The sequence below is a fragment of the uncultured Cohaesibacter sp. genome, assembly GCF_963556055.3.
In the GTDB taxonomy this organism is placed as follows: domain Bacteria; phylum Pseudomonadota; class Alphaproteobacteria; order Rhizobiales; family Cohaesibacteraceae; genus Cohaesibacter.
The window spans coordinates 112,733-161,907 of sequence record NZ_CAUVYE020000005.1 but is presented as its reverse complement, the minus strand read 5'-3'; the positions used below and the strand labels follow the sequence as shown (position 1 = coordinate 161,907).

At 53.8% G+C, this 49,175-nt stretch carries 39 protein-coding genes and 1 pseudogene (1 of these 40 cut by a window edge); 28 read left to right on the top strand and 12 right to left on the bottom strand.

Features of this window, described 5'->3' with window-relative positions:
* A partial coding sequence (locus tag ACHZB8_RS01465) for an FCD domain-containing protein (RefSeq protein WP_316858233.1) occupies window positions 1–381 on the top strand: 381 nt, incomplete at its 5' end.
* Between the two features lie 34 nt (window positions 382–415).
* On the opposite strand, the pseudogene ACHZB8_RS01460 reads toward ACHZB8_RS01465, so the two are convergent.
* Window positions 416–1,909: pseudogene (locus ACHZB8_RS01460) on the bottom strand (YdiU family protein).
* A 168-nt stretch (window positions 1,910–2,077) separates the two neighbouring features.
* Between ACHZB8_RS01460 and ACHZB8_RS01455 the strand changes: the two are divergent.
* From ACHZB8_RS01455 to adhE, 4 genes are all read left to right on the top strand, one after another.
* Window positions 2,078–4,333 carry a molybdopterin-dependent oxidoreductase gene (locus ACHZB8_RS01455; RefSeq protein ID WP_316858231.1) on the top strand — a complete coding sequence of 752 codons (2,256 nt, stop codon included), beginning with the start codon at window positions 2,078–2,080 and terminating at the stop codon, window positions 4,331–4,333.
* Between the two features lie 170 nt (window positions 4,334–4,503).
* Window positions 4,504–4,665 carry a hypothetical protein gene (locus tag ACHZB8_RS01450; RefSeq protein WP_316858229.1) on the top strand — a complete coding sequence of 54 codons (162 nt, stop codon included), beginning with the start codon at window positions 4,504–4,506 and terminating at the stop codon, window positions 4,663–4,665.
* 459 nt (window positions 4,666–5,124) lie between these two features.
* Complete coding sequence (locus ACHZB8_RS01445; protein ID WP_316858228.1) at window positions 5,125–7,578, top strand: glycoside hydrolase family 2 protein; 2,454 nt, start codon at window positions 5,125–5,127, stop codon at window positions 7,576–7,578.
* 505 nt (window positions 7,579–8,083) lie between these two features.
* Window positions 8,084–10,765, top strand: coding sequence for a bifunctional acetaldehyde-CoA/alcohol dehydrogenase (gene adhE, locus ACHZB8_RS01440; RefSeq protein WP_316858227.1), 2,682 nt, complete (start codon window positions 8,084–8,086; stop codon window positions 10,763–10,765).
* Between the two features lie 409 nt (window positions 10,766–11,174).
* On the opposite strand, the gene ACHZB8_RS01435 is transcribed toward adhE, so the two are convergent.
* From ACHZB8_RS01435 to ACHZB8_RS01410, 6 genes are all read right to left on the bottom strand, one after another.
* Window positions 11,175–12,251: a glycoside hydrolase family 88 protein gene (locus ACHZB8_RS01435; RefSeq protein ID WP_316858225.1), complete on the bottom strand. Its 1,077-nt coding sequence runs from the start codon at window positions 12,249–12,251 to the stop codon at window positions 11,175–11,177.
* A gap of 8 nt (window positions 12,252–12,259) precedes the next feature.
* On the bottom strand, window positions 12,260–13,774 hold the full coding sequence (locus tag ACHZB8_RS01430; RefSeq protein WP_316858224.1) for a glycoside hydrolase family 28 protein: 1,515 nt from the start codon (window positions 13,772–13,774) through the stop codon (window positions 12,260–12,262).
* 170 nt (window positions 13,775–13,944) lie between these two features.
* Complete coding sequence (locus tag ACHZB8_RS01425) at window positions 13,945–15,213, bottom strand: ABC transporter substrate-binding protein (RefSeq protein WP_316858223.1); 1,269 nt, start codon at window positions 15,211–15,213, stop codon at window positions 13,945–13,947.
* Between the two features lie 120 nt (window positions 15,214–15,333).
* Entirely contained in the window at window positions 15,334–16,455 is a 1,122-nt protein-coding gene (locus ACHZB8_RS01420) for a sn-glycerol-3-phosphate ABC transporter ATP-binding protein UgpC (protein ID WP_316858222.1), read from the bottom strand.
* 3 nt (window positions 16,456–16,458) lie between these two features.
* Window positions 16,459–17,322 (bottom strand): carbohydrate ABC transporter permease, encoded by an 864-nt coding sequence (locus ACHZB8_RS01415; protein WP_316858237.1) that lies wholly within the window; start codon window positions 17,320–17,322, stop codon window positions 16,459–16,461.
* A 44-nt stretch (window positions 17,323–17,366) separates the two neighbouring features.
* Entirely contained in the window at window positions 17,367–18,251 is an 885-nt protein-coding gene (locus ACHZB8_RS01410) for a sugar ABC transporter permease (protein ID WP_316858220.1), read from the bottom strand.
* Between the two features lie 462 nt (window positions 18,252–18,713).
* Here ACHZB8_RS01410 and ACHZB8_RS01405 point away from each other — a divergent pair, with 462 nt between their 5' ends.
* Window positions 18,714–19,541: an AraC family transcriptional regulator gene (locus ACHZB8_RS01405; protein ID WP_316858218.1), complete on the top strand. Its 828-nt coding sequence runs from the start codon at window positions 18,714–18,716 to the stop codon at window positions 19,539–19,541.
* Between the two features lie 246 nt (window positions 19,542–19,787).
* On the opposite strand, the gene ACHZB8_RS01400 is transcribed toward ACHZB8_RS01405, so the two are convergent.
* Together ACHZB8_RS01400 and ACHZB8_RS01395 are read right to left on the bottom strand one after the other, a co-directional pair.
* Window positions 19,788–20,576: a DUF4198 domain-containing protein gene (locus tag ACHZB8_RS01400; protein WP_316858217.1), complete on the bottom strand. Its 789-nt coding sequence runs from the start codon at window positions 20,574–20,576 to the stop codon at window positions 19,788–19,790.
* A gap of 155 nt (window positions 20,577–20,731) precedes the next feature.
* Window positions 20,732–21,046, bottom strand: a complete 315-nt coding sequence (locus ACHZB8_RS01395; RefSeq protein WP_316858216.1) for a hypothetical protein — start codon at window positions 21,044–21,046, stop codon at window positions 20,732–20,734.
* Window positions 21,047–21,308: 262 nt separating this feature from the next.
* On the opposite strand from ACHZB8_RS01395, the gene ACHZB8_RS01390 reads away from it, so the two are divergent.
* Genes ACHZB8_RS01390 through ACHZB8_RS01360 form a run of 7 tightly spaced genes read left to right on the top strand, consistent with a single transcriptional unit; the run spans window position 21,309 to window position 27,827 of the window.
* Complete coding sequence (locus ACHZB8_RS01390; RefSeq protein ID WP_316858215.1) at window positions 21,309–21,572, top strand: FeoA family protein; 264 nt, start codon at window positions 21,309–21,311, stop codon at window positions 21,570–21,572.
* A gap of 13 nt (window positions 21,573–21,585) precedes the next feature.
* Window positions 21,586–24,117, top strand: a complete 2,532-nt coding sequence (gene feoB, locus ACHZB8_RS01385; protein ID WP_316858214.1) for a ferrous iron transport protein B — start codon at window positions 21,586–21,588, stop codon at window positions 24,115–24,117.
* A complete protein-coding gene (locus ACHZB8_RS01380) occupies window positions 24,098–24,343 on the top strand; it encodes a hypothetical protein (RefSeq protein ID WP_316858213.1) in 246 nt (81 codons plus the stop codon). Before feoB ends, ACHZB8_RS01380 begins: the two co-directional genes overlap by 20 nt.
* Complete coding sequence (locus ACHZB8_RS01375; protein ID WP_316858212.1) at window positions 24,340–25,239, top strand: ABC transporter ATP-binding protein; 900 nt, start codon at window positions 24,340–24,342, stop codon at window positions 25,237–25,239. Before ACHZB8_RS01380 ends, ACHZB8_RS01375 begins: the two co-directional genes overlap by 4 nt.
* 3 nt (window positions 25,240–25,242) lie before the next feature.
* The gene (locus ACHZB8_RS01370) at window positions 25,243–25,908 is read left to right on the top strand and encodes a hypothetical protein (protein WP_316858211.1); all 666 of its coding nucleotides are present in this window, start codon (window positions 25,243–25,245) and stop codon (window positions 25,906–25,908) included.
* A 13-nt stretch (window positions 25,909–25,921) separates the two neighbouring features.
* Entirely contained in the window at window positions 25,922–27,226 is a 1,305-nt protein-coding gene (locus ACHZB8_RS01365; protein WP_316858210.1) for a DUF4857 domain-containing protein, read from the top strand.
* Window positions 27,189–27,827 carry a hypothetical protein gene (locus ACHZB8_RS01360; RefSeq protein ID WP_316858209.1) on the top strand — a complete coding sequence of 213 codons (639 nt, stop codon included), beginning with the start codon at window positions 27,189–27,191 and terminating at the stop codon, window positions 27,825–27,827. Before ACHZB8_RS01365 ends, ACHZB8_RS01360 begins: the two co-directional genes overlap by 38 nt.
* 115 nt (window positions 27,828–27,942) lie before the next feature.
* Here ACHZB8_RS01360 and ACHZB8_RS01355 read toward each other — a convergent pair whose 3' ends face one another.
* Window positions 27,943–28,827 carry a LysR substrate-binding domain-containing protein gene (locus tag ACHZB8_RS01355; RefSeq protein ID WP_316858208.1) on the bottom strand — a complete coding sequence of 295 codons (885 nt, stop codon included), beginning with the start codon at window positions 28,825–28,827 and terminating at the stop codon, window positions 27,943–27,945.
* A gap of 209 nt (window positions 28,828–29,036) precedes the next feature.
* Here ACHZB8_RS01355 and ACHZB8_RS01350 point away from each other — a divergent pair, with 209 nt between their 5' ends.
* The 6 genes from ACHZB8_RS01350 to ACHZB8_RS01325 all read left to right on the top strand — a co-directional run bounded on the left by ACHZB8_RS01350 (window position 29,037) and on the right by ACHZB8_RS01325 (window position 35,821).
* Entirely contained in the window at window positions 29,037–31,079 is a 2,043-nt protein-coding gene (locus ACHZB8_RS01350) for an ABC transporter substrate-binding protein (protein ID WP_316858207.1), read from the top strand.
* A gap of 75 nt (window positions 31,080–31,154) precedes the next feature.
* The gene (locus ACHZB8_RS01345; protein WP_316858206.1) at window positions 31,155–32,159 is read left to right on the top strand and encodes an ABC transporter permease; all 1,005 of its coding nucleotides are present in this window, start codon (window positions 31,155–31,157) and stop codon (window positions 32,157–32,159) included.
* Complete coding sequence (locus tag ACHZB8_RS01340; RefSeq protein ID WP_316858205.1) at window positions 32,159–33,280, top strand: ABC transporter permease; 1,122 nt, start codon at window positions 32,159–32,161, stop codon at window positions 33,278–33,280. The genes ACHZB8_RS01345 and ACHZB8_RS01340 overlap by 1 nt, the downstream gene beginning before the upstream one ends.
* A complete protein-coding gene (locus ACHZB8_RS01335; protein WP_316858204.1) occupies window positions 33,280–34,296 on the top strand; it encodes an ABC transporter ATP-binding protein in 1,017 nt (338 codons plus the stop codon). Before ACHZB8_RS01340 ends, ACHZB8_RS01335 begins: the two co-directional genes overlap by 1 nt.
* Entirely contained in the window at window positions 34,293–35,288 is a 996-nt protein-coding gene (locus tag ACHZB8_RS01330; RefSeq protein WP_316858203.1) for an oligopeptide/dipeptide ABC transporter ATP-binding protein, read from the top strand. Before ACHZB8_RS01335 ends, ACHZB8_RS01330 begins: the two co-directional genes overlap by 4 nt.
* A 59-nt stretch (window positions 35,289–35,347) precedes the next feature.
* Window positions 35,348–35,821: a GNAT family N-acetyltransferase gene (locus ACHZB8_RS01325; protein ID WP_316858202.1), complete on the top strand. Its 474-nt coding sequence runs from the start codon at window positions 35,348–35,350 to the stop codon at window positions 35,819–35,821.
* A gap of 76 nt (window positions 35,822–35,897) precedes the next feature.
* Here the strand turns inward: ACHZB8_RS01325 and ACHZB8_RS01320 are convergent, their stop codons facing one another.
* Together ACHZB8_RS01320 and ACHZB8_RS01315 are read right to left on the bottom strand one after the other, a co-directional pair.
* Entirely contained in the window at window positions 35,898–37,112 is a 1,215-nt protein-coding gene (locus ACHZB8_RS01320) for an acetate/propionate family kinase (RefSeq protein WP_316858201.1), read from the bottom strand.
* A gap of 23 nt (window positions 37,113–37,135) precedes the next feature.
* Window positions 37,136–38,551 (bottom strand): bifunctional enoyl-CoA hydratase/phosphate acetyltransferase, encoded by a 1,416-nt coding sequence (locus tag ACHZB8_RS01315; RefSeq protein WP_316858200.1) that lies wholly within the window; start codon window positions 38,549–38,551, stop codon window positions 37,136–37,138.
* Between the two features lie 846 nt (window positions 38,552–39,397).
* Here ACHZB8_RS01315 and ACHZB8_RS01310 point away from each other — a divergent pair.
* The 9 genes from ACHZB8_RS01310 to ACHZB8_RS01270 all read left to right on the top strand — a co-directional run.
* Complete coding sequence (locus tag ACHZB8_RS01310; protein ID WP_316858199.1) at window positions 39,398–40,663, top strand: ABC transporter substrate-binding protein; 1,266 nt, start codon at window positions 39,398–39,400, stop codon at window positions 40,661–40,663.
* A 116-nt stretch (window positions 40,664–40,779) separates the two neighbouring features.
* Window positions 40,780–41,649: a sugar ABC transporter permease gene (locus ACHZB8_RS01305; protein WP_316858197.1), complete on the top strand. Its 870-nt coding sequence runs from the start codon at window positions 40,780–40,782 to the stop codon at window positions 41,647–41,649.
* On the top strand, window positions 41,639–42,448 hold the full coding sequence (locus tag ACHZB8_RS01300; RefSeq protein ID WP_316858195.1) for a carbohydrate ABC transporter permease: 810 nt from the start codon (window positions 41,639–41,641) through the stop codon (window positions 42,446–42,448). Before ACHZB8_RS01305 ends, ACHZB8_RS01300 begins: the two co-directional genes overlap by 11 nt.
* Before the next feature lie 74 nt (window positions 42,449–42,522).
* Window positions 42,523–43,272, top strand: a complete 750-nt coding sequence (locus tag ACHZB8_RS01295; RefSeq protein WP_316858194.1) for a glycerophosphodiester phosphodiesterase family protein — start codon at window positions 42,523–42,525, stop codon at window positions 43,270–43,272.
* A complete protein-coding gene (locus ACHZB8_RS01290) occupies window positions 43,269–44,306 on the top strand; it encodes an ATP-binding cassette domain-containing protein (protein WP_316858193.1) in 1,038 nt (345 codons plus the stop codon). The genes ACHZB8_RS01295 and ACHZB8_RS01290 overlap by 4 nt, the downstream gene beginning before the upstream one ends.
* Before the next feature lie 213 nt (window positions 44,307–44,519).
* Window positions 44,520–45,401 (top strand): MurR/RpiR family transcriptional regulator, encoded by an 882-nt coding sequence (locus tag ACHZB8_RS01285; RefSeq protein ID WP_316858192.1) that lies wholly within the window; start codon window positions 44,520–44,522, stop codon window positions 45,399–45,401.
* 136 nt (window positions 45,402–45,537) lie between these two features.
* Complete coding sequence (locus ACHZB8_RS01280; RefSeq protein ID WP_316858191.1) at window positions 45,538–46,458, top strand: metalloregulator ArsR/SmtB family transcription factor; 921 nt, start codon at window positions 45,538–45,540, stop codon at window positions 46,456–46,458.
* Window positions 46,459–46,683: 225 nt separating this feature from the next.
* Entirely contained in the window at window positions 46,684–48,189 is a 1,506-nt protein-coding gene (locus ACHZB8_RS01275) for an alpha-N-arabinofuranosidase (protein WP_316858190.1), read from the top strand.
* 75 nt (window positions 48,190–48,264) lie between these two features.
* Window positions 48,265–49,175, top strand: partial view of a sn-glycerol-3-phosphate ABC transporter ATP-binding protein UgpC gene (locus tag ACHZB8_RS01270; RefSeq protein WP_316858189.1) — the 5' portion only. 190 nt of this gene lie beyond the right edge of the window; only the first 911 of its 1,101 coding nucleotides appear in the window; it begins with the start codon at window positions 48,265–48,267; the stop codon falls past the right edge of the window.

The window sequence follows — 49,175 nt, the reverse complement described above, 5'->3', positions numbered from 1 at the left end:
GCCTATTTCGCCGCTGAGCGTGCCGGGGCGGATCATCTTGACAGGATGTCAATCGAGCTAAAACGCATGGATGACGCCATCGAGACAGGCGACATGAAAACCGAAGAGGATTATCGTTTCCATCTCGCCATCTGCGAAGCATCGGACAATCATTTCTTCGTCAGCTCCTTTCAGGCCCTGACAGAAGTGTCCTTGCAGGCGATGGACATTTCGCGCAATCTTTCCATCAGAAGCAAGCAGGCGCGTCGCGTGGTCGTGCAGGAAGAGCATCACCGCATTTTCAATGCCATCCGCAACCGCGATATGGATGCAGCCAAAATGCGCATGCAGGAACATATTCGCAATGCCCGCCGCAGGATCTTCGAGGGTCCGCTGTCGTGAACTTCCGAGCTTGCGCTTTTTTCTCAAGCCCGATTTATGTGCCGCAATAGCTGACGAAAGGCCCGAAGGCTTTCGGGGCGGGGCTGGCATAATCTTCGCGCCCGGCTTGTTCTTCAAACGGCTTTTCAAGAACGGCAAGCAACTGTTTGACCGGGCCGAAGTCCGCATAGTCCTCAGCCTGCGCAAGGGCGGCCTCGACCAGGTGATTGCGTGGAATATAGAGCGGATTGACCCTCTTCATCCCTTCTGCAATGTCTTCGACAGACCGGGCCTCTTCCTGCAACCGGTCTTGCCAGTCTCTGAGCCAGCGAAGGATCGCCTCTTCATCGTCAAACAATTGCAACAGCTTCTGCCGGTCTCCCCATGATCACCCTCGCTCAGGTGGCGGAAGAAAAGCGTGAAATCCACCCCTTCGCCTTGCAACGTGCCCATGAGCTGATTGATCAGCGCAATGTCGCCGGGCCTGGTGAAGGATAACCCGATCTTTCTGCCCATGAGGCTGGACCATGCCGTCTTGAAACTGTCCATGAAACCGGTGAGGGCTTCGGTGGCCAGCTCCACGGCACGGGTCTCGTTTTCCGGGTCGATCAGGGGTACGAGGGTTTTCTGCAAAACGCGCCAGATTCCACTGGGCCATTGAGGGCTGATTGCCATAGGCGTAGCGTCCCTGTTGATCAATGGAGCTGAAAACCGCCGCTCGGTCATAGGCTTCCATGAAAGCGCAGGGGCCATAGTCGATGGTCTCGCCGGAAAGGGCCATATTGTCCGTATTCATCACCCCATGCACAAAGCCGACCCCCATCCATTGGGAAATCAGATTCGCCTGACGCTCTGAGACGGCTTTGAGGAACAGGAGATAACGGTCATCCATACCGGCAAATTCTGGATAATGGCGATCGATCGTGTAATCGGCCAGCTGCCGCACCTTGGCCCACGCGCCACGGGCTGCGAAAAACTGAAAGCTGCCGACGCGGATATGGCTTGAGGCGATCCGCGCCAACACCGCACCGGGCTTGAGGCCCTGCCTGCGGATCATCTCGCCTGTCGTGGTTGCCGCCAGAGCCCTGCTTGTCGGGATGCCGAGTGCATGCATGGCCTCGCCCATGACATATTCACGCAAAACCGGCCCCAGGACAGCCTTGCCATCGCCACCGCGAGAGAAGGGAGTTCTTCCCGACCCTTTCAGATGGAGATCAAGGCGGGTTCCGTTCTTGTCCAGCAATTCTCCAAGCAGCAAGGCCCGGCCGTCCCCGAGTTGGGGCGAGAAGCTGCCAAACTGATGACCCGCATAGACCTGCGCGATGGGCTCGGAGCCTTGAGGGGCAACACTGCCCGCAAGATAGCCTGCCAGCTCTGGCTCTGACCCGTCAAGCTCAAGCCCCAGATCGGCAGCCAACCGCTCGTTGAACAGCGCAATACGCGGCTTGGGAACCTGTTCTCCCTGCCAGGGCACATAAAACCCTTCCAGTTCACGGGCAAAACTATGCTCAAAGCAGAAGATCGGGGAGGGGCGGCTTAAGTGATCCATCTTGTCCCAGTCGGGGTTGGCAACCGGGCGATCCTGCAAGATCCATCGGTTGCTAAGTATTTTTGTTTATATAAGCATCCCGATGGGATTTTTCCAACCGCTTGCTAATGGGGCGTGCAAAATGCTAGCGGTTAGATCTCTCAAAGCCTTCGAAACAGGATTCCGGCCATGAAATATACCGCTGCCCACTGGGGTGCCTACGAAATCACGGACAATCAACTCAAGGCAGTGAGCGACGATCCTGATCCGTCCCGGATCGGCAAGGGCTGGCTTTCCGCCTCGAAGGACGAAAAGAGCCGCATCCTGCGCCCCGCAATCCGCAAGGGCTGGCTCGAAGGGGACGGTGGCAAGAACCGGTGCCGCGACGAGTTCGTGGAAGTGTCATGGGATGAGGCGGCAACCCGCGTGGCCGAAGACCTCACTCGCGTGCGTGAGACCCATGGCAACAAGGCGATTTATGGTGGTTCCTATGGCTGGGCCAGTGCCGGGCGCTTTCACCATGCACAAAGCCAGCTCAAACGTTTCCTCAATCTCGCTGGTGGTTTCGTCAAGGCGCGAGAGACCTACTCCCATGCTGCCGGAGAGGTTATCCTGCCCCATATCACCGGCATGTCGCAGGGCGATTTTCAGGACAGCATGACCAGCTGGGCTCACATCATCGAGCATTGCACCCTGCTGGTTGCTTTCGGTGGCATTTCCGGGCGCCCGGCGCAGGTCTCTTCCTCCGGGGCTGCGATCCATCAGACCGAGACATGGCTCGGCCAGCTCAAGGGGCGGCTTGTCAATGTCAGCCCGCAAAAGAGCGACATGCCAAAGGCCGAGTGGCTTTCCTTGCGCCCCGGTACCGATACGGCCCTGATGCTGGCGCTCTGCCACAGTCTGCTCATCGAGGATCTGCACAAGGAAGACTTCCTGCAAGAATACACCTCCGGCTGGCCAGCCTTCCGCGCCTATTTGCTGGGCGAGACGGACGGTGAGCCCAAGAGTGCCGACTGGGCAGGAAAGATCTGCGACATGCCTGCGGACACGATCCGTCAGTTGGCCCGCGACATGGCGCACAACAAGACCATGATCAATGTCTCCTGGTCGGTGCAGCGCACCGATCATGGCGAGCAGCCGGTCTGGGCCGGTCTTGCTCTGGCATCAATGCTGGGACAGATTGGGCAACCCGGAACCGGTTACGGGTTCGGCTATGGCTGCGTCGGCTCCATCGGCCGATCAACGAAAAACATCCATTGGCCATCCCTGCCGCAAGGGACCAACCCGGTGGATGATTTCATTCCCGTTGCGCGCATTGCCGACATGCTGCTCAATCCCGGCGGGCTTTATCCCTATAATGGCGAGATGCGGCGCTATCCCGATATTCGCATGGTCTTCTGGTCTGGTGGCAATCCCTATCACCATCATCAGGATCTGAACCGCCTGGAAAAAGCATGGCAAAAACCTGAAACCGTGGTTGTCATGGAACATAGCTGGACCGCGACCGCGCGTCGGGCCGACATCGTCCTGCCCGCGACCACCGCGCTGGAGCGTACAGACATCATGTTCAGCAAGACCGAGCCGTCGCTGATCCATATGTTACCGGTGCATGAGCCGATGGGCGAGGCTCTGGACGATCACGAAATCCTGCGTCTCATCGCCGCCAAAATGGGGCTTGAAGAGGCCTTCACCGAAGGACGTTCGCAAGAAGACTGGCTGCGCCTCTTGTGGCAACAGTCACAGCAGTTGGTCGCCGGGATGGATATGGCGTTGCCAGATTTCGATGTCTTCCGTCAGCAGGGACGTGTCATGCTCGAGGGGGACCATGAGACCCGCATTTCCATGCAGGCGTTCGTCGCCGATCCGCACGCCAATCCATTGCAGACAGAAAGCGGCAAGATCACGCTCTACAACGAAACGATTGCTTCTTTCGGCCTTGAGGATTGTCCGGGGCATCCGGCATGGATGAAACCGGTAGAAAGCCTTGTTGACGCGCCCGAAGGGGCTTTGCATCTCATTTCCGCTCAACCGGACACGCGCCTGCATAGCCAGAATGACCGGGGGTCCGAATCTCTTTCCGACAAGATAGAGGGGCGGGAGGTTTGTCGTCTTCATCCCGATACCGCCAGACTGCGTGGCATAGAAGAAGGGCAGATTGTCCGGCTGTTCAACGACCGTGGCGCTGCGTTGGCCGGTGTGCGTTTTGATGCCGAATTGCGCAAGGATTGCATTGCCCTTCAAACCGGAGCCTGGTTTGATCCGGTTGACGTGGATGGCAAACCGCTGGAAGTGCATGGCAACCCCAATGCCCTGACGATCGACAAGGGAACATCCTCGCTGGCTCAGGGCAACATCGGGCACACAACCCTTGTCTTCGTCGCCCCGTGGGACAGGCCCCTGCCTGACTTGACGATCAATCAGCCTCCAAAACGGACAACTCTTTAATGTGTGCGTGTTTCTACGTGTGTCTAAAAGGTTGTTTTTACGCAAAAAACGCGAGGTATGCATTTTGGGAATAGTAGAATTTTGAGATAAGCACTTTTTGCTTGGCTTCGGATATACTATCTTCAGCTTATCAAAAATAGAGTGATTAACTCTTCTCAGGAGATAGAAATATGTTTGATAGCATTAAAAATGTTGCCGATTCCGTTGGTTCCGTATTCCGTACGATCCCTGCTGCTGCACGCATTTCCAACGACGTGGAAAATGGCCGTCAGCCAAGCCAGCAGGACCTTTTCATCATGGGCCTGATGAACGACTTCAACCGTGACCGCTAGGCACGATACCCCTTGAGCGGGGTTTGCGAATTCCGGCCCGGTTGATCCTGATCAGTCCGAAGAAAACGAGGTAGCCCTCACAAAAAGAGGGCGCTCTCGCTTCCCATGAAGGCGAAGATATATGCCCCCCTTGGGCGTCCATCCGCCGGTTCTGACGAATCTGCCGTGCCTTCCTCCAGAAAATGAATGCCGATGCTGATCTTGCCTTGCTCGCCATGTGCAGGGGATGCCGTTGGTCCTGCGTTGCGGCTTGCTTGTGAGCTGTTGACGCGCACCATTGTGTCGCTCGCGTTTCACTTGCAGAACAGGTGACAGACCGGGCTTGTCTTCAGACTTGCATTCATTGTTCTTTTTGACGCTGTTAAGACTGCTGCTCCTTTGTGGCCAAGCGTGCCTTTTCAAACTATTCTGAGACTGCCCGATTGCAATGACGGCGCTTGGAGCGGGGAAGGCAGTTTGATGACACAGCAAATTTCAACAATCGATGCGGAACAGTCTCTTGATGATGGCTGGACGCTGAGCAAGGCGGACAACACGGTCTCTGTGCCATTTGCAATTCCTGGCGATGTGCACTCGGCATTGCTGGCGGAGAAGGAAATCACTGATCCTTACTGGCGCGATACCGAGCAAAGCCTCGACTGGATCCACCAAAGTGAATGGATCGCACGCAAGACGTTCGACTTCAAGGGCGACCTCTCCGAACGCCATGTTCTCACTTTGGAAGGTGTCGATTGCCACGCGCTTGTCTTCCTCAACGATGCCCAGATCGGGCGCTGCGAGAGCACATTTCTGCGTTATGATTTCGACGCTGGCCCCCATCTTGTCGCGGGAGAGAATCAGGTAACGGTGCTGTTCCTGTCAAACAGCAAGCTGGCTCATGCGCTTGAGGAAAAATTCCCTTTTCCCGTTCCCTATATTCATTGGAACTGCCGCATCCCGCATTATAATTTTCTCAGAAAACCCCAATGTCACGCCGGGTGGGACTGGAATATTGCCCTGTCTCCAATCGGCATCTATGGCTCTGTGAAGCTGAGACGGCTCAACAAGTTGCGCCTTGATGATCTCAAGGTCAGCCAGAGCCATCATGAAGACGGGGTCACCCTTTTGCTTACCGTCCATTATGAGGCGTTCGAGCCGGGCGAATTCACTCTTGCTGCCAATTTTGACGGCCGGGTTATCAGCGATCTGATCACGGTCTGGCCGGGCAGGGGCCAGGCCACACTTGAAATCAGGGTCGACGCCCCGCGTCTCTGGTGGCCTGCGGGCCATGGTGAGCAGGCTCTTTATGATCTTTCCGTCATGCTGGACGGGCAGACAAGAACCCATCGCATCGGGCTTCGTACCGTTGAACTTGTAACCGACCGGGACGAGGTCGGCCACCGCTTTGCCTTCCGCATTAACGGGCGGGAAATCTTCGCCCGTGGGGCGAACTGGATCCCCGCCGACGCCCTGCCGGCACGCGCGACACCGGAGGCCACAAGGGACTTGTTGACCTCGGCTGTTGAGGCCAACATGAACATGATCCGGGTCTGGGGTGGCGGGCAATATGAAGCGCCCTGGTTCTATGATCTGTGTTCAGAGCTTGGTCTGATGGTCTGGCAGGATTTCATGTTCGCCTGCAATCTCTACCCTGCGGCCAATTCCCACTGGCTCGATCTGGTGCGAGCCGAGGCACGGCAGCAGGTGCGTGCCGCTTCGTGCTATCCGTGCATCACGCTCTGGTGTGGCGACAATGAACTGGTGGGAGCCATAAGCTGGTTCGACGAGAGCAAGAAGGACCGTGATCGCTATCTGGCCATGTATGACCGGCTGAATTTCGCCTTGCAGGAAATCGTCAGCGAAGAGAAACTCGATGTGCCATTTTGGCCGTCATCCCCCTCTCGTGGTCCACTCGACTTTGGCGATGGCTGGCATGATGATACCGCTGGTGACATGCATTTCTGGGATGTGTGGCACTCGGCCAAGGATTTTGAGCATTATCGTACCGTGCGTCCGCGTTTCTGTTCCGAATTCGGTTTCCAGTCTCTGCCGTCCATACGCGTGATTGAAAGCTTCACCGAGCCTGAGGACCGGAATATTTCCTCACCCGTGATGGATGTCCATCAGCGCAATGAGGGCGGAAACAGCCGCATCGTTGAAACCATAGCCCGATATTTCCGTTTTCCCGATGGCTTTGACGACATGGCTTATCTCAGTCAGATAAGTCAGGCCATGGCAATGAAAACGGCAATTGAATTCTGGCGCTCGAACAAGCCGCGCTGCATGGGCACGCTCTATTGGCAGCTCAACGACACATGGCCGGTTGCCAGCTGGTCAAGCCTGGAATATGGCGGCGGCTGGAAACTCACCCAATATTTCGCAAGGCGGTTTTTTGCGCCGGTTCTGGTGACCGCCCAACCCGATACCGAAAGCGGCAAGGTCAAGCTTTTTGCTGTCAATGACAGTCCTGAGTCGGTCGCCATCACCATTCAGCTTGAGCGCATTTCCTTGTCCGGAGCGCTGGAAAGTCTTGGCGATTTCGATGTGACCATTCCTGTGGATCGGGCCATCACGGTCACCGAAATTGACAGTGGGATCTTTGGCGAGGATAGCTTCCTTCACATCACCTGGCAGAACGAGGATCAATTCATTTTTGGCGAAAATGATTATTGGCCGCTTCCCTTCAAAAACTACCGCTTGGAAAAGCCGAAAATCACGGCAAAAGAACGCACCAACGCGCTGGGGAATGTCGAAATCCGGCTGGAGACCAACAAGCCAGCCTTCTTTGTAACCTACCATCATGGTGGAGATCGGCTTTTCTCCGACAACGGCTTCACGCTTTTGCCCGGGCGTCCGAAAAGGTTGACAATACTGCGTCAGCGTCGCTCTCATCTTCCTGCCATAAAGGCAGAAATACGCCACTTGAAAGGGTAAGGCTCATTGACCTATTTCAGCCAAAAATGAGCCTTTAAGCTAATCTCTTGATGCATGCCATGTATGCGTTAGGTGCATGGGGGTGGACGAAATCGGCAAAGAGTCCTCGTTTGAGAACTGCTAGGAAAAATTGGTCACAGCTTTTTTCAATTTGGAAAAATTTGTTAGTGCAAGCGTAGCAGCCATTTGTCGCAACCTCAGCCATGATCGCAAGTGCAATTTTCTTCTTTCCTGATTGCGATAAGTATATTAACGTAGTTTGCGTAGGTCGATAGTATAATAAACTACAGGCACCGTTAAGGCGGCCGTGATCTTTGCTCGCCAAGAGCATCGAACCACGCACGGCAGAGAAAAATCGCGCTAAATGGCAATCAGAAGCGGTTTTTTCGCTGGAGCGGGGCGCGTGGCACCCATTTCGGGCACGTGACAATCACCAAGGTACAAGAAATCGACCGAGCATCCGATGTCTCGGAACGATGGAACTGTGCCAAAAATGGAGTAACAAATGCCTGTTACCAATGCAGAAGAGCTGGATCTTCAGATTGCCCGCGTAAAAGAAGCGCAGGCCAAATTTGCCACTTTCTCCCAAGCTCAAGTTGACCGGATTTTCCGTTATGCAGCCTTTGCGGCAGCCGATGCACGCATCCCGCTGGCCATGCAGGCCGCCGAGGAAACCGGCATGGGAGTTGTCGAGGACAAGGTGATCAAGAACCACTTTGCCTCTGAATATATTTACAACAAATACAAGGATGAACCGACCTGTGGCATCCTTGAAGTGGACGATTTTGGTGGCACGATGACCATCGCCGAGCCTGTCGGCGTGATCTGCGGTATCGTTCCGACCACCAATCCGACCTCGACCGCCATTTTCAAGGCGCTGATTTCTCTCAAGACCCGTAACGGCATTGTCTTCAGCCCGCATCCGCGCGCCAAGAAAGCAACTTGCGCCGCTGCCAAGCTGGTGCTGGAGGCTGCTGTTCAGGCCGGTGCTCCCGATGGTATCATCGGTTGGATCGATGAGCCAACTCTGGATCTGTCCAATGCGCTGATGCGTCATCCGGACATCAACCTGATCCTTGCGACCGGTGGTCCGGGCATGGTCAAGGCCGCTTATTCTTCCGGCAAGCCCGCCATTGGCGTTGGTGCCGGTAATGCTCCGGTCCTGATCGACGAATATGCAGACATCAAGCGCGCGGTTTCCTCGATCCTCATGTCCAAAACCTTTGACAATGGCATGATCTGCGCCTCCGAACAGGCGGTTGTCGTTGTCGATGCGGTCTATGAGGCCGTTCTAGATCGCTTCTCAAACTATGGCGGCTATGTTCTCAAAGCCAACGAGATCAACGCCGTTCGCAAGACAGTATTCCCCGATGGCCATCTGAACAGCAAGATTGTTGGTCAGTCCGCCGTCAAGATTGCAGAATTGGCCGGTGTCACGGTTCCGCTTGATACCAAGGTTCTGATTGCCGAGGTTGAAGGCGTCGCGGACGAAGCTTTTGCTCACGAAAAACTCTCTCCTACCCTCGCACTGTATCGCCGCAAGGACTATAAGGCCGCCGCAAAAACGGCTGCTGATCTGGTCGCCCTTGGCGGTATTGGTCACACATCCGTTCTCTACACCGATCAGGACCGTCATCCCGAACGCGTTCAGGAATTCGGTGAGAAAATGAAAACCGCCCGTATTCTGGTCAATATGCCATCCTCCCAAGGCGGCATCGGCGACCTCTACAACTTCAATGTGGCGCCATCCCTGACCTTGGGATGCGGCTCTTGGGGCGGCAACTCGATTTCCGAGAATGTGGGACCAAAACACCTGATCAACAAGAAGATCGTCGCAAAACGCGAGGAAAACATGCTTTGGCACAAAGTTCCGAAATCCATCTATTTCCGTCGCGGCTGCCTTGCTGAAGCCATCAAGGATATCGAGGGCAAGAAACGGGCTCTGCTCGTTACCGACCGGTTCCTTTACATGAATGGCTATCTGGACGAAACCGTCGCGCTGCTGAAATCGCGGGACGTTGATGTTGAAGTTTTCTTCGAGGTGGAAGCTGACCCGACCCTTTCCGACGTGCGCAAGGGGTTGGAGAAGGCAAACTCTTTCAATCCCGACCTGATCGTGGCCTTTGGTGGCGGTTCGCCCATGGATGCTGCGAAAGTCATCTGGGTGATGTATGAACATCCGGACGCCAAGTTCAAGGATCTGGCGCTGCGCTTCATGGATATCCGCAAGCGCATCTACAAGTTCCCGAAAATGGGCGAGAAGGCGCAGTTCATCGCCATTCCGACCACGTCGGGAACCGGCTCCGAGGTTACGCCTTTTGCGGTTGTTACCGATGATGTCAGTGGCCAGAAATATCCGTTGGCTGATTATGAACTGACCCCCGACATGGCAATTGTCGATGCAAACCTGGTCATGAACATGCCCAAATCCCTGACCGCTTTCGGCGGCATCGATGCGGTCACGCATGCCCTTGAAGCCTACGTCTCCGTGATGGCCAACGAATATTCCGACGGCCAGGGCCTGATGGCGCTGAAACTGCTCAAGGAATATCTGCCATCCGCCTACAAGAATGGTGCGGATGATCCGGTGGCCCGTGAAAAGGTCCACAATGGCGCAACCATTGCAGGGATCGCCTTTGCCAACGCCTTCCTTGGGGTTTGTCACTCCATGGCGCATAAAATCGGTGCAGCTTTCCACTTGCCACATGGTCTTTCGAACGCCTTGTTGATATCCAACGTGATACGATACAACGCCACCAACATGCCGACCAAGCAGACGGCCTTCTCACAGTATGACAGACCCAAGGCTCGGGCCCGCTATGCAGAGATCGCCCATCACCTTGGTCTTGGCGGTGAGCGGACACAGCAGAAGGTCGAAAACCTGATTGCCTGGATCGAGGAATTGAAAAAGGATCTCGAAATTCCGGGATCCATCAAGGAAGCGGGCGTCAATGAGGCTGACTTCCTTGCCAAGATTGACGAACTGGCTGTTGCAGCGTTCGACGATCAGTGCACTGGCGCAAACCCGCGCTTCCCGCTGATCTCCGAGCTCAAACAGGTGATGCTGGACAGCTACTATGGCCGTCCATATGTCGAAGCCTATGAAAGGGAAGAGATCGAAACCGAGAGCGAAAAAGAAAGTGCAAGTGTTGTTCCGCTCAAGGCGGAAAAGAAAAAGCAAGCCTGATTAAGGGCAGAGGCTTAGTCGCTTCGTCATTCCGACCTCCACCCGTGGTGGCGAAGCGATTTCACGGCCTTCATGGTTCCTCAGTCTCGCTCAATCTTGCCCCTCCGGCAGGTCATGGCCGGAAAGATGGTCGGGGCGTATGAGAAAGAGCAGACGGAACCCAATGATAAAGCTAGTCAAACTGAAGCCCCGCAGGTCATGGCGGGGCTTTTTTTATTGCCTGATCTCTTCTCACGCTTCGGATGGATGTGTGCCTTGTGATCTCATCAGCGAGGGCAATGGATCAGCGCCATCCAGATAAAAAGAAAACCCGGGCTCAAGGATCCGGGTTTCCAAGGAGCCCGGCCACTGGCCGGGTAATTATGTAACCGGCGGCTCTCATTTGGGGGAGAGGGGCCGCCAGCCGATTTTATTTTTCAAGAAGGATCTTCTCGGCGGTTGCCATCATGAACGGGCCAACGCCCTTGACGTCATCGGGCTTGATTGGCTCATTGACATAGTAGGATGGCGAGCCATCGCGGTAATTGCCGTCAAAGCCGCCAAGTCCGGCCACGCAGACGATCTTTGGCATCACAGGGTTGATCGGATCACTGGCGAGAACCAACTGCTCGAGATATTTCTGTCCCTTGAGACCGGGAGCGACAAAGGCCTCGGTCATGCCGAGACGGGCCGCTTTCAAAAGCACATAGCTGAACATGGCAGAGCAGGAGCTTTCCAGATAGTTGCCTTCAAGATCCGGCTGATCGATAACTTGCAGCCATGCCCCTTCTTCGCTTTGCAGGGTGACGATCTTGCTGAACAGGGCACTGGCCTTGCCATAGAGATCGCCCATCCTTTTCTCGCCGACTCTTTCGCAAATGTCGATAAGGGCAACGCAGAGCCAGCCGATTGCGCGAGCCCAGTGAGCTGGCGAAAGACCGGTTTTGTCATCGGCCCAAAGCTGCGTGCGTGACTCGTCATAACCATGAGCATAAAGGCCATTCTGGCCTTCACCCATTATTTCAAGCGCGTTTTCCAGCTGGCGCAAAGCATCGTTGACCAGGCCTTCATCTTCTTTCAACAAGCCATATTCGATCTGGAACGGCAGGCCCATATAGAGGCCGTCGAGCCAGACCTGATGGGGGTAGCGCTTCTTGTGCCAGTAATTGCCGCCCTCGGTCCGAGGGTGGGTCTTGAGCTGTTCGCGCAGTGTATCGCACGCGATGAGATAGCGCTCATCCTTGGTCTGCTTGTAGAGATAGAGGAAGGCCCGGCCGGAGAGGATATTGTCGATATTATATTCCTCAAGGACATAGCCGGTCATCGTTCCGTCCGGAGCGACCTGTTTCTCTGCAAAAGCGATAAGGGAATCAAGCCAGCTCTGTTCACCCGTCGCCTCGAAAAGCGTGATCAGGCCTCGATAAAGGCAGCCATCTTCATAGCATATGGGGCCACTTTTATAAGCGCTGTAAGTCTCGGCATAATGGTGGAAGTAGGTGGTCAACATATCTCTGCCTATTCTTGTTCGGTGGAGAGAGGAAAAAATTCATGCCCGTCCAGAAAATGCAGGTCCGCATTCTCCGAGGCAAAACCAACATGGTGACAGACCGGAACGTGGAGCGCCATGACTGGGACGTCACCCGTCTGGCTGTCATCAAAGCTGGCATGAATGTTGCGAATTGAAACGGAGCGAATTGGCATTTCGGGAAGGCCGTAAAAGGCGCCAATTGCAACCCGGACATTGCGGATATAAAGATCACTGATCTCGATATCGTGGATAGAGGGGGTCGAAATATCGACAGGATAGGGATCGCGTGACTGAACCCACTCGGAACGACCGTCATGGTCGCAGAAATAGAAGGCGTTGGCCACAATGGCCGAATGGACATCCTGCATGGAAATATTGTGACAGCGCACATAGGCAATCTCGCCGCCGCGTCCACGCCGGGTCTTGATGCGCAAGCCACGGTCAGTGCCCAGAAACTCGCAATGCTCGATCGTGACATGCCGGACCGACCCGCTCATTTCCGAGCCAATGACCACAGCACCGTGGCCGCGCTCCATGTAGCAGTGGCGGATGGTCAGATGCTCGCAAGGACGGATGTGATCGTCCGAGCCGTCATCGGCTCGCTTGCAGGCCTTGATCGCAATGCAATCGTCGCCAACCGTGAAATGGATACCTTCAAGCAACACCTCATCGCAACATTCGGGATCAAGCCCGTCGGTGTTGGGAGAATCGGCCGGATTCTTGATGGCAAGGCCAACGAAACGGATCGACTGGCAATAGAGCGGATGAACCGTCCAGGATGGAGAATTCTGAACAGTGATACCGGACACCTCGACATCGGTACAGCTGTTGAGGAACAGAGTGCGGGCGCGCCTTGCGCCATCGCGTCGTTCCTTGGGCCATTCCCACCAGTCTCCTTGTGCGCCAGATCCGTCAAGCGTGCCCGAGCCGGTGATTGCCAGATTGTCGCAGCCAATGGCCGTGACCACAGACGCGTAGCACGCATCGGGCAATCCTTCCCAGGAACCGAGCATTTCGCCTTCGTCAGAGCGGGCGGGCAGGATCTCGATCTGGCTACGGTCCGTGATGAAAACCAGCTCTGCGCCGGGCTCAAGATGCAGCGTCATATCGCTTTTGAGAAACACGGGCCCCGTCAGGAAGCGTCCGGCCGGAACAGCGAGCGTCCCGCCTTGAGGAACCTTGGCAATTGCATCGGCAATTGCGGTTGCGTTGTTGGCTGCATCCGTGCTTGCGCCATGGTCCGAGATGACGATCCGTCCGTTACAGTCCTTTGTCCTGAATGAGATACGCTCACCACAAGCCAATTCAAAGACATAGTTCGAGGACGGCTCCAGACAATCAAGGAACGTTATCACCCGGTCGGTTTCTCCTGACCGTATGACTTCAGCAGCCTTTTTAAGCGTCCAGGCACTCGATTGCGGCAAAAAGAACTTGGATTTTCCATCCAAATTGAGGCAAAGAGCTACTGTTCGCGCGGTGATGGCCGACACGGTGATAGTCATTTCATATTCTCGCTCATCTTGAGCAACTCCCGCGATCTGTCGAGTGCGGAATTGCCAAATCCTTTTGGGTCAGGAATTTTCCAGCAAACCGGCAGGCCGGGCAGGCTGGAAAGATCTATTCTATGGTTGGTTGGGCGAGAGACCCGCCCAACGTCATTATTTTCGAAAAATCACGGATCGAACTTTTCGAGTATCTCATTGATGCTGTAGATGATTTCATCCGCAGCCTGTTCAGAACTGAACTCGCCATAGGCGTACATTTCTAACGCGTCTTTAAACGCGTCCCGAATACGGGGATGTTCGCTGAGAGGAGAGACCTCAGGGCCAGTTCCTGTCATGACAAGGTCATTCGCAGCCACCAACTCCGGCGCGATCTTGCCTGCTTCTTTGAGCGTTGCGAGTGCAATTCTCGACGCTGGCAGCCCTCGTGTGGCACCCAGCGCTTCAATGCCTTCCTTTTCATTTAGCAGGCAGTTGACGATTTCAGCCGCTGCGTCCTGATTGTCGCTCCGCTTGGAGATGGAGAACACCATCGAGGGCTTGCGAAAGACACCTTCTGTCACCGCGCCATCGATTTTCAGGATCGGAACGGGAACCAGCGCATCGTCATCCTTCAAAGGATCGGCATATTTGAAATAGGTGGAATCCCATTCATAGGAACCGGCAATCTTACCGGCTTCCCAGTTGGGGCTGTTATAAAGCTTGATATATCCTTCAGAGGCCCAATCTTTCCATGGACGCGTGACCTTTTTCTCAACCAGCATGCCATAAAAATCAATCGCTTCAGAAAGTTCCTCTATGCTCCAGGCAACGCGATTGGTTTTGGCATCAACAAGGCTTTTGCCTGTTTTCTGGGTTGCCACAAGCATGACAATCAGAACCGGATTGTCCTCTGTCACCTCAAGCGGATAATGATCATGGCCTAACTTGTCTTGAAAGGCTTCTGCCGCAGCGACCAGTTCATTCCAGTTTTTCGGCAGTTGCAGATCGGCCTTTTTGAAAACGGCTTGATTGAATAGAAAAACCCGGCCGGTGGTGGCGAGGGGTAAACCGTTCAATTTTCCATCAATGGTGGTCGCAGACAGTTCAGCGCCCGACCATTGGCTCAAATCGATAATGTCTGAAAACAGGGTGAGATCAGCAAAGCCGTCGCCCTTGGGGGAGAAGAGTGGTAACCACGGCCAGTTGACTTGCAAGATGTCTGCTTCAGTTCCGCCCGCAAGCTGAGTGGTCAGTTTTTCCAGATAGCCCTTCCAGCCTGTGAACTCGGCTTTGACCGTGTGGTCATATTTCTCACCACAGGCTTGCAGGGCGGCTTGCGTTGCTGCGTGACGGCTGTTGCCGCCCCACCAGGTCATGCGAAGCTCGGCTGCGCTGGCCGCGGTGCAAAGCGCCGTTGCGGAGGCCAATATGGTCAGAAAAGAAGCCCTGCGTTTCAAGATGCTCGTTCCTGTAAAGCGGTTGGAGACCAGAAAATGTCTGCGGTCGCGGAGGGAATAACGACCGCAGACAAGGTTTGCATTCTGGCGGGCAACGACCCGCCAAAATCAGCTCGGGGCCTAAGTGAAGGAGATATTCTTGCCGCTTTCACGATCGAAAACGTGAGCACGGGACTCATTCACTTTCAGGCATACTTTGGAGCCACGAACATTGGTCGGATCATATTCTTCACCCGGAATGACCGCGATGAGAGAATTGCCTTCGACATTCACATGCAGATAGACCTCATGGCCCATGAATTCGAGGGCAGTGACTTCACCCGAGAGCGTATCCGCAGTTCCTTCCGGAGCCAGATGGAAATGCTGCGGACGGATGCCCAGGATCACTTCGCTATCGTCTGCCGAAGCCTTGATGCGTGAGGCAAGCTCATCGGCAAGAGAAATGGTCTGATTGCCGATTTTCAGAGTGTGAGACCCGGCGATGGAAAGCTGGGCATTCATCAGGTTCATCTCTGGTGTGCCGATAAAGCCTGCAACGAAGGCATTTTCCGGTTTGTCATAAAGAGTTACCGGATCGGCAACCTGCATGATGTGACCTTCTTTCATGACGCAGATGCGGTCGCCCATGGTCATGGCTTCGGTCTGGTCGTGGGTCACATAGATAACGGTTGCCGGACGGCCTTCCTCTTTCAGGCGACGATGCAGGTCCGTGATGCGGACACGCATGGAAGCGCGCAATTTGGCATCGAGGTTGGAGAGCGGTTCGTCAAACAGGAACACTTCCGGTTTTTTGATGAGCGCACGACCAAGAGCCACACGCTGAGCCTGACCACCGGACAATTCCTTTGGCAGCCGATCAAGAAGGGCCTCGATTTCGAGAATCTCGGCAACTTCCTTGGTTGCTGCCTCGATTTCGTCTTTCGGACGGCCTGCGAGACGCAGACCGAAGGAAAGGTTCTTGCGGACCTTCATGTGCGGATAAAGCGCATAGTTCTGGAACACCATCGCGATGCCGCGACGACCGGGAACCAGAGTATTCACAACGCGTTCGCCAATCCGGATTTCGCCAGCCGTGACCGATTCAAGACCGGCAATCATGCGCAACGTGGTGGATTTTGCGCAGCCCGATGGGCCAACCAGCACCATGAACTCACCATCCTTGACGTCAAGGTCGATGCCGTGGACAGCTTCAAATCCGTTTGGGTATTTTTTTACGAGTTTCTTAAGTTGAAGGTGTGCCATGATTTAACCTTTAACCCCGCCAGTTGAGATGCCTTCGATGAAGTATTTCTGCGCCATGAAGAAGACGACCAACGCAGGCGTAATTGCGAGCACGGACATCGCCAGGATCTGGTTCCAGTCGAAGGCTTCAGTCGTGTCAATTGAAAGTTTAAGTGCCAGGGAGACAGGGAATTTGTCGACCGATGACAGATAGATGAGTGGGCCCAGGAAGTCGTTCATGGTCCACATGAACTGGAACAGGGCGACCGAGATCAGGGCCGGAGCCAGCAGCGGGGTTACGATGTACCACAGTGTCTGCAAGGTGTTCGCACCATCAACGCGGGCCGCTTCTTCCATGTCGCGGGGAATACCACGCAAGAACTGCACCAGCATGAAGGTGAAGAATGCGTCCTGTGCGAAGGCCGAAGGCACCCAGAGCGGCAGGAAGGTATCGAGCCAGCCAAGGTCACGGAACAACAGATACTGAGGAATACGGGTGACCACGTTTGGCAGCAGCAGCGTTGCAACAAGCATGGAGAAGAAGAAACGCTTGCCGGGGAACTCGAAGCGGGCAAAGCCGTAAGCCACGAGTGCAGCACTGATGCAGGTCCCGATGGTTTTCGGGATGAGGATCAGGAAGGTATTCCAGAAGAAATGCCCGAATGTGTAAGGCGTGGAGGTTTGCCAGCCCTTGACATAACCGCTGACCGTTGGGTTTTGCGGCCAGAAGCCCGGGTTGGAGAAAATCTCCGAGTTGGTCTTGAACGATGCCCCGATCAGCCAGATCAGCGGATAGAGCATGATGATTCCGACTATGAAAAGTAGGATATAACGGATGAAGGAGTTGATTTTGTGACGACGAGCAATCTGACGATTGACGCGTTCCATTTCCTCAAACGTTGCACTATTTGCAGTTTCAACACTCATGGGGATCAGCTCCTTTTGTCACCGGCATAATAGACCCACTTTTTGGAAGACCAGAAAGCGACGACGGTCAAGATCATGATCATGGTGAAGAGGACCCAGGCAATCGCTGAGGCATAGCCCATTTCGAAATTCTGGAACGCCTTGTCATAAATATAGAGCGGCAGCAGGTATGTGGATTTCAGCGGACCACCATTGGTGATGATGTAGGGACCGTTGAATTCCTGGAAGGCCTGCACGCTCTGCATGATCAGGTTGAAGAAGATCACGGGAGTGATCAGTGGCAAGGTGATGTGACGGAAGATCTGCCACGGATTGGCATTGTCGACGGCAGCCGCTTCGTAAAGCGATTTGTCAACACCCTGCAAGGCTGCAAGGAAAATAACCATGGCCGAGCCGAACTGCCAGCAGCGCAGCAGCGTGATCGTGAACAATGCGTTCAATGGGTCGCCAAACCAGTTGATGGCCTCAAAGCCGAGGGCTGTGATCATCATGTTGACCAGGCCCGTATCGGCAAACACATAGCGCCACAACACCGCAATCGCGATGGAACCACCCAGAATGGACGGGACATAATAGGCTGTGCGGAAGAAATTGATGGCCTTCAGCTTGTAGTTCAGGATCACTGCGATAAACAACGCAAAGACCAGTTTAAGCGGAACCGTCGAGAACACATAGATCAAAGTCACTCTGAGGGACTTGTCGAATGTGCGGTCCCGATGGAACAGCTTATAGAAGTTGTCTAGGCCAACCCATTCCGGAGGCGACATCAGCGGATAGTCCGTGAAGCTCAGATAGAATGAGTAAGCAAAGGGAAAAGCCGTAAAGACCGCCAACCCAATGATATAGGGTGACAGATAGGCAAGACCGAGATAGCGATTTTCGCCGCCCAAGGCTCTATCCTCCCGTTAGTAGATTAACAAAAAGGATGATGGCTGCGTTGACAGCGCATCATCATGAACTTGATCTGCTCCTTTTTCCGGACCGCAAAATCCGGAAGCAGTCAAAAGATTTCGGAAACACCTGCCAGAAGGTGAAATCCGAGGGGATTCGAATCTTTTTACCGGAGCAAATTGCACGAAAAGGCTTCTACATATTGACATGGATATGTGAGATGTTCATTTTAGTGCACAATCTCTGGCGCAAAAATGAAGCTCGCGCTTTCGTTTTATCATTAGAAGAGTGGGAAGTCTTCTAATTTCCTCCGGTATTCTTGTTTCGCGCATATCATCATGACGTGTCCGTGAATGGAATGAAGGATTATGAACAAAATCATGGATAAAAACGAACATTCGATTTTGGAAGGAATTCCGGCGAGCTCACTGAACCTGAATCTTTCCAGGTCAACGATCAAGATGAGGCATTCCTCAACTTGGAGCGTACACAAATCCAATGATGTTCACGATCTGGTCATTTGTCTGACCGGTGGGGCGCAATATTTTCTGGACGGCGTGGAAGTCAGGCAGCAGCGCGGTGAGGCCATGCTGATTCCTGCGGGGTCGAAATTTGAGGGGCGGCTCGATACGGGCGACCAATATACTGGAATTGCTCAGCATTTCACCTTGACGCTGTTTGATAATGTGGATCTCATTCGTCAGATGGAACTGAAATCCGTCGTCCAGCTTCCCAATTGGGAGCAGCTTGAATCCCTTGTCAGATATTACCGGTCTATTGCGCCTTCTTCGGCAACGACCTTGCAGCAGGTACATTTGTTCATGGTGATTCTGCTTGCTTACCTGAATAGCGCTTTTGTTCGCTGGAGCGAAGATTCCTTGCAGAATTTGGGAGGCCAGGATGCCCTTTCTCTCCATGTGATGCTGATCGCAGCCCAGATCTCGCGCGACCCGCTGGACAAGGACGAGGCAGAGCGCCTCATTGGTTCGGTCCCCTATAATGACGACTATTTCCGCCGGGCCTTCAAGGCCAAAATCGGATATACGCCGAGAAAATATATGGAATTCAAGCGGATGGAAAAGGCGATGAACATTTTGCTGACCGGCAAGAGCGTCAACGCAACCGCCCTGGCAGTCGGCTATAACGACGTCTACTTCTTCTCGCGCATGTTCAAGCAATATATGGGGGTGAGTCCATCCCATTACCGGATCTCGGCTGAGAGACGCAAGTTCCTGACGACAGGGGATGTTTATCACTACAGCGATTTCGACAATGATTTTCCACAATAAAAATCGGGTTCGGTAAATAGAGCGATAAGTCCGGTCGCAAGAGAGCCAGTTTAGAGGCTGTAATGTAAAGCCTTGGCAAAGTCTTGCGCTTCAAAAGGGCCGGGAAAGCCTTCCGGCACCCTTTGTTGAAGTGGCTTTTTACTTGCTGATTTTGTTTGCTGGTCTGGCGAAGGCTTGGAAGGCTTGAAAGCTCTTTGCGATGGGCAGAAGATGCCCGAAGCAAAGAGCAATCAAGGGTCGGTGCTGTTATTTGAACTCTGTTGCCGTGATCCAGAGAACCGCGTCCTGAGACAATTCCTTGCCTTCGAACTCGGTTACAGGGCCTGCGCCCATGCAGGCAAAGCCCCATGTGCCAGCGCGGGGAATGCCGAAGGTGAACAGGCCATTGGCATCGGTGAAGGCAACAATCGCGGATGCGGGAACCGGACCGTCTGCTTCCTTGGCAAAAGCGTTGGCCTCCAGATCGATCGCCGGATTGATATATTCGATTTCACATTCAATGCCAGCGGCCGGTTTGCCTTCCGAGAGAACCTGTCCGGTGAAAGTGCCACCCACATAGGCCTGATAAGGCTTGTTCAGGGGCACGATTTCGGTTGGCAGACCGACAGGGGCTTCCCAGCCAGTCGGAGTCCCGCTCTTGTTGATGTAGCTTTTCGTGAATTGCTGAATATAAATGTCTTCGCTCGCTTCATAATATGGGGCCGGGCTCAGAGCGAAGATATAGTCGCCATTGCGTTTGACTTTATAAGTGGTTTCAAAGGCTTTGGCTTCATTGTGTGCCCCCTTCCAGACGATTGGCTTCAGGGTCGGCAGAAGGTCGGTTTCCTTCTCCTTGAAGATGACCTTGAACGCCTCTGGTTGTCCCATGTCCATGGCATGGCCATTTTCCATCGGGTGACCGAACATGATCTTGAGGGCGATTTCTTCCGGTTTGTCCAACATGACCTTTGGAGTGTAGAGCAGTTGGAAATGGGCCTGTGCGGTGCCGGTCAGCGCCAGGGTTGCGGCCGCAAGGCCGAGCAGGACTTTATTCATGTAAACCTCTCCCATATAGGTTGCCGGGATGCCAGTGAGTCAAAACAATCCCGTTTCCGCGCAAGGAAATTGCTGCGGATTGAAACTGGTCCATATGTGTTGCTGGTCGTCTAACCTGGTAGCTGGTCCCTTACCAGGTTCCTATCAAAAGCAGACTATTCGACGATATCGCTGCCATTTATTTCGACTTCATGCCCAGGCCCTGCATTGAAGATGACCTTGTAATCGCCTTCAGGTTTGTCGAATTCGAATTCGCTGTCTTCACTCATTTTTCCTGTGAGGATGACATTGCCCTTGTCGTCCAGGATGCTCATTTCAACGCCTGATGCCGAAGAGCCATCCGAAAATGCGCCTTCACACAGAACGGTGCCGTCGCCATTGTCATAGCAAGAGCAAATCGGGGTATGAGCAGAAGCGGTGCCGCAAAGAACAAGCAGGCCAAGTCCTGCAAGTGCATAAACCGATTTCATACTGGTAAAACTCCTAATATTTGTAGATGAGAATAGGTAAAAGAACCTATTCAGTACGTGTATTTGCGTAATTCGAAAGCAAAAGATGCTCGAATTCGGTGCCTGAGAAAATAAATATGAGTACATTTCTCAAAATTTACTTTATTCACACGTTTGGCTGTTGTAAATAGTAATCATTCGCAATTTTGTGTCGGCCTGTCGATAATTGTATTTTTGGGAGGGGTCCTGCACCGGATTGCTCAAAACGCAGCGAAGTTCCAAAATGAAAAAAGAATATCCCGCAAATGGGCAGACCAAGATATTGACTTTAAATGATATTAAGCCCGGAAAGCGCGTCGTGGTTCGCCGTCATCATTCTGAAGGGTCCGTGCGCCAACGCTTGCTCGATTTGGGGCTCATGCCTAATGTTTCGGTTTTGGTGCTACGCGCAGCTCCCCTCAATGACCCGATTGCTCTTCGTCTCGACGCGACTGATGTCAGTCTGCGCAGAAGAGAAGCGGCAACCATCGAGGTGATCGAGGAATGAATTGGAAGGTTTAATGAGCAAGGAAATCAAGGTTGCCCTGGCTGGCCAACAGAATGCCGGAAAATCGACGCTCTTCAACGTGCTGACCGGAGCGCGGCAGCATGTGGCGAACTATCCCGGCGTGACGGTTGACAAGAAATATGGTCGCTACAGCTTCTCCGGCAGCAGTTATCTGGCGGTTGATCTTCCCGGAACATACAGCCTGACCTCCTTCTCTCTGGAGGAGAGGGTAGCGCGCGATTTTCTTATCAAGGAACGACCCGACGTTGCGGTGAATGTGGTGGATGCCTCCAACTTGCGACGCTCGCTGCAACTGACCGTCCAGCTTCTGGAAATGGGGCTGAATTCCATTCTGGCCCTCAACATGACCGATGTGGCCAAGGCCCGTGGCATCCGGATTGATGTGGCAGGGCTTGCTCGAAAGCTCGGTCTGCCTGTCGTCGAAACGGTTGGCAGCAAGGGGACCGGTCGCGATGATCTGCGCAGGGTTATCGGCGAAAAGGCTCTGGTCGATCACGGTGATGCGCTGGCCATCGATTATGAAGTGCTAGAGCCCGTTATCGCCGAAATCGAAAAGGCAATCGGGGTTGTGGCCCAGAACTGGTCTCTGCCAACCCGCTGGTTTGCCTTGCGATTGCTCGAGCTTGATAGCCGCGCAGCAGCCTTGCTCAAGGATGTGGTGTCTCCGGGTGAAGCGCAGACCATTCTGCAAATGGCCGAAGATCTTGCCGGCGATTTTCTCTTGCGTGAAGGGATTTCTGTCAGCGACCATGTCGTGGCAATGCGTGACAAATATGTTCGTTCTGTCATGGATGGCGTTGTCGAAGGGGGAGAAAGGGCAGGGGAATCGATCTCGAACCGGATCGACCGCTTTGTTCTCAACCGCTGGGCCGCTCCGCTCTTCCTCGTCCTGACCGTCTATCTCATCTATCAGATCTCCATTGTCTGGGGCTATGAGCTGACCAATTACACTTGGCCGATTCTGGCCTGGTTCCGCGAACTGGTCTCGGGCTTTCTTCCCGCAGCCGGGTTTCTGGAAGATCCCTATATTCGTTCGATGGGGCTCTGGCTTGTCGATTCTGCCAATACTTTGCTGAACTATGTCCCGATCTTCCTCATTCTTTTTGCGCTCATCGCAATTCTTGAGGATTCGGGCTACATGGCTCGGATAGCCTTTATTCTGGACAAGGTCCTGAACCGTTTCGGCCTGCATGGGCAAAGCACGCTGCCCCTCATTCTGGGCGGAGTCTTTGCCGGTGGCTGTGCTGTCCCCGGCATCATGGCGACCAAGGGTATCCCGGACAATCGTGCCCGCATGGCAACGATTTTCGCAGTGCCTTTCATGAATTGTCTGGCCAAGGTGCCGCTCTATACGCTTCTACTGGGCATTTTCTTCGTTGAAGACAAGTCCCTGATGATGTTCTACATTTCCACAATGACGGTGATTTTTGCTCTTCTGGTCTCCAAGCTTCTGACGGTGACCGTGCTCAAGGGCGAGGAAACATCGCCTTTCGTGATGGAGCTGCCAGCCTATCATATGCCAACCGTCGGCGGTGTCATGCGGCGCTCGCTGGAACGGACCTGGATCTATGTCAAGAAGGTTGGTTCTATCGTTGCTGCCGTTGCCGTGATCGTCTTCACGATGCTGCAATTTCCGGGTCTTTCGGATCAGTCTGTGCAGCAGTTTGAAGCGCGGGGCCTGGAAGCCATCGCGACCTTCCAGAAAAAAATGCAAGGCAATCGCTATGCGGCTCTTGCGAGCGATGACAATATTGTGCCGCTGGTCAACTATTACACCGATTTCAAGCGTGCCAAGCTGAATGCCAGCGGAGCGGAGAGTTCTCTTGCCGTCAATGACGCCTTCGAGAAACGCAATCCGGAATTCTTCCCGCTCGTCAAGGCACCCAAGGGTGACAAACAGGCACGCAATGCGGGCAAGGCACTTAAAAACCTGATCGGTGAACGCAAATCCATCCGCCGCGAAATGAAAGAGGAACGCATCACCAATTCCTTTCTTGGTATGATCGGACGCTCCATCGAGCCAGTGACCCAATATGCCGGTTTCAACTGGAAGATCAACGTTGCGCTTCTGTCTTCCTTTGCTGCGCGGGAAAGCTCGGTCGCCACATTGGGTGTGTTGTTCCAGCAGGATGAAGACCAGAATGCAACGCTTGAACAGCGCATGGGTGCGGAAACCCAGGCCGCAGGTGCAACCGCTCTGTTGGCCGTCTCCATGATCCTGTTCTTTGCGCTTTATCCGCCATGCCTTGCCACCACGGTCATGGTCAAGGTGCAAACCGGTTCCTATCTCTGGATGATGTTCGCCATCGTCTTTCCGACGATTTTGGGACTATCAGTTTCGAGCCTTGTCTATACCATCGGTCTGGCCGCAGGAATAAGCGGCATAGACATGATGACGATCGTCTATCTGTCGGCGCTTGCCCTGCTTATTGTGGTCGGCTTTGTGAGCGCAAGGCGTGAGGCCACCTCGATGAGGAAGCAACGGGCAAATATTGGGGGCACAAATGCAAACGCAGCTCGCTGATTCAGCCGCACATCTGGCACCCACCTTCACAGGGATCTGGGACACTTTGGCGCTCGGCATCGTTGTCGCCGTTGCGATGGGCTATCTTTATATCAAGCTTTGGAGAAATCGCGGCAAATGCAATGATTGCTCGAGCGGTGGTGCCGCTTGCACAAGCTGTCATGTGGCCGAAATCGAGTTCGATACCGAGACGCCCCTCAAAGGAAAGCCGAAAGACAAAAAATGATGGAAAAGGATACAGACCTTGCCATCGAAGTCCGCGGTCTTTCCCATCATTATGGTGCCCGTTGCATCTATAGCGATCTCAATTTCACCGTCCCGCACGGTCGGGTGGTTGCGTTGCTCGGGAAAAATGGCGTTGGCAAGACCACGCTCATCAAGATCCTGATGGGATATCTGCGTCCAACGGGCGGCATCTGTCGGGTTCTCGGCCAGCAGTCCCATCGACTGAGAGCCGAAACACGGGCCCGGATCGGCCTGTTGTTCGAGGGGCATCTGGCTTATGAGTTCATGACCATTGAGCAGATCGAGGCATTTTATGCGCCTTTCTATCCCAAATGGCGCAAGGATCTCTATTATGATCTGGTCGAGCGGATGGGCCTGCCGAAAAACCATAAGATCGGCAATATGTCTTGCGGTCAGCGCAGTCAGGTGGTGCTTGGGCTGATCTTCGCTCAAGACCCGGATTTGATGATCCTGGATGACTATTCCATGGGACTTGATGCGGGTTATCGGCACCTGTTTCTGGATTTCCTTGATCGCTTTCTGCAAGAGGGCAACAAGACCGTCTTTGTCACGTCTCACGTCGTGCAGGACATGGAAAAGCTCGTCGATGATGTGATCTTCCTCGAGCGGGGAGGGCAGGTGTTGCAAATGCCGCTCGCTGACTTCTCCGCCCGCTTCCGCTGTTTCAGCTTTCAGACGCCGGGCGACAAGGCTCCCCAGAAAGATTATATCATCCGCAATGTCGATTTGCTGGGCGAAGCGCCCAAGCTCTTTTCTTTCGAGCCGCGCCAGACTGTGCAGGATCATCTCGATGCAGCCTGTCCGGGCGTGAAACTCACGCAGGAAATGCCAATGAGTCTTGAAGATGCCTTCATCGGCCTGACCGGGAAATATTAGGCCATGATCAAATCCATCTTTCTCAAGGAATGGCTGAAACTCAAGCGCGTCTGGTTGCTGGTCCTACTGCTCAACCTGTGCTGCATGGCCTACCTGCTCATCGTCATTCGTCACCAATTCCAGATCGAGCATTCGGAAATGATCTGGTACTGGAGCTTCGAACTGCGTCGACTGCTTTATGACGAAATCAAATATATACCGCTGCTGACCGGTCTGGTGATCGCCATTGCGCAATATTTGCCCGAGATGATCAATCACCGCTTTCGGCTCTCGCTTCATCTTCCCTTGCAGGCCCATTTGCAGGTTCTTATCTGGATCGGTTTTGGTGCGCTGATGGGAGGCGTGATCGCGCTGATCGACATGGCAAGCCTCTATCTCATCATCAAGGGCTGGTTTCCCACCGAGGCTGCGGCAAGTGCGCTTCTGACTGCCGCTCCGTGGTTTCTTGCCGGTTGGGTCAGCTATTTCGGTGCGACCCTTGTCATGGTCGAGCCGCACGTGCCCCAACGTCTTGTCTATCTGCTCATGTCGCTGGCTTTCCTTGCTCTTCTCTATCTCGAGAAGGGATATCAGGAATATGACCATGCCCTGCCGGTCATGATCCTGTTGGCCCTGCTCATGGCCCCGGCCATTATTTTGCCGGTCCACCGTTACCGTCATCGCAGCTAGGGAGCGAATACCAATGTCTGCACATCTCGCCCGCTTCTGCTCACTCATCGTGATGGTCTTTCTGCTGGCTCTATGGTTGCCACAACTGCACGGCATGATCTTTGACTATCGATTTGGCAAGACCCAGTTGCTCTATAGCCCGGTCATCAAGAAATTCATCTACAAGGAATTGGTTGGCGAGGGACATCAGTTCATCTATCGCGATCAGGACGGCAAGGACTATAGTCAGCGCGAATTCGAAATGCTGATCCCTTTCATCTATTACAAGAACATGGAAATCTGGGGCAAGATGCCGCTCGAGATCGACGCCCAACGCTTCGACAAGGCGGCCATCAAGGCGGAGCGACTGGTTCTTGAACTCAAACCTGTCGAGTTGAAAGGCCATAGTCCGCGCATCCAGCTTTTCCCGCTGCTTGAGTCAAATCCGGGGCGTGCGCGACTTTCCTTTCCCGAAAATATTGTTCGTCCCGGAAAAGATCTGTCTTTCATAAACAGTGATGAGAACAAGCTTGATGATGAGCTGACAGAAACCTTTACCAACGTCTTGACAGATAAGGGATTTCAGTTCCCGGTCCTTGACACTTTCGGCCGGGTTTCCATTCTCAAGGCCTTTGACGCGGGCTACTTCCTCATCGATTCCAACCATGATCTGTTCCATCTGCTCAAGCGCGACGGACAAGCAAAAGTCGAACGGATCGCACTGCCAGATACCTTCAAAATTCGCCACATATCGGTCGCGGAAAACAAGTCACGGCAGTTTCTGGCAATCGTGCTCGATGAAGCCGGTCGTCTCTATCTTATGCGCTATGGCAGCTACGACCTCGTTCCGCTTGCACTGCCGGACTATGATCCTGACAGCATGGAACTCAAGATCATTTTCAACCCGCTTTATCGCACGGCCATCTATTCTGATCAGCAAACGGTGCATGCGGTCGTCATGGATCGGGACTTTAACCGCGTCGACAGCTACGAGCGCAAAATGGCAATGGCCAACATCAGGCCAAGTGATCGGGTCTGGCAGATCGCGACGCCATTTTCGCTGCCGCTGCATGATGGCAACACGCGCTATCTGTCACTCATGCCCCGGTTTCATGGCTGGCTGGGGTTGATCGGCAATGCCCTTTGTCTGGCTGTTGCTTTTGCAATTCTGAAAAAGAGGGCCATATCTTTACGGGAGGCGGTGTTCGATCTGTTGCTGGTCGCCTTGACCGGACTATACGGACTGATTGCCATTCTGATGTTGCCTTTGCAAAAGGCGTATAACCCTGGGGGAGGGCGGGATGATCTGGCAGCGTCTGAAGCAGCTCTTTCAAGCTGAAAGTGAGTTGCAGAACAGTGCTGAAACCATCGTCGTGATCGGCGTTCACAAGGAAGAGCTGGCGTTTGGTGATGAGGTCGCGCGGCACTTGGACCGCACCTTGTTTTCGCCGTTTCGCATAGCCTCCGGCTTGTCTGCCAGACGGCCGAGGACGGATCAGCTCGAGCAATATCTGACCAATCACGAACAGCTCTATACCCAGATCGCAGATCATATGCCGGCTCACTGCAAGTTGCTCATAGACCTGCACTGCCGCCTCAAAGCCGAGGCCGACGCCGATATTTTCTGCGCCAGCCCGGATCTCCTGAACCGGATCAGCGAGAGCTTTCACACCCGGTTTCCGAAGTCCGATGCACGTCTGAGGACCATTCGCATGGTCAGCGACGCCGATCTTTGCGAATGGGATGACACGCATGAGGACAAGCATGCCAGCGGACATCTGCTTTCCAAGCCCGAATTGCCTGAGGTGGTTTGGCGAGCAACACGTCCAGCCTATGTTGGATTGGAAATATATCTCGACCATGAAGGCCGGGGCGAGCAGGAAAACTGGGACCTGACCTTGCAGATTCTGTCTGCGGTCCGGTCTGCCATTCTCGACTAGAGGCTGGCTGCATTTGGACCGGCACAGAGCCGCCAGGGCTTTGTCCGTCAGCAGGCCCGGGCATAGGCCCCGATCCCGCTTGTGCGGTCGCCCGCCAGCCTGGTGATCGATCAGGCTATTTCAACACCACTGAATTGATGTCGAGAAACTGTTTGACCGGTGGAAAGGTCAGGGCGCTTTTCCGGCAGACGAAATATTCATCGCATATTTTCTCGCATCCCAATATGGGAATGGTCTTGAACCGAGGATCCTGAGTGATTTCCCGGTGTGGGATCGTGCCATATCCAAAGCCATGGGCAACCGCTTCCTTGGTGGCTTCCCTGCTGTAGATCTCAAGCGCGATATTGGTCCTTACACCCTTTTGGGCGCATGTATCGAGAAACACCTTGCGCGTGTAGGATCCTTCCTCCCGCATGATGAAAGGCAGGCCTTCTGTTGCTTCAAGGGCAATTTCATCCAGATGGGCCAAAGGATCGTCGCAGCGCATGACAAGATAGAGAGACTGGCGCACATAGAGTTGGCAATGATAGTCCTCCATCGGGCTGGACAAGCCGATGCTGACCAGATCCACCTGATAGTCATCAAGCAACTCGAACAGGGTACTCGTGTTGCCAGCATGAAACTGAAGTGGTACGGAAGGGTGGGCGGTTCTGAATTTTCGCGCCGCAGACAGCATCATTTGAGGCGCCGAATAGCCGATCCGCAAGGGTGTGACGCTGTTCCCCGTTGCGTATTTGACGGAATCCAGAAGCCTGTTCGTTTCATTCAGCGCATGCCTTGCCGCACGTGCGACCTTGTCCCCCGGCTCGGTCAAAAGCATCTTGCGCCCGATGCGCCGAAACAGGATTGTTCCAATTTCTTTTTCAAGGGATTGTATCATGTTTGTTACAGCCGGTTGGCTGACGCCGAGCTTGCGAGCCGCCCCGCTCACTCCCTGTTCATCAATGACGGCAAGAAAAACCTGCAATTGCCTGACGGAGGGCGATTGTTTATGACGCATGGGACCTCACAATTCGATTTATAAATTCAAGTTATTGATTATTACAAATGATAATATATGTCACTTAACTTTTGCAAGCCTCTGCTAAGACCGGCATGACCACAGGCGTGATTTCTGTCAGGTCGGAGGTCGTATAGGCGAAACCAATTGCCCGCTCATTTTTTTCATTCCTCGCCAGCCGATGGCTGTGAAATTTAGGAAAATAAACAATGAAATTTCTGCTTTCTGCAAGCTTGCTCGCTTTGTCAACTGTTGCGGCAGTTGCCGGCGACTGCCCAAAGGCAACCGTTGCCGATATGCAGGGTCTGACCAGCGCATATCCTCAGCAGTTTGAACTGGCTGAACTCGAAAAAGCAGCCAGCTGCGCCCTGTCTTTCTCCGAAAATCCGGACATTGCGGCTCTGAATGCGCGCATTCTGGGTAACCCTGAAAAACTTCCAGCTGTTGCGGATCGTCTGCCAGCCGAGCCGCTTGTCGTTGCTCCATACGAAGAAATCGGTGTTTATGGCGGTGTCCTCAAAGGCATGTCGAACGCGACCGAAGCAGGCACATCCGATCTGCTCTCTGTTCGTCACGTGAACCTGGTTCGATTTTCCGATGACCTTGTCACAATCGTTCCGAACGTTGCCAAATCCTGGAAATGGAACGAGAATTTCACTGAACTGACCATGACCCTGCGTAAAGGTCACAAATGGTCTGACGGCGAGCCATTCACCGCTGAGGACGTTGCTTTCTGGTATAATGACATGACCATGAATTCCAACGTTGTCGAGAAACCTCGTGACCTCTGGACATCGGGCGGTGAGCCAATTGAAGTTGTTGCGGTTGATGACGTCACCGTCATTTTCAAAATGAAAGAGCCGAAACCGGGCCTTCTGTCCAACTTCGCAACCGACTATGCCCAGCCATTCCAGCCAAAGCATGTCTTGTCCAAATATCTGCCAAAATACAATCCGGATGCGGACAAGCTGGCAAAAGAGCTGGGCTTCGAGACCGGCTACGACGTCATCAAATTCTACTATAATGGCTCAGACTGGAAAGACGTTCCGTCTCCGCTGTTCAAGGATGAAGAAAAAGCCAAAAAACTTGATCACGCCGTTCTGCCAACCCTTGAAAGCATGATCGTTGTCAAGGACACCACCGAAGATCGTCAGGTCGTTGCCAACCCCTATTTCTTCCAGGTCGACACCGCTGGCCAGCAGTTGCCATATATCAACGAACTGCATGAAGCCTACATTCCGGATAACGAAGTCAAAATCCTGAAAATGGTCAATGGCGAAGTGGATTACAAAGCCCAGTCCGTTTCCCTGCCAGATGCTCCGGCCCTGCTTGATGGACAGGAAAAAGGCAAATACACCGTTGAGCTTCGCCCACAGATCGGCCTGCCGACCTTCTCCTTCAACGTCACCGACAATGATGAAGAAAAACGCGACTTGTTCAACAACCGCGACTTCCGTCTGGCCATGAGCCATGCGATCAACCGCGAAGAAATCAACCATGTTGCCTATTTCGATCTTGGCGAGCCAAAAGCCTACATTGCGTTTGATCCGGTTCCTCCCTTCGCAACCGAAGAGCAGGTGAAATTTGCAACCGAATTTGATCCGGAAGCTGCAAAGTCAGCTTTGGACAAGATCGGGATGGTCGACAAGGATGGTGACGGCTTCCGTGATCTGCCCTCTGGTAATAAATTCACTCTCAACATCCAGTTCTCGACCCAAGGCATGGCAACTTCTGTTGTCGAGCTGGTGGCGCAGAACTGGAATGATGTTGGCGTCGAAACCAAGATCAAGGAAGTAACCTCCGACGAATATCGTGCCGCCCAGTCTGCAAACGAGCTGGACGTCATGGCTTGGACGCGTGGTCAGCCGGTCGCTGTGATGCAGGGCTCTGCCGAGGAACTCATTCCTCCATTCTCCACCTATTTTGGTCTGCGCAACGGCATGTTGTGGTCACAATGGATGGATTCGGAAGGCAAGGAAGGCATCGAGCCTCCAAAATGGGTTTTCGAGTTGAAAGACCTGATCACCGAATGGCAGTCTTATCTGCCGGGCACGGAAGACTCCAACAAGATCGGAGCCAGGATCATTGATCTCCTGAACGATAGCTACATCTTCATCGGCACCGTACAGGCACCCAATCCGATCTATCACTCCAATGCACTGAAAAACTTCGAGACGCCAAAGACCTGGTCCTATGAATATTACCGGACCTATCCTTACCGCTCGACCCAGTGGTTCTTTGCAAAAGACTAAGTCGGTCGCAAGGACAAAGGAAACGATTACCGGGGAGGGCTCTTGTGAGCCCTTCCTTCTTGCCGGAGCAAAGACATGGCAGCCTTCATAAAATTTGCCGGAATAAGGCTCAGTTCGGCTCTTGCCACGATGTTGCTGGTTTCGCTAGTGGTCTTCTCACTGATGGAACTGGTGCCGGGCAACTGCGCCGAACGATATATCGCCTACAAATCCACCCAGGGACAGATCATCACCCAGGCCGATATCCACGCCGAGGAAGTGCGTATGGGTCTCGATCGCCCCTATCTGGAACGGTGGGTGAAATGGATCAGCAAAGCTATTTTTCGGCTTGATCTGGGCGAAAGCTGCCTTTGGCGGATTGGTGTCAACAACCTCATCGGCGACAAGATGGCCATCTCTCTGCTTCTGTCCTTCGCCGCTTTGTTCGTCACCTATCTCATCGCCGTCCCGGTTGGCATTTTTTCAGCCCGAGTCAAGGACAGCCTGTTTGACAGTGGCCTGCGCGCGTTCAGCTATCTGGGTCTGGCCCTGCCGAATTTCATGCTGGCGCTGGCGGTGATGTTGATCGGCACTATCTATTTCAACGATACTCTGACCGGCCTGTTCAGCGAGGCTTATCGCAATGCGCCCTGGAGCATGGCAAAGTTTTTGGACATGATGCGTCACGCATGGTTGCCGATCCTGATCCTTGGCTGGTCGGCAACGGCCATCCAGTTGCAGACTGTTCGCGCCCTGATGGCTGACGAGCAATCAAAGCTTTATGTGCTGGCCGCAAGGGCCAGAGGTCTTTCAGGCTGGTCGCTGTTGATGCGCTACCCGGCAAGGCACGCCTTGGGGCCGGTCATCAATTCCATTGGCTTCGATCTCAACCGGATTTTCAATGATCTGCCGATTGTTGCCGCTGTTCTGGCGCTGACCGATGCCGGGGCTCTTCTGCTTGACGCCTTGGCAAAGTCCAATGACCAGCAATTGGCCGGGGCGATCATCCTCATCATGACAGCGGTGATCGTGGCGCTGAATTTCGTGACGGATTTGCTATTGGCCATCATTGATCCACGCGTGCGGCGAGGATTCTTCTGATGCCATTTTTCAAGAATAGAACGATCAAGAAGGAAGACTATTATACAGCCTCCCAGATGCAGTTGGTCTGGGCTCGGTTCGCCAGAAAGCGCTCGGCAATGGTTGCTGCTTTCCTGTTGTTTTTCTTCATTTTTTGCGGAGTTTTCGCGGGCTTTCTCAGCCCCTACGACCCCACGACTGCGGGCCGGGACAAGAATTACGAAAATGGCGCACCGCAAATTCCGCAATTTTGTGATGACAACGGGTGTAACTGGCACCCCTTCATTCACAAGGTCGAACGCTACCGCGGCATGGATACCAATTTTCGCTGGGTGACCCGTCAGACCGACAAGCGCAATTATCTGACCTTCTTGCCCGAGGTGAAACCCTATCGGATGTTGGGCATTCCGATGAAGCATCGTCTTTTTGGCGTTGAGGATGGCTTTGTTCATCTGTTTGGTACCGACGCGGCGGGCAAGGATGTCTTCTCCCGCACCTTGCATGCAATAGGCATCAGCCTTGCGGTTGGCACCATCGGGGTTCTCATTTCCTTTGTTCTGGCGCTCATGATCGGAGGGGTGGCAGGTTTTTTCGGTGGTTGGGTGGATGTTGTTCTTCAGGCGCTGATGGATACGGTCAAGACCACACCGACGATCCCTCTTTTCATGGCGCTTGCCGCCTTTATCCCCGATGAATGGTCCTCGGAAATGCGCTTTGCCTTCATTTCCATGATCCTTGGCCTGCTGGGTTGGGGCACGCTTGCCCGACGTCTCAGGACGCATGTTCTGGCTGAGCGTACCGCAGACTATGTGCTGGCGTCCAAGCTGTCCGCAGCGGGCCCAGCCCATATCATCAGGCGGCATCTGATCCCCAGTTTTACCAGCTATATCATCGTCGATCTGGTGATTTCCTTCCCCTATATGGTGCTGGCCGAGACCTCGCTGAGTTTCATCGGGCTGGGCCTCAAGGATCCGGTCAATTCGCTTGGCGTCTTGTTGCAGAACGCCACCAAGGTCGATGTCCTGTTGAATTATCACTGGTATTTCATTCCGGTTCCGATCTTCGTCATCATCGTGCTTGCCTTCGTTTTTGTCGGCGATGGGTTGCGGGATGCGGCAGACCCCTATTCGGAGACGCGTTGATGAGCCTTTTGTCAGTGAAAAATCTGGAAGTGAAATTTGCCACGGCCGAAGGCGAGATCACCGCTGTCGACAATATTTCCTTCGATGTCAATCCCGGTGAAGTCCTTGGCCTTGTGGGAGAAAGCGGTTCGGGCAAGTCGGTGACGGCGCGTTCCCTTATGAAACTCAATGCTGATAACACCCGATATGGTGAAGGATCCTCGATGACGCTCAGTGCGGATGGCGAGACCATCAACATTCTCGGCCTGCGCACGCCCCGGCAGTTGCGCAAGGTGCGCGGTGATCTCGTTTCGATGATCTTTCAGGAGCCTATGGCAAGTTTCGCCCCAGCCATTTCCATTGGCAGCCAGATGGTCGAACAGCTCATGCTGCATCGGAAAATGACCAGATCCGAGGCCCGGGAACTTTCCATCGACCTGCTTGACAAGGTCGGCATTTCCGACGCGCCCAAACGCTTCAAACAATATGCCTTCGAGTTGTCTGGTGGCATGCGCCAGCGCGCCATGATTGCCATGGCATTGTCGACCCGACCGCGCCTTCTCATCGCTGATGAGCCGACCACGGCGCTCGATGTGACCATTCAAGCGCAGGTGCTCGACTTGATGAAGGATATCGTTGCCGAATATGACATGGGCGTGATTTTCATCACCCATGATCTGGGAGTTATCGCCCAGACAGCGGATCGTGTTGCGGTGATGTATCTGGGCAAGATCGTTGAATCAGGACCAGTGCGCGACGTGATCCACAATCCGGCCCATCCCTACACACAAGGGCTGCTCAACGCCTTGCCGAAGCTCGAAGATCTTGATGCCCCTCTGACGCCGGTACCGGGCGATATTCCCAGCCCACTGGAGCGCCCGAACGGCTGCGTTTTCCATACCCGCTGCCAAAAGGCGATTGAGGGAAAATGTTCGGCAATGGAGCCGCCGCAAGTGACAATCCGGGACGGTCATGTCTCTTCCTGCTTCCTCAATGACCCACAGAATAATGACCCTCAGAATGGAGATCTGGCATGAGCGAGCAATCCATAGCCGTTTCCATCAAGGATCTTTCGGTCGAGTTTCCCATTGGCAAAACCATATTGGGCAAACCGACGCTCCTTACTGCGGTGGGCAATGTCAGCCTCGATGTTCCTTCTGGCAGCTTTTTCGGTTTGGTTGGGGAGTCGGGATCCGGCAAGACCACCCTTGGCCGTGCGACCTTGCGCGCCGCTCCAATCTCGAAAGGCAGCATCACGTTTCGGGATCGGGAGGGCGAACAATTCGAGCTGAGGCATATGTCGAGCAAGCGGGAAAAGGCTTTCCGTCGCAATGCGCAGCTTATCTTTCAGGATCCTTACGCGGCGCTTAGCCCGCGCATGACGGTGCGTGACATCATCGCCGAGCCGCTTGAGGTGATGAAACTGACCAAATCCCGAGCCGAGACGGACGAACGGGTTCGCGAGATCGCGGCCAAATGTCGGCTCAATGTGGAGCATCTGCGCCGCTTTCCTCACGCTTTCTCCGGCGGGCAACGTCAACGTATTTCGATTGCCAGAGCGCTGGTTACCAATCCATCCTATATCGTCGCTGACGAAAGCGTGGCTGCCCTTGACGTTTCCATTCAGGCGGACATCCTCAACCTGCTCAAGTCGCTACAGCGGGATATGGGCCTCACTTTCCTTTTTATCAGTCACGACCTGTCTGTGGTTGCCCATACGTGCGAAATGGTTGCGGTGATGTATCTGGGTAGTCTGGTGGAAATTGCCCCGCCACGGATTCTGTTCACCGAACCGCTTCACCCCTATACCAAGGCTCTCATTTCTGCCATTCCTTCCCTTGATCCCGATCACCGGCAAAAAGCGGTCAAGTTGAGCGGCGAGATTCCCAGTCCGGTCAATCCGCCACCGGGTTGCAAATTTCACACCCGTTGTCCGCTGGCAACCGAACGCTGTAGGGCAGAGGCCCCGCAATTCAGGGACTATGAGGGACACAAGGTTGCCTGCCATCTGGTCGAAAAGGGCGCATGAAGGCAGGCCCCGGATGCATGACGTGACCTCATGTGCCATGAAGTGAAAAGGGAATGACAATGTCCAGAAGAGATCTCGTCGAGGCCACACTTGGCGAAGCCGAAGAGGCAAGAGCGCTTCTCTATGCCGGGTTTTATGACTATGCCCGCAATGCCGGGCGTGAAGAGCCCGGACCATATGAAACGCTTGAAGCGCTCATCCTCGCCCGGAATGTCTATTTCTGGCGTGGTCGAACGGGCATTGTCGTCTTTGACAAGGGGACCCGAGAGGGGAGGCTGATGCTCGCGCTTTTCTGCCTGCATCCCGATTATCATCGCTCCGGCCTTGGGGCGGACATGATGGCGGATGCTGTTTGTCTGGCAACGGAGAGAGGCTTTTCTGAGTTGGAACTCTATACGCGCGAAATTTTCGCTCACTTGCGGCGTTTCTATGAAGGACAGGGATTCATATTGGAGCGGACCGGTCCGCATTTGACAAAACCGGACGGCAACAACCGGATTTTCATGGTCAAGCCCTTGCGTCATGACCCCTGATTGCGAAGCCGTCTCATAAAAAAGCGCCCTGATTACGGGATCAGGGCGCATTTCTTGTTTGTGCTGGTGCCTTGGTTCAGGCCGACTGCAATTTCAGCGTATGGCTTGCAATCATGAATTCCTCATCTGTCGGGATGACGAAAACAGGAAGAGACCCGTCTGCTTCAATATGCAAGTCATTGGCGTCATTCTTGGCATCATCAAGCTCAACCCCAATCCATTTGAGGTGAGAGGCAATCTTTGCGCGGATGGATGGCGAATGTTCTCCGATCCCTGCGGTAAAGACCAGAGCGTCAATGCCGTCCATGGAGGTTGCCAGCGACGTGATGGTTTTTGCGGCTTTCATGCAGAAGATTTCCTCGGCCAGTTTTGCCTTCGGATCCTCACTTGCCTGAATGTCACGCATGTCGTTGGAAAGCCCGGAGATGCCCAACAGACCGCATTTGTAATAGAGCATTTTTTCCAGTTCGTCCGCGCTCATCTTGTGATGACGCATCAGGTGGATCAAAATGCCCGCGTCCATGCTGCCCGGGCGGGTTCCCATCGGAATACCGTCAAGGGCAGAGAAGCCCATTGAGGTATCAACGCTGACCCCATCCTGAAGCGCGGCAAGGCTGGCCCCGCTGCCAAGGTGAGCCACAACGACGCGACCCTTGGCAACATCGGGAAAGGTTTCGCGCATGTGATGAGCGATGAACTCGTAGGACAGCCCATGGAAGCCATAACGGCGAATGCCTTCCTGTGTCAGTTCATCAGGAATGCCGTAAGTCGAGGAGACTTCAGGCATGGTCTGATGGAAGGCCGTGTCGAAGCAGGCAACCTGTGGCAACTCCGGACGGCTTTCCGCCAGAGTGCGGATCGCTGCCAGATTCTGCGGCTGATGCAACGGAGCGAGCGGGATAAACTCGCTCAACTGTTCGATGATTTCACCATTCAGCAAGACCGGTTTGTTGAACAGCTGTCCGCCATGGACGACGCGATGGCCTGCGGCCAGAAGCGGCAGATCGGCGGGCAGATTCTTTTCGATCCATTCCAGCAGATGCGGAAGAATGGCGGGCACTGTGCCCTGATCCAGATGTTCCCAGGATTCATCCGCCAACAGCTCTTTGGTCGCAGCTTTTGCCTTCAGTTTGGCCGAAGAGCCGATACCATCAAGCTGACCGGCAAAGAAAGGCGAAAGCGCTTCATCGCCGGATGCGTCCGGGTTGACCTGAAAAACGGTAAATTTCACGCTGGATGAGCCGCTGTTGAGAACCAACAGCGCCCCTTTTTTTCTATCCGATTGTGTCATTTTTCTACGGCGTCCCTATCGGCTCATTTGGCGTTTGCCAAAAGGACGGCCAGTGCGCAAGAGGCCAGGCGAGCTGCCAGGCTATCGGCGCGGCTGGTCAGGATCACCGGAACGGCAGCACCGAGCACGATACCTGCTGCGTCTGCATGAGCCAGGAAAGACAGCTGTTTGACGATCATGTTGGCAGAGGCAAGATCCGGTGCCAGCAGGATGTCAGGATCGCCGGCAACCTCTGACTTGATGCCTTTGGTGATGGCGGCTTCCTTGGAAATCGCATTGTCAAAGGCCAGTGGGCCGTCGAGAATTGCGCCCTTGATCTGGTCACGATCAGCCATTTTGCAAAGGATGGCAGCATCAACCGTGGAAGAGATTTTCAGGTTGACCTGTTCAACAGCTGACAGAATGGCAACTTTCGGAGTTTCCACGCCAAGAACATTGGCAAGACCAACAGCATTCTGAATGATGTGGGCTTTGTCTTCAGCGGTCGGGGTGATGTTGACCACGCCATCGGAAATCAGAAGCGGTTTCGGATAGGTCGGAACATTCATCACGAACACATGGCTGATGCGGCGATTGGTGCGAAGACCAACATCGCGTTTCACGACGGCGCCCATCAGTTCGTCGGTGTGAAGAGAGCCCTTCATGACAGCGCCACAGGTGCCATCTTTGGCCAGAGCAACACCTTTGGCAGCAGCATCACGCTCGTGAGCGGCATCAACGATGCGATATTTGGAAATGTCGAGATCGTTTTCTTCTGCGACTTTCTTGATGAGGGCTTCCGGGCCGACAAGAACGGGGTCGATCAGGCCAAGGCTTGCGCCATCACATGCGCCCTGCAAAGAGGTGCGGTCGCAAGGATAGACGATGGCGGTCGGCATCGGAGGAATGCTTGCGCATTTTGCAGTGAGCATTTCGAGCTGATCATGCGGGATGAACTGCAACTCGGGCACTGCGTGGCCTTTCTGGCTGCGATGTTCTTTTGGAGGAATGACCGTGGTTTTGCCCTTCAACAGGGGTTTGCCATTGGCATCCTCGCAAAGGCAATCAAAGATCACGCGATTGCGTTTTCCGTCAGCTCCGGCAATTTTTTCTGCAACAGTGACCTGAAAGGTGATGGTCGCACCAAGCGGGATCTGTTCGATAAACTCAAATTCATGTTTCTCAAGAACGGTGCCGGGGCCCGGAAGCTCGGTGCCAAGAAGACCTGAGAACAGGGAACCTGCCCACATGCCATGGCCGATCGGCTCTGGATGGACGGCTTCATCTTCGCCATTCGGGAAATGCAGTGGGTCTACATTGCCGGACATGGCGGCGAACAGATTGACGTCAGCAAGCGACAGGGTGCGGGTTCTTTTGACAGACTGGCCTACGGACAACTCATCGAACGTCAGGCTGGTCAACTCCGAAAGAGGAGCATTGGATGTGATATTATTGGTCATGATTTCTTTCCTGCAGCGCTAAAAACACAAGATGGTGCGTGCTTTCGGGCGATGGACGCATACGTGCCATTTAAGAATAGCAGTAGGGAGGTGAGAGCCTGGCTCTCACCTGATACCTTAAGAGCCTTATATATAAAGGGCAATGCCCGCACCCCCCGGATGCACAAAGTAGCCATGCCTTTTTGTGCATTGCAGCGTTGCATTTTTTGCAAGAGCGTAACAATAAGCCTCTTTGGGGGCATATCTCGCGAGTTTTCGAGGGTGGTTGAGAGGTTTTTGGCATTGATATAGCTCAAATTTTGACCAATTTCCAATCCCACTGGAAGAATTTGGAGTTGATGCCTAAAGCTTGGGCTGTTATGTCGTCCGGTTGTCAGGTAAGTGGAATTTCGTATGCTGCGCTGCGATATACCTGATTTTGCGCTCATATGACATTGCTGTAAATGCCCCGTGGCGGTGACACGGCCATGGCCCTGTGGGCTGTCCTTTAACTGTCAGAAATCTGTGTTAGCCTGATCCGGGTTAGAGAGTAACCCCAATGGGGCAGGGTCCATTTTTCGCCAGTGAATTTGATCGGATCAAGAGGGCCTGACTCGAGAGGGCCTGAATTGAGAGGGGCTGAATTGAGAGGGGCTGAATTGAGAGGGGCTGCATCGAGAGATTCAGCATCGAGCAAGCCCGGATCGACAGCTCACTCTCTCGCCAGATGGGTTTGGCTGAAAAGGTTATGGTCCGCCTCGTCCACAATTGTCATCGAATTGTCATGTCCCCGTCCAATGCCTGTCATGAAAGCAATTCAAATTGCACATTGTAATTTTATGCAATTTGAATTGCAAGGAGCGTCACATGACTCGCAAATTGATGAAACTCGCAGGCGTAGCGGCCTTCGCCCTGTTGAGTTCGATAGAAATGTCTTCCGCCGCCACAACGGTTACTTTCTGGAACAGCTGGAACCCGGAAAAGGCCAATGGCAAAGCCCTGCAACAGATTATCGATAATTTTGAAGCTGTTAACCCAGACATCAAAATCAAAGCCGAATATATCGGCAACTATAATGACATCGTCGCAAAACTTCAGGCTGCCATTCCCGCTCATCGCGAGCCGGATGCTGTGCTTATGGAAGTGACCCGTTATGGTCTGTTTGCTGACCGCGGCGTGCTGACGGACCTGACAGACTATGTCAACAATGACCCTCTCAAAGACGATCTGTTTGACTTTGCGCGCGAAGTTGGTGTGTTCGAAGGCAAAAACTACATTGTACCTTTCAACTCTTCGACTCCTGTTCTTTATTTCAACAAGGACATTCTGGCCAAGGCCGGTTTTACCGAAGAGCCGGCCCTCAAAACTTATGACGATGTTCTTAAAGTTGCCAAACAGGTTACCGAAAAACTCGGTGATCAGGGAATCTATGGTATTGCTGCTCCAGGTCAGTTCGCTCGTTGGGGCCTTGTCATGGACAATGATAGCGACCTGATTGACTCCAAGACTGGCGAAATCCTGCTTGACTCTCCAAACACCATCGAAGCGTATCAGTGGATGGCTTCACTGGTGCACGAACATCATGTGGCGTCCCCGGATGGCGTGACAAAAGAAGACATTGGCCGCGATGCCTTTCTTCAGGGCAAGGTTGGCATCATGTTTAACTCAACCGGCAGCTATGTTCGTTCGAAAAAGGCGATTGGTGAAAACCTCGCAGTCCGTCCGATGCCTTGCAACAAGGTTTGCGCTGTTCCAATCGGTGGTGCTGGTATAGGGGTTCTCTCCACTGCCGAGCAGGACGTCAAAGATGCCGCTTACAAATTCATCAGCTTTGCCGCTTCACCTGAATCCAACGCAATCTGGTTCGCTGCAACGGGTTACATGCCAATCAACAAGCATACTGCCGAGCAGAAATTGGCAAAAGACACTTTGGCTTCCAAGCCAGGCATCAGCGTTGCCATCAATCAGTTGGGTTTTGCTCGTGGTCGTCCTCGCCCACCAGTTGTTACCTGGATGCGCGCCAGCGAATATGGCCTCTGGGAAGCCATGGCCCTTGGTCAACGCGACGTCAAGGAAGTTTTGTCTGAGTTTGCTGCAAACACCCGCGCCGAAGCAAAGCGTCTGGCTAAATAGGACCCTACCATAGTCAACAAATTTCTTCAGGGCGGGAGCGACGGTGCGCTTGCCCTGAAGGCTCACGACCATCAATCCGAACAGTTCCCTGCCGGATTTTTCGAACAGGCTACCCCATGCTTCGCAAACTTTCGCCCTATCTGTATGTCTTGCCGATCTTGTCCTTCATTGCGGTATTCACATATATTCCAATCGCGACCAGCATCAATCTCAGTTTCCGCGAGTGGGATTTTCTTTCATCTACCAAGCCCTTTGTCGGATTCGATAACTACAAGCTCCTCTTGTCATCGACAGAATTCTGGAATTCGGTGAAAGTGACAGCGATCTTCGCTGTCATATCTGTACCGATCCGTCTGGCACTGGCGCTGGTATTGGCGAGCCTGCTGACGAGCGAGAAATTTGCTTCAAGAATGCTGAGGGGAGCCTTCTTTCTGCCCTCGGTCACTTCGACAGTCTCGATTGCTGTGGTCTTTTCCTGGATCTTTGCGACAGACTACGGTACCGCGAACGCTATCATTACCGCATTTGGCGCAGAGAAGGTGCCATGGATGCAGGATCCAAATCTGGCGCTGTTTGTGATTATTCTCGTCAATACCTGGAAGCAGATCGGTTACGATATCGTCATTTACATTGCGGGACTTCAGGCGATTCCGACAGAGCTTTATGATGCAGCTGCGGTTGACGGGGGACGGCGCTTTCATGTCTTTCGCCGGGTCACCATGCCGCTCGTCATGCCGACGACCTATTTTCTGCTCGTCATTTCCGTCATCGAAGCCTTTCAGGTTTTCACGATCGTCAATGTGATGACGGACGGTGGCCCCGCCAACGCAACCGACATGATCGTCAACATGCTTTATCGCGTCGGTTTCACCCTGTTTGACATCGGCACCGGCTCCGCATTGGCCGTGATGCTCTTCATTCTGCTGATTGCGTTGTCGCTGATCAAATCCCGAGTTCTTGGCCGGAGGGTTCATTATGAAGCTTGAGAAACCATTTATATCCGGCCTGGCGCTCTTTGGTGGCCTTTTGTTCCTCTCGCCAGCGCTCTATTCGATCTGGCTGTCATTCCAGACCGCCGACGCCTATTATGCCGGCGGACTGGAATTCACTCTGGACAATTACGGTCGTGCGGTGGGCCACTATCACTTTGCCCGCTATCTGCTGAACAGCGTCATCGTCTCCGGCATTGTCACTCTTGGCGGCATCACCATGGCAACCCTGGCCGCCTACGCATTTGCGCGGTTCAGATTTGTCGGCAGTGATCTGCTGTTCGGTGCCACGGTTGCCACCCTCATGATCCCGAGCCATATCAGCCTCATTCCGAACTATCTGACGCTGGCTGATGCGGGCCTGCTTGACAGTTATGCAGGCCTCATCTTGCCCGCTCTTGCCAGCGCCTTTGCGACCTTTTTCCTGCGACAGTATATCCGGGGGATTCCCCGCTCGCTGGATGAAGCGGCCTATATGGACGGGGCCTCCTCCATTCAGGTGCTCTGGCGGGTGATTGTGCCACTTTCCAAGCCAGCAATTCTGTCCATGGCGCTCTACATCTTCATTGGGGAGTGGAACAGCTATATCTGGCCTCTGGTGGCAATTGGAAAGAGCGATCTCTACACCCTTCAGATCGGGCTGGCGCGTCTTTATCGCATCAATCCCGGTGAAGATCTGATCGACTGGCCATTGGTAATGGCCGCCTCAACCATTTCCATTCTTCCCGTGTTGCTAGGCTTTGCGCTGGTGGAACGCCATCTCGTGCGCGGCATCACCATGGGCGCGGTGAAATGATGCTCCAGGCCCACCAGCAAACCGCCTGGACGACAAAGACAAGACACATCAAAGACAATAAGGAACCAAAAGACATGACTCGTATTGCATCCCATCGCGGTGGCACCCTTGAATTTGGCGACAGCACGCGTGCGGGCTTTGAGGCAACCGCCGGAATGCCCGTTGAGGAAGTCGAGTTTGACCTGCATCCCACATCGGATGGCCATATCATTGTCCACCACGATCCCACGCTTGACCGTACCACAGACCTGTCAGGAGCCATCGCCGAAATGACGGCCGGGCAGGTGCGTGGCGCGATCATCAATTACGGACAGAATAGCGGCCCACTGCTGCTTGAAGAATTGTGCGAGATCTTCTCTCCTTCATCCGTTGAGTTGCGTTGCGAGTTCAAGCCCGACGCCCATGGGCGCCGATATGAGAATTTTGTTCCCCTCGCCATCTCCAGGCTCGAACAACAGGGCGCATTGGCAAAGACCAACTTCTCCTCCTTCCTCATCGATTATCTCGATGAAATTGCACAGCATTGCACCCGCCCGCGGCTGTGGCTGGTCAACCCGATTGTCCTGTTGCAGATCGGAGGTCAGGGCGTGATAGAGATCGCCAAAAGCCACGAGATCCCGGAGATCGGCGTCCAGATCGACACCGCAACACCTCAGTTGATGAAAGTCATCACCGATGCCGGTCTGCAATTCGGTTGCTATGCAGCCCATACCAGCGAACAGATTTCCAAGGCGCTCGAAATGGGCGTCAAGATTTTCACCACTGATCGCCCCAGTCTGGCGCTAAGGATCAGAGCGCAATTCGAGGAAGGAACAAACCGATGAGCCGCATTTCCCTGCGCAATATCAACAAGTCCTATGATGGTGAACAGCGTGTGCTGCATGATGTCTCGATGGAAATCGAAGACGGCGAATTCATCGTCATCGTCGGTCCGTCAGGCTGTGGCAAGTCGACCCTTCTGCGCCTGATCGCTGGCCTCGAAAAATGTCCAGAGGGAGATATTTTCATCGCTGACAAGCGGGCCAATGACCAGTTGCCCCAGCATCGCGATATCGCCATGATCTTTCAGAACTATGCGCTCTATCCGCATTTGACTGTGCGCGAGAATATCGCCTTTGGGCTTGAGCTGCGCCGGGTACCCAAGAAGCAGCGCAACGCCCGCGCCGAGGAGGTGGCCAAAACGCTTCAGCTTGATCCCTATCTCGACCGCAAGCCTGCCGCTCTTTCCGGCGGTCAGCGCCAGCGCGTGGCGATGGGACGGGCAATTGCCCGTGATACCTCGACCTTCCTGATGGACGAGCCGCTCTCAAACCTCGACAACGCACTGCGCGTCGCCATGCGCACCGAGATCAAGGCCCTGCATAAACAGTTGGGTGCAACCATCATCTATGTCACCCACGATCAGACCGAAGCTTTGTCGCTGGCAGACCGGATCGCGGTGATGAAGGATGGATATCTGCAACAGTTCGACACCCCAGAAGCCATATACGACAAGCCCGCAAACCGCTTTGTAGCGAGTTTTCTGGGAATGCCGCCGATGAATTTCCTGTCGGCAGGCAAGCTCGACTTCTGGCAGGGTGATCCGGATATTGAGGTCGGATTGCGCCCCGAGTCGCTGACCATAGCGCACGAGCAGACAGATGCCCCCACCTTGCCCGGATCAATCGTCCTGTCCGAATTGACGGGATCCGATGTCATCCTTCATTGTGACACGGCAGCAGGTCGCCTCACGCTCAATTGTGCCCGCAAGGAGCTGCCACCGGGGCGCTCTGACATCTTTATCAATCTCGATATGGAGAACGCCCACTATTTCAACGCCGAATCCGGCATGCGTCTGGAAATGGGGCAGGGGGTATAACGCCTCTCCCCTCAAGGAGACCACCGGCAAACCCGGCATCGAGGTCCTTTTCCTGATAATCCCGGACTTGCAGGTGAGGAGACGCGGGGGACTCAAGTCAAAAGGCTTGGGCAAGGACGGGAATCTATCTAGTAATTGGCAAGGAGAAAGGTCATAAACGGCCAAGGACAGGCAATCACTGCCAGAACCCCTGTTTGTACAAAAGGGAAAGTCATGAACGAACAGACCCAACTGCCTGTTTTTCTTGGAGAATTGATCAAGAAAAATTCTGCCAAGCTGACCGACGCCGACACGCGCATCCTCAATGTGCTGGTCGGGGATCCTGTTCGTGCTGCCATGGAAAATGGCAAGGAAGTCTCCACCCGCGCGGGTGTCCACCCCACATCGGCCGTGCGGCTTGCCAGACGGCTCGGCTTCAAGGGCTATCCGGAATTTCGTGCCTTTCTGCAAACCAACCTCATCGAGAGGGGGGATGACTTCCAGCATGCGTCCGCACGTATGGCCGCCCGCCTTATCCGTGCGGAGGAAAATGGTCTGCTCGCCTCCATGCTGGACGGCGAAATCGCCGCGCTGGAGCTGGTTCGAAGCTCCGTGTCCGACGTTGACATCCGTAATTTTTCTTCTGCATTGCGCGATGCCCGTCGCATTTTTCTGTTTGGAACCGGGCATGCCGAAGCCCTGTCCCATTTGATCACTCGCCGCCTGATGCGCTCAGGCTATGCAGCCGAGGATCTGTCAAATCAGCTTCATTTCCTGCCTGAAAAGCTGACGGCGCTGTGCTCTGACGATGTTGTCTGGCTCAACTGTTTCAGGAGACCATCAAGCGTGCTTCTGGATATTCGCAAGGTTGCGGAGGCAAACGGAGCCAAGACACTTGCGCTCACGGATATTGCGGGCGCCCGCATCGATCCTGCTCCCGATATCCACATCGCTGTCTCGCGCGGTGAGGCCGGACAGCCTCAGTCCCTTGTGGTGCCAATGACCATTGCGAACGCGGTGATCCTTGATCTGGCTGCCATCGATGACAACAAGACCATGCAGTCCCTTGCCGACTTCAAGAGCCTGCGCATCGATCTTGGAAACAGCTTCCAATAGGCTGAACCAGTTCCCCATTTTCCATCTCTGCTCATTCGTGAAAGCCAAACGCCGAGGAAATGCGTTGGTTTTTGCCGTTTTCCTGTTTGAAAAAATCAAAAAACTTGATATATATCGATAATCAAAGGAAAGAATAATGAGTAAACGATATATGCTGATAACCCCGGAAAACGGGGCCGAAATACTCAAGAGCTTGTCTGCTCCAGCCCGCCTGTCCATCCTGACATTGTTGAACAAACAGGGGCCGATGAATGTCAACGACATCGCCGAAATGCTTAAGCTGCCGCAGTCGTCTGCCTCGACACATGTAAACTCGCTTGAGAAGGCAGGTTTGATCGAAACCGAAAACCAGAAGGCGCGTAAAGGCAGTCAGAAAATATGCCGTGCTGCTTATGACGAGGTGGTTCTTTCCTTCAAGGAGCAGCAGCAAAGCGAGGATAATCTGATCGAGGTGGCGATGCCTGTCGGGCTATATTCCGGATGTGACACCTCTGCGCCTTGCGGCCTGTGCTCCAGCGAGGGCATCATTGGGTTCCTCGACAGTCCTGACACGTTTCATTCTCCAGAGCGGATGAAGGCAGGTTTGCTCTGGTTTACAAGGGGCTATGTTCGCTATCAATTCCCCAACAATGCCAGGATCGCAGGCAAGGAAGTCAAGGAACTCGAGCTTCAGATGGAGCTGTCTTCCGAGGTGCCTGGCACGTCGGAAAACTGGCCCTCCGACATCAATATCTCCATCAATGACAAGCTGATTGCCGTCTGGACCGCTGCCGGGGATTACGGCGACCGACGCGGCAAATTCACGCCTGACTGGTGGAAGCTGGCCGGGTCGCAATATGGGCACCTGAAAAGCTTCCGCGTCACCACTGATGGCACCTATGTCGACGGCATGCGTGTGTCCGAGGTTTGTCTTTCGGATCTGGGGCTCGATGACCACCGTTCGATCCGGGTGCGCATTTCCGTGCCTGACGGTGCGACCTATCCGGGTGGGATCAACATTTTTGGTCGTGGATTCGGGAATTATGATCAGGACATCGTTCTTAGACTAAGGACTTAAATCTGTCATCATTCTGATAAGTAAATCCAGAATACTGATGAAGACCGTCTAAAATCAACTAGATAGGGAAATTTTCTCGTTTTGGCTCTGAGATCAAATCAAAATATCAGAAAATCGGGTACGGAAATCACAAAAACATCCTATTGACGACCAAATATACTCTCGGTTAATATCATAATTGCTGAATAATATCATAATAACTGATATAAATGAGAGGGGCCAAGCATGCGTGCATCAGTCACCGCGCACAAAGAGTACACCGTCGCCAAAATTGATCCTCGCTTGTACGGGTCTTTCGTAGAGCATTTGGGCCGCGCAGTTTATACCGGTATTTATGAACCCGGCCATGAGAGCGCCGACGAACAGGGCTTTCGTCAGGATGTGCTGGATCTCGTCAAGGAACTGGATGTGCCAGTGGTGCGATATCCCGGTGGCAACTTCGTGTCCGCCTATAACTGGGAAGATGGCATCGGCCCCAAAGAACAGCGCCCGACGCGCCTTGATCTGGCCTGGCATACCTCCGAGAGCAACGAAATCGGTATTCACGAATTTGCCGACTGGGCCGAAAAGGCCGGAACCGAAATGATGCTGGCGGTCAATCTGGGGTCACGCGGCCTTGATGAGGCGCGCGCCTTCCTTGAATATGTCAACCATCCGGGCGGGTCCTACTGGTCTGATCTGCGCAAGCAGAATGGCCGCGACGAGCCATGGGGTGTCAAACTCTGGTGCCTTGGCAACGAAATGGACGGCCCCTGGCAGATCGGTCAGAAAACCGCTGCCGAATATGGACGCACTGCCTTTGAGACCGCCAAGGCGATGCGCGCCTTTGACAAGAATATCGAGCTGGTGGTCTGCGGGTCCTCCTCTCCCAATATGCCGACCTATCCCGAATGGGAATATACTGTTCTGGACTATACCTATGACAGCGTCGACTATATTTCGCTTCATATCTATTTCGATAACCACGAACAGAATACAAGGAATTTCCTGGCAAAATCGGTCCAGCTCGATACCTATATCGAAACCATTCAGAGCGTCATCAAAACCATCAAGGCCAAGAAGCGCTCCAACAGGGATGTTTATATTTCCTTTGACGAATGGAATGTCTGGTATCATTCCGCCAAACAGGACAAGCCAATTCTTGAGGGCAAGGAAGGTTGGCCGCTCGCCCCGCCACTGCTTGAAGACATCTATGACTTCGCTGACGTGCTGGTGGTTGGCTGCATGCTCAACACATTCATTCGCCGGTCCGATATCGTGAAGGTCGGCTGTCTGGCGCAGTTGGTCAATGTCATTGCCCCGATCATGACCGTCAAGGGCGGACCGGCCTGGCGTCAGACCACATTCTATCCCTATCTCTTTGCTTCCAGATATGGGCGCGGTATGGCGCTTGATCTGGCTGTCGATGTCGAAAGCTATGAAACAGACTTTGCCAAACAGGTTCCCTATCTCGATATCGCCGGTGTGCTGAGCGAGGAGGATGGCGGCCTGAGCTTCTTCCTTGTGAACCGGCATGAGAGCGAAGCCATTGACCTCACCCTGTCCCTTGAAGGTTTTGACCACAAGGATGTGGTTATGGACAAGGTGATTGGCGGGCACGAACTTGATGCAACAAACAGTCCTGGCGGCGAACCGGTTGCTCCTGTGGAGGGAGCCGGTGCGACAGTCTCTGATGGCAAGCTCAATGTGAAGGTCACACCGCTCAGCTATCGCATGATCCGGCTCAAATAAAAGGATGTCTTAAGGCGCCATTGCCGACAACAATCCAAATCGTCACTTCGAAGCGTTCCTGAAGAAGAGAGTCCCATGTCTGCCACCATCGACATTAACAATGTAACCAAGGCCTACGGTTCCCTCACTGTGCTTGACGAAATCTCGCTTGGCATCGAAGCCGGTGAATTTATCGTTTTCCTCGGACCATCAGGCTGCGGTAAATCCACGTTGCTACGCATGATCGCCGGGCTCGAATCCGTTGACAAGGGAACCATCTCTATCGGTGGAGACCGAATTGACACCCTGCCGCCGGGCAAGCGGGGTGTTGCCATGGTCTTTCAGACCTATGCTCTTTATCCGCACATGACCGTGGCCCAGAATATGGCGTTCGGGCTCGAGAATATCAAAATCGACAAGGCGGAAATCAGAAAACGGGTCGAGGCGGCGGCAGAAACCCTTGAAATGTCCCATTTGCTCGACCGCAAACCTGCAAAGCTCTCTGGTGGTCAACGCCAGCGTGTCGCCATCGGGCGCGCCATTGTCAAGGAACCAAAGGCTTTCCTGTTCGACGAACCTCTGTCCAACCTTGATGCTGCCTTGAGAAGTCGCACGCGTCTGGAATTGGCCCAACTGCATCAGCGGCTTGGCTCTACCATGATTTTCGTCACCCACGATCAGGTTGAGGCCATGACGCTCGCTCATCGGATTGTCGTCATGCATGACAGAAAGATCGAGCAGATCGGCACGCCAATGGAGATCTATCAACGGCCCGCCACCCGTTTTGTCGCCGAATTTGTCGGCTCGCCGGCAATGTCTATGCTGCCGATCAAGGCACTCGAGGCCAAGGCCGGAAAGACGGGGCTGGATGTGGCCGGGGCAGGGATGATCGAAACCACGATCAAGCTGCCAGCCGATTTCAAACTTGATGGCGCAGCCATAGGGCTCCGGTCCGAAGATACCTTTGTTGTAAATCCGGGCGAAGATGGCCTCGGTCTCACAGTCTC

What these genes read in the sequence shown, in the direction of transcription:
- ACHZB8_RS01360 (WP_316858209.1), top strand. Translation starts at nt 27,189, where the DNA reads ATGATCTGGCAGCGTCTGAAGCAGCTCTTTCAAGCTGAAAGTGAGTTG.
- ACHZB8_RS01325 (WP_316858202.1), top strand. Translation starts at nt 35,348, where the DNA reads ATGTCCAGAAGAGATCTCGTCGAGGCCACACTTGGCGAAGCCGAAGAG.
- ACHZB8_RS01290 (WP_316858193.1), top strand. Translation starts at nt 43,269, where the DNA reads ATGAGCCGCATTTCCCTGCGCAATATCAACAAGTCCTATGATGGTGAA.
- ACHZB8_RS01415 (WP_316858237.1), bottom strand. Translation starts at nt 17,322, where the DNA reads ATGGAACGCGTCAATCGTCAGATTGCTCGTCGTCACAAAATCAACTCC.
- feoB (WP_316858214.1), top strand. Translation starts at nt 21,586, where the DNA reads ATGAGCAAGGAAATCAAGGTTGCCCTGGCTGGCCAACAGAATGCCGGA.
- ACHZB8_RS01445 (WP_316858228.1), top strand. Translation starts at nt 5,125, where the DNA reads ATGACACAGCAAATTTCAACAATCGATGCGGAACAGTCTCTTGATGAT.
- ACHZB8_RS01300 (WP_316858195.1), top strand. Translation starts at nt 41,639, where the DNA reads ATGAAGCTTGAGAAACCATTTATATCCGGCCTGGCGCTCTTTGGTGGC.
- ACHZB8_RS01370 (WP_316858211.1), top strand. Translation starts at nt 25,243, where the DNA reads ATGATCAAATCCATCTTTCTCAAGGAATGGCTGAAACTCAAGCGCGTC.
- ACHZB8_RS01315 (WP_316858200.1), bottom strand. Translation starts at nt 38,551, where the DNA reads ATGACCAATAATATCACATCCAATGCTCCTCTTTCGGAGTTGACCAGC.
- ACHZB8_RS01295 (WP_316858194.1), top strand. Translation starts at nt 42,523, where the DNA reads ATGACTCGTATTGCATCCCATCGCGGTGGCACCCTTGAATTTGGCGAC.
- ACHZB8_RS01345 (WP_316858206.1), top strand. Translation starts at nt 31,155, where the DNA reads ATGGCAGCCTTCATAAAATTTGCCGGAATAAGGCTCAGTTCGGCTCTT.
- ACHZB8_RS01430 (WP_316858224.1), bottom strand. Translation starts at nt 13,774, where the DNA reads ATGACTATCACCGTGTCGGCCATCACCGCGCGAACAGTAGCTCTTTGC.
- ACHZB8_RS01420 (WP_316858222.1), bottom strand. Translation starts at nt 16,455, where the DNA reads ATGGCACACCTTCAACTTAAGAAACTCGTAAAAAAATACCCAAACGGA.
- ACHZB8_RS01310 (WP_316858199.1), top strand. Translation starts at nt 39,398, where the DNA reads ATGACTCGCAAATTGATGAAACTCGCAGGCGTAGCGGCCTTCGCCCTG.
- ACHZB8_RS01355 (WP_316858208.1), bottom strand. Translation starts at nt 28,827, where the DNA reads ATGCGTCATAAACAATCGCCCTCCGTCAGGCAATTGCAGGTTTTTCTT.
- adhE (WP_316858227.1), top strand. Translation starts at nt 8,084, where the DNA reads ATGCCTGTTACCAATGCAGAAGAGCTGGATCTTCAGATTGCCCGCGTA.
- ACHZB8_RS01320 (WP_316858201.1), bottom strand. Translation starts at nt 37,112, where the DNA reads ATGACACAATCGGATAGAAAAAAAGGGGCGCTGTTGGTTCTCAACAGC.
- ACHZB8_RS01375 (WP_316858212.1), top strand. Translation starts at nt 24,340, where the DNA reads ATGATGGAAAAGGATACAGACCTTGCCATCGAAGTCCGCGGTCTTTCC.
- ACHZB8_RS01455 (WP_316858231.1), top strand. Translation starts at nt 2,078, where the DNA reads ATGAAATATACCGCTGCCCACTGGGGTGCCTACGAAATCACGGACAAT.
- ACHZB8_RS01450 (WP_316858229.1), top strand. Translation starts at nt 4,504, where the DNA reads ATGTTTGATAGCATTAAAAATGTTGCCGATTCCGTTGGTTCCGTATTC.
- ACHZB8_RS01280 (WP_316858191.1), top strand. Translation starts at nt 45,538, where the DNA reads ATGAGTAAACGATATATGCTGATAACCCCGGAAAACGGGGCCGAAATA.
- ACHZB8_RS01365 (WP_316858210.1), top strand. Translation starts at nt 25,922, where the DNA reads ATGTCTGCACATCTCGCCCGCTTCTGCTCACTCATCGTGATGGTCTTT.
- ACHZB8_RS01395 (WP_316858216.1), bottom strand. Translation starts at nt 21,046, where the DNA reads ATGAAATCGGTTTATGCACTTGCAGGACTTGGCCTGCTTGTTCTTTGC.
- ACHZB8_RS01350 (WP_316858207.1), top strand. Translation starts at nt 29,037, where the DNA reads ATGAAATTTCTGCTTTCTGCAAGCTTGCTCGCTTTGTCAACTGTTGCG.
- ACHZB8_RS01400 (WP_316858217.1), bottom strand. Translation starts at nt 20,576, where the DNA reads ATGAATAAAGTCCTGCTCGGCCTTGCGGCCGCAACCCTGGCGCTGACC.
- ACHZB8_RS01380 (WP_316858213.1), top strand. Translation starts at nt 24,098, where the DNA reads ATGCAAACGCAGCTCGCTGATTCAGCCGCACATCTGGCACCCACCTTC.
- ACHZB8_RS01335 (WP_316858204.1), top strand. Translation starts at nt 33,280, where the DNA reads ATGAGCCTTTTGTCAGTGAAAAATCTGGAAGTGAAATTTGCCACGGCC.
- ACHZB8_RS01330 (WP_316858203.1), top strand. Translation starts at nt 34,293, where the DNA reads ATGAGCGAGCAATCCATAGCCGTTTCCATCAAGGATCTTTCGGTCGAG.
- ACHZB8_RS01435 (WP_316858225.1), bottom strand. Translation starts at nt 12,251, where the DNA reads ATGTTGACCACCTACTTCCACCATTATGCCGAGACTTACAGCGCTTAT.
- ACHZB8_RS01390 (WP_316858215.1), top strand. Translation starts at nt 21,309, where the DNA reads ATGAAAAAAGAATATCCCGCAAATGGGCAGACCAAGATATTGACTTTA.
- ACHZB8_RS01305 (WP_316858197.1), top strand. Translation starts at nt 40,780, where the DNA reads ATGCTTCGCAAACTTTCGCCCTATCTGTATGTCTTGCCGATCTTGTCC.
- ACHZB8_RS01275 (WP_316858190.1), top strand. Translation starts at nt 46,684, where the DNA reads ATGCGTGCATCAGTCACCGCGCACAAAGAGTACACCGTCGCCAAAATT.
- ACHZB8_RS01340 (WP_316858205.1), top strand. Translation starts at nt 32,159, where the DNA reads ATGCCATTTTTCAAGAATAGAACGATCAAGAAGGAAGACTATTATACA.
- ACHZB8_RS01285 (WP_316858192.1), top strand. Translation starts at nt 44,520, where the DNA reads ATGAACGAACAGACCCAACTGCCTGTTTTTCTTGGAGAATTGATCAAG.
- ACHZB8_RS01405 (WP_316858218.1), top strand. Translation starts at nt 18,714, where the DNA reads ATGAGGCATTCCTCAACTTGGAGCGTACACAAATCCAATGATGTTCAC.